This is a genomic window from Streptococcus penaeicida, from assembly GCF_002887775.1.
GTDB classification, from domain to species: domain Bacteria; phylum Bacillota; class Bacilli; order Lactobacillales; family Streptococcaceae; genus Streptococcus; species Streptococcus penaeicida.
Map to the genome: position 1 here is coordinate 1 of NZ_LOCM01000011.1, position 57,671 is coordinate 57,671.

The 57,671-nt window shown below is 36.2% G+C and carries 44 protein-coding genes, 6 pseudogenes and 1 riboswitch (1 of these 51 running past the window's edge); of the genes and pseudogenes, 46 read left to right on the forward strand and 4 right to left on the reverse strand.

Annotation, left to right across the window (positions count from 1 at the left end):
• Window positions 1-485: transposase (locus tag AT575_RS02260; protein ID WP_245871423.1), on the reverse strand; the 485-nt coding region annotated here is incomplete at its 3' end.
• 489 nt (window positions 486-974) lie between these two features.
• Here AT575_RS02260 and AT575_RS02265 point away from each other — a divergent pair.
• Window positions 975-2,141, forward strand: coding sequence for an SNIPE associated domain-containing protein (locus AT575_RS02265; protein WP_102776973.1), 1,167 nt, complete (start codon window positions 975-977; stop codon window positions 2,139-2,141).
• A 576-nt stretch (window positions 2,142-2,717) separates the two neighbouring features.
• Here the strand turns inward: AT575_RS02265 and AT575_RS02270 are convergent.
• The gene (locus AT575_RS02270; RefSeq protein ID WP_102776974.1) at window positions 2,718-3,296 is read right to left on the reverse strand and encodes a TMEM175 family protein; all 579 of its coding nucleotides are present in this window, start codon (window positions 3,294-3,296) and stop codon (window positions 2,718-2,720) included.
• A gap of 121 nt (window positions 3,297-3,417) precedes the next feature.
• Window positions 3,418-3,529: riboswitch (PreQ1 riboswitch) on the forward strand.
• Between AT575_RS02270 and AT575_RS02275 the strand changes: the two genes are divergently transcribed.
• The 27 genes and pseudogenes from AT575_RS02275 (at window position 3,527) to AT575_RS02405 (ending at window position 33,631) form a co-directional block, all read left to right on the forward strand.
• On the forward strand, window positions 3,527-4,036 hold the full coding sequence (locus tag AT575_RS02275; protein ID WP_102776975.1) for a QueT transporter family protein: 510 nt from the start codon (window positions 3,527-3,529) through the stop codon (window positions 4,034-4,036). (Overlaps the previous riboswitch by 3 nt.)
• Before the next feature lie 108 nt (window positions 4,037-4,144).
• A pseudogene (gene ligA / locus AT575_RS02280) lies at window positions 4,145-6,102 on the forward strand (NAD-dependent DNA ligase LigA).
• 14 nt (window positions 6,103-6,116) lie between these two features.
• On the forward strand, window positions 6,117-7,148 hold the full coding sequence (locus AT575_RS02285) for a diacylglycerol kinase family lipid kinase (RefSeq protein ID WP_102776976.1): 1,032 nt from the start codon (window positions 6,117-6,119) through the stop codon (window positions 7,146-7,148).
• Window positions 7,148-9,448, forward strand: a complete 2,301-nt coding sequence (gene pulA, locus AT575_RS02290; RefSeq protein ID WP_102776977.1) for a type I pullulanase — start codon at window positions 7,148-7,150, stop codon at window positions 9,446-9,448. The genes AT575_RS02285 and pulA overlap by 1 nt, the downstream gene beginning before the upstream one ends.
• 74 nt (window positions 9,449-9,522) lie before the next feature.
• On the forward strand, window positions 9,523-11,400 hold the full coding sequence (gene glgB, locus AT575_RS02295) for a 1,4-alpha-glucan branching protein GlgB (RefSeq protein WP_102776978.1): 1,878 nt from the start codon (window positions 9,523-9,525) through the stop codon (window positions 11,398-11,400).
• A 57-nt stretch (window positions 11,401-11,457) separates the two neighbouring features.
• Window positions 11,458-12,597, forward strand: coding sequence for a glucose-1-phosphate adenylyltransferase (locus tag AT575_RS02300; protein WP_102776979.1), 1,140 nt, complete (start codon window positions 11,458-11,460; stop codon window positions 12,595-12,597).
• Window positions 12,587-13,720, forward strand: coding sequence for a glucose-1-phosphate adenylyltransferase subunit GlgD (glgD, locus tag AT575_RS02305; RefSeq protein ID WP_102776980.1), 1,134 nt, complete (start codon window positions 12,587-12,589; stop codon window positions 13,718-13,720). The genes AT575_RS02300 and glgD overlap by 11 nt, the downstream gene beginning before the upstream one ends.
• The gene (gene glgA / locus AT575_RS02310) at window positions 13,717-15,156 is read left to right on the forward strand and encodes a glycogen synthase GlgA (protein WP_102776981.1); all 1,440 of its coding nucleotides are present in this window, start codon (window positions 13,717-13,719) and stop codon (window positions 15,154-15,156) included. The genes glgD and glgA overlap by 4 nt, the downstream gene beginning before the upstream one ends.
• Window positions 15,157-15,165: 9 nt before the next feature.
• Window positions 15,166-17,562 carry a glycogen/starch/alpha-glucan phosphorylase gene (locus AT575_RS02315; protein ID WP_102776982.1) on the forward strand — a complete coding sequence of 799 codons (2,397 nt, stop codon included), beginning with the start codon at window positions 15,166-15,168 and terminating at the stop codon, window positions 17,560-17,562.
• Window positions 17,563-17,826: 264 nt separating this feature from the next.
• The gene (locus AT575_RS02320) at window positions 17,827-18,024 is read left to right on the forward strand and encodes a F0F1 ATP synthase subunit C (RefSeq protein ID WP_102776983.1); all 198 of its coding nucleotides are present in this window, start codon (window positions 17,827-17,829) and stop codon (window positions 18,022-18,024) included.
• Between the two features lie 86 nt (window positions 18,025-18,110).
• On the forward strand, window positions 18,111-18,824 hold the full coding sequence (atpB, locus tag AT575_RS02325) for a F0F1 ATP synthase subunit A (protein ID WP_102776984.1): 714 nt from the start codon (window positions 18,111-18,113) through the stop codon (window positions 18,822-18,824).
• Window positions 18,825-18,839: 15 nt separating this feature from the next.
• On the forward strand, window positions 18,840-19,334 hold the full coding sequence (atpF, locus tag AT575_RS02330; protein WP_102776985.1) for a F0F1 ATP synthase subunit B: 495 nt from the start codon (window positions 18,840-18,842) through the stop codon (window positions 19,332-19,334).
• Window positions 19,334-19,870, forward strand: coding sequence for a F0F1 ATP synthase subunit delta (locus AT575_RS02335; RefSeq protein ID WP_102776986.1), 537 nt, complete (start codon window positions 19,334-19,336; stop codon window positions 19,868-19,870). Before atpF ends, AT575_RS02335 begins: the two co-directional genes overlap by 1 nt.
• A 15-nt stretch (window positions 19,871-19,885) precedes the next feature.
• Window positions 19,886-21,390, forward strand: a pseudogene (gene atpA, locus AT575_RS02340) (F0F1 ATP synthase subunit alpha).
• An 18-nt stretch (window positions 21,391-21,408) separates the two neighbouring features.
• The gene (locus tag AT575_RS02345) at window positions 21,409-22,287 is read left to right on the forward strand and encodes a F0F1 ATP synthase subunit gamma (protein ID WP_102776987.1); all 879 of its coding nucleotides are present in this window, start codon (window positions 21,409-21,411) and stop codon (window positions 22,285-22,287) included.
• Window positions 22,288-22,397: 110 nt separating this feature from the next.
• Window positions 22,398-23,804 carry a F0F1 ATP synthase subunit beta gene (gene atpD / locus AT575_RS02350; protein ID WP_102776988.1) on the forward strand — a complete coding sequence of 469 codons (1,407 nt, stop codon included), beginning with the start codon at window positions 22,398-22,400 and terminating at the stop codon, window positions 23,802-23,804.
• Window positions 23,805-23,816: 12 nt separating this feature from the next.
• Window positions 23,817-24,233, forward strand: a complete 417-nt coding sequence (locus tag AT575_RS02355; protein WP_102776989.1) for a F0F1 ATP synthase subunit epsilon — start codon at window positions 23,817-23,819, stop codon at window positions 24,231-24,233.
• A gap of 140 nt (window positions 24,234-24,373) precedes the next feature.
• Entirely contained in the window at window positions 24,374-24,598 is a 225-nt protein-coding gene (locus tag AT575_RS02360) for a DUF1146 family protein (RefSeq protein ID WP_174683085.1), read from the forward strand.
• Window positions 24,599-24,672: 74 nt separating this feature from the next.
• Window positions 24,673-25,944 (forward strand): UDP-N-acetylglucosamine 1-carboxyvinyltransferase, encoded by a 1,272-nt coding sequence (gene murA / locus AT575_RS02365; protein WP_102776991.1) that lies wholly within the window; start codon window positions 24,673-24,675, stop codon window positions 25,942-25,944.
• A gap of 2 nt (window positions 25,945-25,946) precedes the next feature.
• A complete protein-coding gene (locus AT575_RS02370; RefSeq protein WP_102776992.1) occupies window positions 25,947-26,135 on the forward strand; it encodes a DNA-directed RNA polymerase subunit beta in 189 nt (62 codons plus the stop codon).
• A gap of 30 nt (window positions 26,136-26,165) precedes the next feature.
• The gene (locus AT575_RS02375) at window positions 26,166-27,050 is read left to right on the forward strand and encodes a DNA/RNA non-specific endonuclease (RefSeq protein WP_102776993.1); all 885 of its coding nucleotides are present in this window, start codon (window positions 26,166-26,168) and stop codon (window positions 27,048-27,050) included.
• A gap of 292 nt (window positions 27,051-27,342) precedes the next feature.
• The gene (gene pheS / locus AT575_RS02380; RefSeq protein ID WP_102776994.1) at window positions 27,343-28,386 is read left to right on the forward strand and encodes a phenylalanine--tRNA ligase subunit alpha; all 1,044 of its coding nucleotides are present in this window, start codon (window positions 27,343-27,345) and stop codon (window positions 28,384-28,386) included.
• A 46-nt stretch (window positions 28,387-28,432) separates the two neighbouring features.
• Window positions 28,433-28,957 carry a GNAT family N-acetyltransferase gene (locus tag AT575_RS02385; protein WP_102776995.1) on the forward strand — a complete coding sequence of 175 codons (525 nt, stop codon included), beginning with the start codon at window positions 28,433-28,435 and terminating at the stop codon, window positions 28,955-28,957.
• Between the two features lie 14 nt (window positions 28,958-28,971).
• On the forward strand, window positions 28,972-31,377 hold the full coding sequence (gene pheT, locus AT575_RS02390; protein WP_102776996.1) for a phenylalanine--tRNA ligase subunit beta: 2,406 nt from the start codon (window positions 28,972-28,974) through the stop codon (window positions 31,375-31,377).
• A gap of 92 nt (window positions 31,378-31,469) precedes the next feature.
• Window positions 31,470-31,844 carry an OsmC family protein gene (locus AT575_RS02395; protein WP_102776997.1) on the forward strand — a complete coding sequence of 125 codons (375 nt, stop codon included), beginning with the start codon at window positions 31,470-31,472 and terminating at the stop codon, window positions 31,842-31,844.
• Window positions 31,845-31,871: 27 nt separating this feature from the next.
• Window positions 31,872-32,953: pseudogene (locus AT575_RS02400) on the forward strand (ABC transporter permease).
• A gap of 9 nt (window positions 32,954-32,962) precedes the next feature.
• The gene (locus AT575_RS02405; RefSeq protein WP_102776998.1) at window positions 32,963-33,631 is read left to right on the forward strand and encodes an ABC transporter ATP-binding protein; all 669 of its coding nucleotides are present in this window, start codon (window positions 32,963-32,965) and stop codon (window positions 33,629-33,631) included.
• Window positions 33,632-33,754: 123 nt separating this feature from the next.
• Here the strand turns inward: AT575_RS02405 and ypfJ are convergent.
• Window positions 33,755-34,677: pseudogene (ypfJ, locus tag AT575_RS02410) on the reverse strand (KPN_02809 family neutral zinc metallopeptidase).
• 169 nt (window positions 34,678-34,846) lie between these two features.
• Between ypfJ and rexB the strand changes: the two are divergent.
• The 3 genes from rexB to rpsU all read left to right on the forward strand — a co-directional run bounded on the left by rexB (window position 34,847) and on the right by rpsU (window position 42,136).
• The gene (gene rexB / locus AT575_RS02415) at window positions 34,847-38,104 is read left to right on the forward strand and encodes an ATP-dependent nuclease subunit B (protein ID WP_102776999.1); all 3,258 of its coding nucleotides are present in this window, start codon (window positions 34,847-34,849) and stop codon (window positions 38,102-38,104) included.
• Window position 38,105: 1 nt separating this feature from the next.
• Window positions 38,106-41,762 (forward strand): helicase-exonuclease AddAB subunit AddA, encoded by a 3,657-nt coding sequence (gene addA / locus AT575_RS02420; protein ID WP_102777000.1) that lies wholly within the window; start codon window positions 38,106-38,108, stop codon window positions 41,760-41,762.
• A gap of 197 nt (window positions 41,763-41,959) precedes the next feature.
• The gene (gene rpsU / locus AT575_RS02425) at window positions 41,960-42,136 is read left to right on the forward strand and encodes a 30S ribosomal protein S21 (RefSeq protein ID WP_000048058.1); all 177 of its coding nucleotides are present in this window, start codon (window positions 41,960-41,962) and stop codon (window positions 42,134-42,136) included.
• Between the two features lie 113 nt (window positions 42,137-42,249).
• Here the strand turns inward: rpsU and mscL are convergent, their stop codons facing one another.
• On the reverse strand, window positions 42,250-42,624 hold the full coding sequence (gene mscL, locus AT575_RS02430) for a large conductance mechanosensitive channel protein MscL (RefSeq protein WP_102777001.1): 375 nt from the start codon (window positions 42,622-42,624) through the stop codon (window positions 42,250-42,252).
• A 121-nt stretch (window positions 42,625-42,745) separates the two neighbouring features.
• Between mscL and dnaG the strand changes: the two genes are divergently transcribed.
• The 15 genes and pseudogenes from dnaG to AT575_RS02510 form a co-directional block, all read left to right on the forward strand.
• Window positions 42,746-44,557, forward strand: a complete 1,812-nt coding sequence (dnaG, locus tag AT575_RS02435) for a DNA primase (protein ID WP_102777002.1) — start codon at window positions 42,746-42,748, stop codon at window positions 44,555-44,557.
• An 8-nt stretch (window positions 44,558-44,565) separates the two neighbouring features.
• Window positions 44,566-45,675, forward strand: coding sequence for an RNA polymerase sigma factor RpoD (gene rpoD / locus AT575_RS02440; protein WP_102777003.1), 1,110 nt, complete (start codon window positions 44,566-44,568; stop codon window positions 45,673-45,675).
• Window positions 45,676-46,061: 386 nt separating this feature from the next.
• Complete coding sequence (locus tag AT575_RS02450) at window positions 46,062-46,400, forward strand: metal-sulfur cluster assembly factor (RefSeq protein ID WP_102777005.1); 339 nt, start codon at window positions 46,062-46,064, stop codon at window positions 46,398-46,400.
• 99 nt (window positions 46,401-46,499) lie between these two features.
• The gene (rfbD, locus tag AT575_RS02455) at window positions 46,500-47,354 is read left to right on the forward strand and encodes a dTDP-4-dehydrorhamnose reductase (protein WP_102777006.1); all 855 of its coding nucleotides are present in this window, start codon (window positions 46,500-46,502) and stop codon (window positions 47,352-47,354) included.
• 118 nt (window positions 47,355-47,472) lie between these two features.
• Window positions 47,473-48,627, forward strand: coding sequence for a beta 1-4 rhamnosyltransferase Cps2T (cps2T, locus tag AT575_RS02460; protein ID WP_102777007.1), 1,155 nt, complete (start codon window positions 47,473-47,475; stop codon window positions 48,625-48,627).
• Entirely contained in the window at window positions 48,617-49,558 is a 942-nt protein-coding gene (locus AT575_RS02465; protein WP_102777008.1) for a glycosyltransferase family 2 protein, read from the forward strand. Before cps2T ends, AT575_RS02465 begins: the two co-directional genes overlap by 11 nt.
• Window positions 49,559-49,560: 2 nt before the next feature.
• Window positions 49,561-50,286, forward strand: a complete 726-nt coding sequence (locus tag AT575_RS02470) for a glycosyltransferase family 2 protein (protein ID WP_102777009.1) — start codon at window positions 49,561-49,563, stop codon at window positions 50,284-50,286.
• Window positions 50,286-50,636, forward strand: coding sequence for a DUF2304 domain-containing protein (locus tag AT575_RS02475; RefSeq protein WP_102777010.1), 351 nt, complete (start codon window positions 50,286-50,288; stop codon window positions 50,634-50,636). The genes AT575_RS02470 and AT575_RS02475 overlap by 1 nt, the downstream gene beginning before the upstream one ends.
• On the forward strand, window positions 50,633-52,393 hold the full coding sequence (locus AT575_RS02480; RefSeq protein ID WP_102777011.1) for a hypothetical protein: 1,761 nt from the start codon (window positions 50,633-50,635) through the stop codon (window positions 52,391-52,393). Before AT575_RS02475 ends, AT575_RS02480 begins: the two co-directional genes overlap by 4 nt.
• Before the next feature lie 35 nt (window positions 52,394-52,428).
• Window positions 52,429-53,252 (forward strand): annotated as a pseudogene (locus AT575_RS02485) (LicD family protein).
• Window positions 53,253-53,974 (forward strand): annotated as a pseudogene (locus AT575_RS02490) (IspD/TarI family cytidylyltransferase). It abuts the pseudogene before it with no gap.
• A 1-nt stretch (window position 53,975) separates the two neighbouring features.
• Window positions 53,976-55,034, forward strand: coding sequence for an NAD-dependent epimerase/dehydratase family protein (locus tag AT575_RS02495; RefSeq protein WP_245871426.1), 1,059 nt, complete (start codon window positions 53,976-53,978; stop codon window positions 55,032-55,034).
• Window positions 55,034-55,969 (forward strand): glycosyltransferase, encoded by a 936-nt coding sequence (locus tag AT575_RS02500; protein ID WP_102777012.1) that lies wholly within the window; start codon window positions 55,034-55,036, stop codon window positions 55,967-55,969. Before AT575_RS02495 ends, AT575_RS02500 begins: the two co-directional genes overlap by 1 nt.
• Window positions 55,970-55,979: 10 nt before the next feature.
• Window positions 55,980-57,338, forward strand: coding sequence for a DUF2142 domain-containing protein (locus AT575_RS02505; RefSeq protein WP_102777013.1), 1,359 nt, complete (start codon window positions 55,980-55,982; stop codon window positions 57,336-57,338).
• Window positions 57,339-57,343: 5 nt separating this feature from the next.
• Window positions 57,344-57,671, forward strand: partial view of an oligosaccharide flippase family protein gene (locus AT575_RS02510; protein WP_102777014.1) — the 5' end (the start) only. 1,091 nt of this gene lie beyond the right edge of the window; the window shows 328 of its 1,419 coding nt (coding positions 1-328); it begins with the start codon at window positions 57,344-57,346; its stop codon lies off the right edge, out of view.

The following is a 57,671-nucleotide window of genomic DNA, read 5'->3' on the forward strand; positions in this document are numbered from 1 at the left end:
GCAGAGAATTTATCAGTCGCTTTCTTCCAGACAAAGCTGTATTTATTGGCATTGGCTTCAATCTTAGTACCGTCAATATAGAGACAGTCTAGAGTAACTAAATCCGCCATCTTGAGACGAAGATTTAGTTCGATGAATAACTCTCTGATTAAGTTTTCCATTTCTTTGGCCACACGGAAGCGATTAATGGTTCGATAACTAACGACCAGTTGACCAGTCAGATACTGCATAGCCATGTTTTCCAACATTAATTTTTCAATTTTGCGACCAGAGAAGACTCCTTGAGTATAAGCGAACAAGAGAGCAGATAATAACAATTTAGGGTGATAAGAAGGACGACCAAAGGTGGAGTAAAAGTCAGTAAAACAATTTTCTTCCAAATCATTTACCACTTTTTCGATAGTAAAGACAATATGGTCTGGTGGCAAGAAACAGGCAATTTCTATTGGTAAAGTTGTTTGATTTGTGTTATAGTGAATATGCATGAGGTAGCCTTTCTAAAGTGTTTTTAGACAATTCTATTTTATCAAGACTATCGCAACCATGCAAAAAGCAACGGCAAAAACCGTTGCTTTTTTGTTATAGTCGTGTAGACTTTTGTCCCAGACTCTTTTCTTTTTTTGCGGTAAGACAGAAATCTATGAGAATTCTCAATTTTTTGGTTTATTTTTAATAAAGATACTTTTCTAATGTGGTTGGGACGACAGCGACTCACTGCGTGATTCCATGCCTAAATCTTGAGCCTAAGGTCTCAAGATTTCCGAGCGTTTGGCTAAATTGAAGATAGCCAAACACTACACCACGATTGAAAAGTATCTTTATAATTTAATTTGCTATTTTTAAAGTTTTATTTTAAAAATAATAAAAAGAAAAAATAGATAAATAAACAAGATTCTGTTTTATAACTTAAAAAAGTGACATCCTAAAAAATCAAAGTGATATAATTATTTAAAAAAACAAAGGAATTCAAAATTATGGGATTATTTAATATAGGAAAGCCAAAAGATGTAACATTAGAATTAAAAATTGAAAATTTAAAAAGAGAGATTGATCAGAAAAAACAAGAGTTAAATATTTTAAAACAAGAAATTGCAATTGCGAATGATGAACTTGGCTTTCAAGAATATGGATTTTTTGAAAGACAGTATAAATTTAGTGATTCAATAAAATTTAAAGGTGAATTGGAAAGTCTAAGACTTACTCAAAAAACTATGGTTAAAGATGGTGTTGCTGGTAAAATAACCTCACCTCTAACATTTAATAACAGTGTAAAAAAAGGTGAAGCTATTCAAAAACAAATGATTAAAGCGGCAATAAGAGGTTTTAATGGAGAATGTGATGCACTTTTGGTTAAAGTGACTCCTACAAATTTAGAAAACAAAAGAAAAGCAATGCAAAGATCTTTTGATCAATTAAACAAGATGTATTCAAAAAATTTTATAGAAATTACCAATTCTTATCTGGAGCTGAAATTTAAGGAATTACAACTTGCTGTTGAATTTGAGTTAAAAAAACAAGAAGAAAAAGAAATTTTAAGAGAAGAACGAGAAAAAGAAAAGGAGGATAAAAAATTACAAGCAGAAATTGCTAGAAAGAGAAAAGAACTAGAAAAGGATCGTACTCATTTTAAACAAATGATTAATAATGTGTCTGAAATGCTAAAAAATGCTCAACCAGATGAAGTGTCTCAATTGAAATTTCAACTAGTAGAATACCAAGCTAAATTATCTGAATTAGATGAAATCGAAGAAGATATTGATTATAGGGAAGGTCACGCTACAGCAGGATATGTATACGTAATCTCGAATATTGGTTCTTTCGGAGAAAATGTATACAAAATTGGTGTCACAAGGCGATTAGAGCCATTAGATAGAATTAGAGAACTTAGTAGTGCATCTGTTCCTTTCCAATTTGATGTTCATGCATTGGTATTTAGTGAACAGGCATTTGCTTTAGAAAGTGAGATACATACTGAACTTTCACAATTTAGAGTCAATAAAGTAAATGGTAGGAAAGAATACTTCAATGTTCCATTTAGTATGATACAAAATATTTTAGATAGTCATAAAGAACTAACTATTGAACTAATTGAAAATGCAGAGGCGTTCGAGTATCGTCAAGGATTGATTAAAGGAAATTAATATGAAAAGTATATATATTAATGATTTCAATTATAAGTTTCATTAACTCATCAGAAAAAAAGACGTGAATTATATCAAATTGACAAAAAAATATTTAAATAATGTTAACAATTTTTCAGATGATAAATTATCAACTAGAGAAAGTATTCTTTTGGGGTTTTTGGAGTATTATCTTCAATAGCATTTATCGATTTAATTTATTGATATTAATAATTCAGTTTACGAAACGATTGATACAATTGTTGTTCCATTTAAAAAATTGAATAACCTAAATGATTTATTAAGTAATAACATATTACAAAAGATTTTGTATAAAAGAATTGATATATTTCATACTTAAGATGCTTTTCTATAGTGGTGATAGTGGCATGTTACTAAATAAGCCACTCGGATATCTTGAGACTATTTAGGCTCAAGATATAGGCATGGAATCACGAAGTGAGTCGTTGTCGTCCGAAACAACTATAGAAAAGCATAGAAAAGTGAACACTCATTCTTTATCAATACTCTTTGCGGTAAGACAGAAATCTAGTATTTTTTTAAAAATTAAAAAAGCTTGGAAAAATTCCAAGCTTTTCAGTTACCGTTTAGGACTTTTGAAAAGCGTCTGTCTGGGACGAACCAGATAATGGCTACGGTAATATAGCAAGCGATGGATAAATAGGATGAAACAAAACTGAGGATGATAGCTAAGCTATAGAAGAATGCTGATAATTTTCCTTTTTTGTCACTTCCTACTTCTTGGAGTTCTTCTAATTTTGCTTCGCTGAGGTTGACCACTTGCCTTTGGAGGTAGATATAGGCAAAGGCTGTTAAGAGTAGGACAATCCCATAGAACATGGCTGGTAATTGTTCTTTATAAAAATGGCTGAGCCAAGCTGTTGAGAATGGGATTAGGGACATAAAGAAGAGCCATATCATATTTCCCCATAGGACTTTGGCGTTGGTTTTAGTTATGCTTGATAATAAATGGTGGTGGTTGTTCCAATAGATAGCTATATAGGCATAGCTTAAGAGATAGGCTAAAAGCTTTGGTAGAACTGCAAGTAAACTTGCTAGTTGATAGGATTCAGGTACTTTGAGTTCCAAAATCATGATGGTGATAATAATGGCTAAGACACCATCACTAAAGGCTTCTAATCGTGAACTTTTCATTTTTTCCTTCTGCCCAAAATCACTAGGGACTTTTCTTTTTGATTTATTCTACCATAACCTGTCTAGTCAGCCTAGTTAATTGCTTTTTTTCAAGCGAAAGCTCTTTTTTTCTCATGTTAATTGTGCTACAATATTAAAGTTGCCATGCAACCCTTGGTGCTTAGTTCCCTTTCGCCAAGCATATTACAAACGCTCAAAGATGAGATAACTTGAGCGTCAAAGGAGAAAACATGAAATCTTATACTGTCCGTGACTATGTTCACATTGCTTTAGTGGCTGCTCTTTACGTGGTTTTAACTATTACACCACCTCTCAATGCTATCTCTTATGGAATGTACCAATTTAGAGTATCTGAGATGTTAAACTTTCTTGCTTTTTATAACAAGAAATACATTACTGCCGTGACCATCGGTTGTATGATTGCAAACTTTTATAGTTTCGGAATCATCGATGTCTTTGTCGGCGGAGCTTCAACCCTTATCTTTGTAAGTCTAGGTGTTTATCTATTTAGCAAATATAAAAATGAATACCTGTTTAATGGTCAAATCAATAAAGCCTTCTTTTACTTTTCACTCTTTTTTGCAGCATCAATGATTACTGTTGCTATTGAATTATACTTTGTGGCAAAATTACCATTATTAATGACATGGTTCACCACAGGAGTTGGAGAATTTGCTTCCTTGATTATTGGTTCTATTATTATCGATAAGCTGTCAAAAAGTATGGATTTAAGTCTTTAAAAATCATAAAAAACATTTAAAATCTTCGAATGAATATTTGAAGGTTTTTTTCGTGTAAAGTAAAAGACCTAAACATGCAATTTGAAGGAAATGTGATAAAATAAAAGTATGGAAAAAAGAATAATTGAGCTGACTAAGCTCTTAAATCAGTACCGACAAGAATATTATACCAATGATGCACCCTCAGTATCTGATCAAGAGTATGATAAATTGTATCATGAGCTCTTAGACTTAGAAAAAGCTTATCCAGAATTGATTCAAAAAGATAGCCCGACACAAGGTGTTGGCGGGCTTATTTTGTCTGGTTTTGAAAAATACCAACATCCCTATCCCCTATACAGTTTGCAAGATGCTTTCTCGCATGACGAATTATTGGCTTTTGATCGTCGGGTTAAGGCGGAATTTCCTCAAGTTCAATATGTTGCTGAGTTAAAAATTGATGGTTTATCCATTTCTTTAAGCTATGAAGCAGGTCAACTGGTAACAGGGGCAACGCGTGGCGACGGCACTGTTGGTGAAAATATTACTGAAAATATTAAAAAAATAAAAGACATACCTCATAAGCTGAAGCAAGCTATTGATATTACAGTTCGTGGCGAAGCTTATATGTCACGACAGTCTTTCTTAACCATTAATCAGGAAAGGCAAGAAAATGGGGAGCCAGAATTTGCTAATCCGCGTAATGCAGCTGCGGGTACCTTACGGCAATTAGATACATCAATTGTAGCTAAGCGAAATCTTGCAAGTTTTCTTTATCAAGAAGCCAGCCCTAGTCAAGAAGTCAGCCAAGTAGGAGTACTTGATAAACTTGCTAACTTAGGATTTGCGGTAAACAGACGTCGTTTGTTATCATCGTCAATGGATGAGATTTGGGATTTTATTCAAGAAATTGAAGCTGAACGAGATCAGTTAGCTTATGATATTGATGGTATTGTTATTAAGGTAGCAGACCTGGCCATGCAAGAGGAACTTGGTTTTACCATAAAAGCTCCTCGTTGGGCCATTGCCTATAAGTTTCCTGCAGAAGAAAAAGAAGCTGAAATTCTTTCCGTTGATTGGACTATTGGTCGGACAGGTGTTGTCACCCCAACAGCTAATTTAACACCTGTTCAATTAGCTGGAACAACTGTCAGTCGTGCGACTCTCCATAATGTTGATTATATCGCTCAAAAGGATATTCGCGTAGGTGATACGGTCATCGTTTATAAAGCTGGGGACATTATTCCGGCTGTTTTACGTGTCGTCACTGATAAGAGAGCAGACCAAGTTCCAATGGAAATACCAAGTCTTTGTCCTTCTTGTCAAAGTCCGCTAACGCATTTGGAAGAAGAAGTGGCTTTGCGTTGTATTAATCCCCTTTGTCCAAGCTTGATTCAGCGTAGCTTAGAGCATTTTGCTAGTCGTAATGCCATGAATATTACGGGCTTAGGACCTGCTGTTGTTGAGAAACTCTTTGCGGCTAACTTGATTAAGGATGTTGCTGATATTTATCGACTTAGTCTTGAAAATCTCTTGTCTCTAGAGGGTGTGAAAGAAAAGTCAGCTGAAAAATTGCTGAATGCCATTGCTATTTCCAAAGAAAATTCAGCAGATAAGTTACTCTTTGGCTTAGGGATTCGCCACGTTGGAGCAAAAGCTTCAAGACTTCTTTTAGAAAGATTTGGTGATATTGAGACCATGGCAAGTTCTGATGAAGAAGAGATAGCCAAGATAGATGGTCTAGGGCATGTCGTTGCTAATTCTTTGGCCCAGTATTTTGCTAAGCCAGAAGCTAGTATCTTATTGTCAGAGTTGAAGTCCCAAGGTGTGAATTTGTCTTTCCTTGGTCAAAAAGTTGATCAGTCAGCCGCCTTATATGGCATGACAGTTGTTTTGACTGGTAAGCTTGAGTCACTGGGTCGTAACGAGGCTAAGACTAAATTGGAGCGTTAGGTGCCAAAGTAACTTCTAGTGTCTCTAAGAAAACGGATTTGGTAATCGCTGGCTCTGATGCTGGTTCTAAATTGGATAAGGCAAGGCAATTGGGTGTCCGTGTCGAGGACGAACAATGGTTGCTTGATTTGTAATAATGAGGTAAGGAATGAAAAAAGTGAAAAGAGCGAGATTGATTTACAATCCCACATCAGGTCAGGAAATCATGAAAAAAAATGTCGCTGATGTATTGGATATTTTGGAAGGCTATGGCTATGAAACATCAGCATTTCAGACGACTGCTGAACCTAAATCAGCTCATAATGAAGCTAGAAGAGTTGCTGAAACAGGAGTTGATTTGATTATTGCTGCTGGTGGTGATGGGACTATCAACGAAGTTGTTTCAGGAATTGCTCCCTTGAAGAAGCGTCCTAAAATGGCTATTATTCCTACGGGAACGACAAATGATTTTGCCAGAGCTTTAAAAATTCCACGTGGTAATCCTATTAAAGCAGCCCGATTGATTGGGAAAAATCAAACGATTAATATGGATATTGGTAAAGCGCGTGAGGATTCTTACTTTATCAATATTGCGGCAGCGGGTTCCCTTACAGAATTAACCTATAGTGTTCCAAGTCAGTTGAAAACAATGTTTGGTTATTTAGCCTACTTGGCTAAAGGGGTTGAATTGTTACCACGTGTTAAAAACGTACCGGTAAAAATCACCCATGACGATGGTGTTTTCGAAGGGAAAGTATCAATGATATTCGCGGCTATTACCAATTCAGTTGGCGGTTTTGAAATGATTGCCCCGGATGCGAAATTAGATGACGGTATGTTCACCTTAATTTTAGTTAAAACAGCTAACCTCTTTGAAATTGTACATCTTTTAAGACTGGTTCTAGATGGTGGTAAACATGTTAACGACCGTCGAATTGAATACATTAAAACGAGCAGGATTGAAATTGAACCAAAATCATTAAGTAAAATGATGATTAATTTAGATGGTGAATATGGTGGAGATGCTCCAATTGTTATTGAGAATCTCAAAAATCATATTACTTTCTTTGCTAATACTGACTTAATTTCAGATGATGCTTATAGCTTGGATGAAGATGAACCAGAAATTGAAGAAATTGCTCAAAAATTCGCCCATGAGGTAGAAGACATGGAAGAAAAGAATGGAGGAATTCCAGACTAATGAAAAATGCAGTAACGGTGCACTTTCATTCAAGGCAGGGTAATTATTTTGACTTTAGTTTATGGCAATGGCGGGATGGTAAATTAGGTAAAGATGCTAGTTTTGATCGCTTTGATAGTTTTGGTATTGTTGCCAATCTAGAATATGAGGCTCCTTATTTCCTTAGTCATGCTTATGTGATTATCAAAAAACAGCATTGGCAGTATAAGACTAAGGATTTCCGCATTGAACGGTCTTATGGTCTTCCTAAGACTGAGGTTTGGTTGGTGGATGGAGATGATACCGTCTATTATTCTCGTCAGGCCGCAACTAGTAGTCATTTCTACAAAAATCGTAAAGCGCATGCTTTTGACATGGCTGTTAATAGTAAGGCTTTTGATAAAAAGTGGGGTTTTGCTGGATGGCTTGGCTATTCTTATCAAAAAGAAGAAACCACTTTTCGTCTATGGGCACCAACTGCTTTATCGGTTGATTTGATTTTATTTTCTTCAACGGATGAAAATGCCAGTGTTGCTGCAGTTTACCCGATGTCTAGAGGTAAGCAAGTTAATGAGCATGACCATAGTAAAAATACGCATGGTCTTTGGGAAATTGCTTTGGAAGATGATTTCAATTTTCAAGCTTATCATTATCGGGTTCACTATCGAAAGCGGACTTTCCGGGATACGCGCGATCCCTATACTATTGCGACGACTGCTAAAGGGAAGCGGTCAATTGTCATTGCTAATGTGGATTTAAGACCTAGTGATTTCCAAGTTAGGCAAAGAGAAGAAGCAACTTGGCGATTAGATAATCCCAATCAAGCTGTGATTTATGAAATGCATGTTCGTGATTTTTCCATGTCAGAATCGTCAGGTGTAGCTCCAGAAAATCGTGGAAAATATCTAGCCTTGATAGAGACTGGAACCAAAAATGCTTATGGTGATGCAACTGGTTTTGATTATATCAAGAACCTAGGTGTAACACATATCCAATTACAACCAATATTTGACCATCATCAAACCTTTACTGAGGATGGTGATTATGCTTATAATTGGGGTTATGACCCAGAAAATTACAATGTTCCAGAAGCAAGTTTTAGTTCCAATCCCCATAATCCAACTCGAAGAATACATGAATTAAAAAAAGTAATCCAAGCTTACCATGATGCCGGTATTAATGTCATTATGGATGTGGTATACAATCATACGTATTCATCACGTGATTCGGCCTTTCAATTGAGTGTTCCAGATTATTATTATCGGATGAACCCGGATGGTTCCTTCCAAGACGGCTCTGGCTGTGGCAACGAAACAGCTAGTGAAAAGGAAATGTTCCGAAAATATATGATTGATTCCTTACTCTATTGGGTCAATGAATACAATATTGATGGTTTCCGTTTTGATTTAATGGGTTTACATGATGTTGAAACTATGAATCAAGTTCGCAAAGCACTTGATGCCGTCGATCCAAGAATCCTCATCTATGGTGAAGGTTGGGATATGGGGACAGGTTTATTGCCAGAAGAAAAGGCCAAGAAAGCTAACGCTGCTAAAATGCCAAGAATCGGTTTCTTTAATGATGACCAAAGAAATGCTATTAAAGGAGCGGAAGTCTATGGTAGTCTTGAAAGTGGCTTTGCTTCAGGAGCTGGAAGTGAAGATATTGTTGCTAAAGCCTTTCTAGGTAGTGATGAGATTATCCCTTATTTAAGTCCAGATCAAGTGGTTAATTATGTTGAAGCACATGATAATTATAATCTTAATGATTTATTTTGGGCTTTGAATCCAAATGATTCTCAAGTAGTTCATAGGAAACGTGTTCAATTAGCAACAGCTATGAATATTTTGACTCAAGGTCTTTCTTTTATGCAAATTGGACAGGAATTTTTACGAACAAAACGGGTAGCTAGTGGTGAAAATGGGACATACACTCAAGAAGACTTGGAAAGAGCCATGAATTCCTATAATGCGCCTGATTCTGTAAACCAGGTTGATTGGAATTTAGTTACCAAAGAAGCAGAAACAGTAGATTTTGTCAGTCAGTTGATTGCTTTAAAGACGAAAACAAATTATTTTTCATACCCAACATTTGAAGATATTCGCAAACATGTTTATATTGAATCTGCTCAAAAAGATACGGGCTACATCAGCTATACTATAGATGATTTGCGGAAATACCAAATTATTTTCACTTGTTTCAGTAAACGTTTGCAAACAGACCCTCAAAGTGCTATAATTGTAACAAATGATAAGCGCTTTCAAATTGAGAATGAAAACATTGATCAGTTGGCAGCATTGATCCTTGATATCAAAAAGTAACCTGAATTTTCAGGTTACTTTTTGTTTTATTAAATTTCTAACTTATTATTTAGAAAATTAGAGAAGGGGAAGTGATGGATAAGGAATTAGCTTTATATACATTTGGTCTAGGAGAAAATTACCGCATTCAAGATTATTTTGGTGTACATGAAACGGTAATGGATGGCCATAAGGGGTTTGTATTTAGAGTTTGGGCACCAAATGCTGAGGCAGTTTTTTTAATTGGAGATTTCACAGATTGGTCTCATAATAAACTTGCCATGGAGAGAAATGAAGCTGGTGTTTGGGAGATTTTTACAGATTTACCTCAAATTGGTCAAATCTATAAATACCTCATTAGACGTCAAGGTGGACAAGAAATTGAGAAGTTAGACCCGGTTGCTATTCGTTTTGAGAATAGACCTGGAACTGGCGCGATTGTCCAGCCACTAGCGGATAAGAAATGGAAGGATGCTTTATGGATGGCAAGGCGGAAACGCTTTGGATTTAAAGAGCGACCTATTTCAATCTACGAAATGCATGCCAACTCGTGGAAAAAAGATGATGATGGAAGGCCATATCAATTTAAAGAACTAAAAGAACATTTGATTCCTTACTTGAAACAAATGCATTACACCCATGTTGAATTCATGCCTCTAATGTCTCATCCATTAGGGATGAGTTGGGGATATCAACTAATGGCTTATTTTGGTTTTGAAACAACTTATGGTAGTCCTGAAGATTTTCAAGATTTTGTCGAAGAGTGTCATCTCAATAATATTGGAGTTCTAGTTGATTGGGTACCAGGTCACTTTACACAAAATGATGATGCTTTAGCCTATTATGATGGGACGCCAACATATGAATACCAAGACCCTGATAGGGCTCGTAATTTTGGTTGGGGTGCTCTCAATTTTGATCTTGGAAAAAATCAAGTTCAATCTTACTTAATTTCGAGTGCTCTCTATTGGATTGAAACTTTTCATATAGATGGTATCCGCGTTGATGCAGTTAGTAATATGCTCTATCTTGATTATGATCAGGGACCTTGGCAACCAAATCATTTAGGTGGTAATCATAATTTGGAGGCTATTGCCTTTTTACAAAAACTAAACCAAGTCATCAAAAAAGACCATCCTGATGTCATGATGGTTGCTGAAGAAGCTACATCTGAAATTCCAATTACAAAACCGATAGTTAAAGGTGGCTTAGGTTTTGATTATAAATGGAATATGGGATGGATGAATGATATCTTGAAGTTTTATGAAATGGATCCATATGATCGTAAGTTTCATTTTAACCTATTAACCTTTAGTTTTATGTATTGCTTCAATGAAAACTTTATTCTGCCATTTTCACATGATGAAGTTGTTCATGGGAAAAAAAGTTTAATGCATAAAATGTGGGGAGATCGCTACAATCAATTTGCTGGATTAAGGACACTTTTAACCTATCAAATCTGTCACCCTGGAAAAAAATTACTCTTTATGGGTTCGGAATTTGGTCAGTTTCTTGAGTGGAAATTTGACGATCAATTGGTTTGGAATAATTTAGAAGATGAATTAAATCAGAAAATGCAGTCTTTCACGTCATTATTAAATCAATTTTATCAAGAGCATAATATGTTATGGCAAAATGATCATAACTATGATGGGATTGAGATTATTGATGCTGATAATTCATTAGAATCTGTTTTATCTTTTACCCGAAAAAATAATAAAGGTGATTACCTACTTTGTGTCTTTAATATGACACCAGTAGAAAGACAAAATTTTAAGGTAGGTATTCCGCAAGCGGGAATTTATCAAGAAATTTGGAATACTGAAATGGAAAATTTCGGCGGTGTTTGGAAAGAGCATAATCCAATAACTGAGAGTCAAAAAGAAGTTTGGAAAGACTATCAAAATACCCTCACTTTCACCTTACCTGCCTTAGGGGCAAGTATTTGGAAAATCAAAAGAAGAAAAAAATAAGTAGTTCGGTAGTTATGATATAGTTGCATTGGTCAAAAGACCAAGAAAGGAAAGTTTATGAAAAATGAAATGTTAGCTCTCATTTTAGCTGGTGGTCAAGGGACCCGTTTAGGGAAACTTACACAAAGTATCGCAAAACCAGCTGTTCAATTTGGAGGACGCTATCGGATTATCGATTTTGCATTATCAAATTGTGCTAATTCTGGTATTGATAATGTTGGGGTTATCACTCAGTATGAGCCTTTAGCCTTGAATAATCATATTGGTAATGGCTCTTCATGGGGGTTGGAAGGAATTGATAGAGGGGCAACTATTTTGCAACCTTATTCTGCCACAGAAGGCAATCGTTGGTTCCAAGGAACTAGCCACGCTATTTATCAAAATATTGATTATATTGATTCTATTAATCCAGAATATGTTCTTATTCTTTCTGGGGACCATATTTACAAAATGGATTATGATGAGATGCTCCAAACTCATAAAGACAACTTAGCCAGCCTGACAGTTGCGGTTTTAGACGTTCCTTTAAAAGAAGCTAGTCGTTTTGGCATCATGAATACTGATACTAATGATCGGATTGTTGAATTTGAAGAAAAACCAGAAAATCCAAAATCAACAAAAGCTTCGATGGGGATCTATATTTTTAATTGGCAAAGACTTAGAAGCATGTTAGTTGATGCTGAAAAAAATAATATCGATATGTCAGACTTCGGTTCAAATGTCATCCCTGCTTATTTAGAAGCTGGTGAACGCGTTTATACATACAATTTCCAAGGCTACTGGAAAGACGTCGGTACTATTGAATCCTTATGGGAAGCAAACATGGAATATATAGCTGAAAACAACGCCTTGGATAGTCGTAACCGTTCTTGGAAAATCTATTCTAAAAACCATATTGCGCCACCAAACTTTATTTCAGAGCATTCAGAAGTTAAAGATTCGCTCATCGTCGATGGCTGTTTTGTAACTGGGAAAGTTGAGCACTCAATTCTTTCAGCAAATGTTCATATGAAACAGGGTGCAGAAGTTAAAGACTCCTTTATCATGTCTGGAGCAATCATTGGTGAGCGTGCAAAGATAAACCGTGCAATAATTGGTGAGGGTGCAGTTATTGGAAATGATGTGGTCATTGATGGTACCGATGAGATTCAAGTAATTGGTTATAACGAAGTAGTGGGGGTTTCAAATGAAGATTGATAAATATTCAGCGATTTTAGGGAGTGCAATTGGTTTTCCAGAAATGGGTGGTTTAACAGATAAACGTCCTTTAGCCAACTTGCCATTTGACGGTAAATACCGTCTAATCGACTTCCACCTTTCAAATCTTGCTAATGCTGGTGTTAAAAGTATTTATGGTATTTTCCGTGCTGAAAATATTCGTTCAGTCTTTGACCATGTTCGTAGTGGACGTGAATGGGGTCTAAATTCTCTTTTAAGTCATTATTTCCTTGGTTTTTATGACACTAAAGAAAATTCCAAAGAGACTGATGCTGACTATTACGAGCAAATTCTAACATACCTCAGACGGTCTGGCTCTGACCAAACCATCTATATGAGTTGTGATATTTTGTGTAATATTGAACTTGACCAGGTTATTCACCTCCATAATGCAAATAAACGTAATATTACTGTTGTTTATAAAAAGACTCCAGTTGAATCTATCTCACCAGAAAATGATATTTTAGAAATTGATGAAACGGATACCGTAGTTGGCCGTAGTCATGTTAGTGAAAAAGAAGGTATTGAAAAAATGTCTGCTGGTATTTACATTGTGAATACAGACTGGTTGATTTCTAAAATGGAAATTGAAACGCAAAAGGAACATCCGCAAAAATTGCGTTTCTTGCTTCGTGATTTAACAGTAAATGAAGGGGCCTTGGCCTTTGAATATACTGGTTATATGGCCAATATCCATTCTATTAAATCTTATTATGATGCTAATATGGATATGTTGGATCCTCTTAAATTCTATTCATTACTATACTCTAATCAAAAAGTATACACACGCGTTAAAAATGAGGAAGCTACTTATTTCGCTGAGGAGTCAGAAGTAAATAATTCACAATTCGCCTCTGGTAGTGTCGTAAAAGGAACTGTGAATCATTCCATTATTTCACGTAACTGTCATTTAGAGCTTGATTCAAAAATTAGCCATTCTATTGTCTCACCAAAAGTCACTATTGGTGAGGGAGCTGTTGTTGAATACGCAATTGTTGATAAATCAGTTAAAGTTGCTCCAGGTGTTGTTATCCGAGGAACAAAAGAAAATCCGATTGTTGTTCCTAAAGGAAGTCATGTAGTAGAGGATATGATTAAATGAAAATATTATTTGTCGCAGCAGAGGGAGCACCTTTTGCAAAGACAGGAGGCTTAGGTGATGTCATTGGAGCATTACCTAAATCTCTTGTAAAACACGGCAATCAAGTTGCTGTCATTCTGCCATATTACGATATGATTGATCACAAGTTTGGAGATCAAGTCGAAGATGTTTTATATTTTTACACGCAAGTAGGTTGGAGACGTCAATATGTAGGTATCAAAAAGATTGTCAAAGATCAAGTTAGTTTTTACTTTATTGATAATCGGGATTATTTCTTTAGAGGTCATGTTTATGGCGATTGGGATGATGGTGAACGGTTTGCTTTCTTCCAATTAGCAGCACTTGAAGCTATGGAAAAAATTGATTTTATTCCCGATATCCTTCATGTTCATGATTATCATACAGCTATGATTCCTTATCTAGTAAGGGAAAAATATGCTTGGGTAAATGCTTATCGCAATATCAAAACAATCTTTACTATCCACAATATTGAATTCCAAGGTCAATTTGGACCAGATATGTTAGGTGACCTCTTTGGTGTGGGGAGTGAACGTTACGAAGATGGCACATTGCGTTGGAATAATTGTTTAAACTGGATGAAAGCGGCCGTTTTGTATTCTGACAAAGTGACAACCGTTTCACCGTCTTATGCTCATGAGATTCAAACTCCTGCATTTGGGAAAGGTTTAGATCATGTGATGCGGATGGAAGCTGGAAAATTAAGTGGTGTGGTCAATGGGATTGATACAGATTTGTTCAACCCTGAAAATGACCCTTTTCTACCTCATCCATTTTCTGTTGATGATTTAGATGGGAAAACGATTAACAAAAGAGCCTTGCAAGAAAGATTAGGCTTACCTGTTAAGGAAGATGTTCCTTTAATTGGTATTGTTTCTCGTCTGACAGATCAGAAAGGCTTTGATTTGGTTGTATCTGAACTTGAAAGCTTGATGCAATTAGATATTCAAATGGTTGTTCTAGGAACTGGCTACCAACAATATGAAGAAGCCTTCTCATGGTTTGCCCAACAATATCCTGAAAAGTTATCAGCAAATATCACTTTTGACCTAGGATTGGCTCAGATGATTTATGGAGCCTGCGATCTTTTCTTAATGCCAAGTGCTTTCGAACCATGTGGCTTATCGCAAATGATGGCAATGCGTTATGGTACTTTGCCAATTGTTCATGAAATCGGCGGACTAAAAGATACTGTCCAGGCATACAATACCTTTGAAAAAACAGGTACTGGATTTACCTTTAATCATTTTTCAGGTTATTGGATGACTCAAACAATTCTTTCTGCCTTGGAACTTTACTATCATAATCACAGCGACTGGCGAATGCTGCAAAAAAATGCCATGACTCAAGATTTCTCTTGGGATACTGCAAGTTTAGCTTATCTGACTCTTTACGAGTACCTGATGAATCATTATTAAGAGGGAAAAATGAAAGTCACAAAAGAACAATTTATTCGTGATTTTAAGGATACCTTACACGAAGAACAACTAATCAAAGTCCCTGTAGCGACAGACACAGAACTCTTTGTTGCCTTAGCTAAATTGATTAGAAAATATTACACTAATACTTGGATTAGTCGCAATAAAGCATTAACCGAAGAAAAAGCAAAAGTTGCTTACTATTTCTCAATTGAATTTCTGCCAGGTCGAATGCTTGAAACCAACCTCTTAAATTTAGGTATCTTAGATACAGCCAAAGAAGCTTTTGCGGAATTAGATGTTGATTTTGATGCCGTTAAGTCTGCTGAGCATGATATGGCTTTGGGGAATGGTGGCCTTGGTCGTCTTGCTGCGGCTTTTATGGACTCGCTAGCGACGACCGGTTACCCAGGCTTTGGTAATGGCTTACGCTATCAATATGGATTATTTAAGCAGCGCATCGTTGATGGCTACCAGGTAGAATTGCCTGATTCCTGGTTCGGGTCAACCGGTAATGTCTGGGAAGTCCGTAAAGATCATGACATTGTGGATGTTAAGTTATATGGTAACGTCTATTTAAAATCAAATGCAGAAGGCAAATTAGTCCCTGTTTATGAAGGCGCACAAATTCTTAAGGCAGTGCCTTACGATGTGCCTCAGATTGGCTTTGAAAATGATGTTATCAATAATCTTCGCCTTTGGGATGTGGAAATTCCCCAAGAAAATGAATTAGATTATCCAACAATCGAGTCAAGACGTGCTATTCAAGATATTACAGCTGTCCTTTATCCGGATGATAGTAGTTATGAGGGCAAACGACTCAGACTCATTCAAGAATACTTCATGACCAGTGCTGGTTTGCAGACGATCATTAAGTCCTATTTAAAACAAGGCTTACCACTGGAAGATATCTACAAAAAAGTATCTGTCCATATTAATGACACGCATCCGGCAGTAGCACCAGCTGAATTTATGCGACTTTTGATTGATGATTATAATTTAGAATGGTTAGATGCTTGGCAAGCAACCATTAAGACAATGTCTTATACCAATCATACGATTCTGTCTGAAGCCTTGGAAAAATGGGATGCTGAACTTTTCAAAACAGTATTGCCACGTGTCTATCAAATCATTCTTGAAATTGATAACCGTTTTGTGGCAGAACAGGCTCAAAAAGGTGTAGCTCCTGAAATCATTGAAAATACGCGTATCGTTAAAGATAATATGATTCACATGGCTCACTTAGCTATTATAGGTGGTCATTCAGTTAATGGTGTAGCTAAACTCCATACAGAACTCTTGAAAGAAGATACACTTAAAGATTTTTACTATCTCTACCCGGAAAAATTCAATAATAAGACCAATGGGATTGTTCAAAGACGCTGGACTCAAATTGCAGCACCTGAATTGTCAAAAACCATTGACCAAGTTATTGGAAAAGAATGGCGTAAAGATATTCATCTATTACGGAACTTACAGGACTATGTCGGTGATGATCAAGTATTAGAGGATTTCTATCAAGTTAAACAAGTAGCTAAAGAACGTTTAGCAAAATACATCTACCAAACCACTGGTCAAGAGGTTTCCACAGATGCTATATTTGACGTTCAAGTCAAACGACTACACGCCTATAAACGGCAGTTGTTAAATGTTCTTCATATCATCAAACGTTACCTAGATTTGAAAGAGAATCCTGATTTGGATGTTGTACCACGCGTCTTTATCTTTGGGGCAAAAGCTGCGCCGGGCTATCATTTTGCCAAGTCAGTCATTAAAGTTATTAATGAACTGGCCAACCTGATTAACAAGGATGCTACCCTAAAAGGTAAACTCAAAGTCATATTCCTTGAGAATTACAATGTTAGTCTGGCAGAATTAATTATTCCTGCAGCTGATGTGTCAGAACAGATTTCACTTGCTTCTAAAGAGGCCTCTGGTACTTCAAATATGAAATTCATGATGACTGGTGCCATTACCTTAGCAACCTTAGATGGTGCCAATATTGAAATCAAAGATGAAGTCGGGGATGAGAATATTGTTATTTTTGGTATGGATAAGGATCAAGTCTACGATCATTATGCTAAACATGACTATTTCTCACGCGGTTTATATGAATCTAATCCAATGATTCGCCGTATTGTTGATAGCTTTGTCAATGGTATAATTCCAAATTGCCAAAGCGAAGGTATGGAAATTTATGAAGCTTTGATTACCCACAATGATGATTACTTCTTGTTAGAAGACTTAGAATCATATATTGAAGCGCAACGAAAAATTGATGATCTCTATCGTAATCGCCAAAAATGGATGCAGATGAGTTTAATCAATATCGCGACATCTGATAAATTCACCTCAGATGATACCATTCGCGAATATGCCAAAGAAATTTGGCACTTGGAAAGTTAAATATTTTGAAACTTTTAACCTATAGAGAGAGAAAGATGACTTGCTCTCTTATTTTTCACAAACTTTGTAATATTCTTTTTTTATTGGTATAATAGTATTGTTAAGCTATCCGATTTTTTAAGAATACACAAACTTGAAAAACCTTGTTGGATAAAGGTTAGTAAAGGTTTAAGAAAGCGTAAACAGTTTTCAGAAATTAGTTGACATTCTTAATTTTAAGGAATAGAATAGCAAAGTAAAAAATTTTTTAAGGAGAATTCAATTATGAATACGTTTTTCGCTTTAGTACTTGCCTGCATGGGTGTAACTTTATCTGAGGGTTTCATTCTAGGATCATTATTTAAATCTGCAGCACGTCAACCAGAAATTATTGGTGATCTTCGTTCATTGTTAATCTTAGGGATTGCCTTTATTGAGGGTACTTTCTTCGTAACACTTGCAATGGCATTTGTATTAAAATAAAAAAATACGATGCTTCAAAATCCTAACCATAATATCAATGGTTAGAATAGGCAATTTGCCTGTTATGAAGGAAGGAGGGAAAAAGGTTGGAAGAACATACTCCAACGCTAACTCTAGGTCCAGTAACCTTTAATTTAACCCTGCTTGCTATGTGTGTCATTATCATTGCAGTAATCTTTTCTTTTGTTTATTCAACAAGTCGTAATATGACTTTGAAACCAAAAGGAAAACAAACCATCTTAGAGTTTATTTTGGATTTTGTTTCCAGTGTTACAGATGAACATATTGAAAAACCATTTCGGAAACAATATTCCTTATTCTTTTTCTGTCTTTTTCTATTTGTCATGGTTGCAAATAACTTAGGTTTAATGACTAAGATTGAAACCACACATAAAATGAATCTTTGGACGTCACCAACAGCTAATGTTGGTTTCGATATTGCTTTGGCTTTATTAATTGCGATAATTTGTCATGTTGAAGGTATCCGACAAAGGGGTATTAAAGCATACTTAAAACGTTTTATCACGCCGGCAATTATGACTCCAATGCATTTACTTGAAGAAGTAACAAATGTCTTATCATTAGCTTTACGTTTATACGGTAATATTTTTGCTGGTGAAGTCGTAATGGGTCTGATTATAAAAATGTTAGAATCCAATGCAGCCTGGTTTCCAGTCACATTAGTATTGAATATGGTTTGGACACTATTTTCAATCTTTATTTCGTGTATTCAGGCATATGTTTTGACGAAACTTTCTTCAATGTATCTTGGAAAAAAAGTAAATGAGGAAGAAGAATAAGAAAGGAGAACCGTAATGGAATTAACAGTAGGTGAACTTATTGGGAATTTTATTTTAGTAACGGGTTCAATTCTTGTTTTGTATCTTTTACTAAAAAAATTCGCTTGGGGATCAATTACAAATATTCTCGATGAGAGAGCAGCAAAAATCTCTAATGATATTGATCGTGCTGAAGAAGCTCGAATTGAGGCAGAAGATTTAGCTCAAAAAAGAGCAGTTGAGTTAAGTGGTGCTAAGCAAGAAGCTAATCAAATCATCACTGATGCCAAAGAACTTAGTCAAGCAAAAGGTGATCAAATCGTTGCCGAAGCTAATGATGAAGCAAATCGTTTGAAAGAAAAAGCACATATCGATATTGAAAATAGCAAAAATGACGCTATTTCAAGTGTTAAATCTGAAATGACAGACTTATCAGTACTTTTGGCGGAGAAGATTATGGGTACTAAACTTGATAAGGAAGCACAAAGCAAACTTATTGATACCTATCTTGATGAATTAGGAGAAGCCTAATGACCAAAAAAGAACAGGCGCTTGTTGCACAATATGCTAAAAGCCTTGTTGAGGTTGCTGTTGAACGTGATAGCCTTGAATCTGTTAAAAGTGAACTTTTAACATTATTGGATATTTTTAAAACAACAGATCTTGATCAGTCATTATCAAGTTTAGCTGTTTCGCAAGCTGAAAAAGCACAATTAATTGGGTTACTGAAAAATACGAGTTCAGTATATGTCAACAATTTACTTGAAGTTATTTTAGTCAATCAGCGTGAAGCTTTCTTATACGAAATCTTGAAAGAAGCTGTTCGAAAAATAGAACAAGTAACAAATGAATATGATGTAAAAGTTATATCTGCAATTCCTCTTACTGAGGAACAGAAATCACGTATCCAATCCCTTGTTGCCCAAAAATTAGGGATGAAAACAAGTCGATTAATCGAAGTTATTGATGAGAATATTATTGGTGGCTTTATTATTCAAGTTAATAATAAGGTTATTGATACTAGCGTTCGTCAACAATTACGTGAATTTAAAATGAAATTAAAATAGAAAGTGGTGTGACTTTTGGCAATTAATGCACAAGAAATTAGCGCTTTAATAAAAAAGCAAATTGAGAACTTCCAGCCAAATTTCGATGTCACAGAAACTGGAACTGTTACCTATATCGGTGATGGTATTGCTCGTGCCCGTGGCTTAGATAATGCATGAGTGGAGAACTTCTTGAATTTTCAAACGGTGCTTTTGGGATGGCCCAAAACTTGGAAACCAACGATATTGGTATTATCATCTTAGGTGATTTTTCAACCATTCGTGAGGGTGACCTTGTTAAGCGTACCGGTAAAATCATGGAAGTCCCAGTAGGTGAAGCTCTTATTGGACGTGTTGTAAACCCACTTGGCCAACCTGTCGATGGTTTAGGTGACATTGCTACAACTGGTTTTAGACCAGTAGAAGCTGTTGCACCAGGTGTTATGCAACGTAAATCCGTTTCTGAACCCCTTCAAACTGGTCTTAAAGCTATTGATGCTTTAGTACCAATTGGTCGTGGTCAGCGTGAGTTGATTATCGGTGACCGTCAAACTGGTAAAACAGCAGTTGCTATTGATGCTATCTTGAACCAAAAAGGTCAAGATATGATCTGTATTTATGTAGCAATTGGACAAAAAGAATCAACTGTTCGTACGCAAGTTGAAACTTTGAGAAAAAATGGTGCTCTTGATTACACAATTGTTGTAACAGCATCAGCTTCTCAACCTTCTCCATTACTATTTATTGCCCCTTATGCGGGTGTTGCAATGGCAGAAGAATTTATGTATCAAGGTAAACACGTCTTAATCGTTTATGATGATTTATCAAAACAAGCCGTTGCTTACCGTGAGCTATCATTGCTATTACGTCGTCCTCCAGGTCGTGAAGCTTATCCAGGGGATGTTTTCTACCTACATAGTCGTTTGTTAGAGCGTTCAGCAAAGGTTTCCGATGCACTAGGTGGTGGTTCAATTACAGCATTACCATTCATTGAAACACAAGCAGGTGATATCTCAGCCTATATTGCAACAAATGTTATCTCTATTACAGATGGCCAAATTTTCTTACAAGAAGACCTCTTTAACTCAGGTATTCGTCCGGCTATTGATGCGGGATCTTCGGTATCACGGGTAGGTGGTTCTGCACAAATTAAAGCAATGAAAAAAGTTGCTGGTACATTACGTCTTGATTTGGCGTCATACCGTGAGTTAGAAGCCTTTACACAGTTTGGTTCTGATTTAGATGCGGCTACACAGGCTAAATTAAACCGTGGTCGTCGTACTGTTGAAATCTTGAAACAACCATTGCATAAACCACTTCCTGTTGAAAAACAAGTCGTTATTCTTTATGCTTTGACTCATGGTTTCTTGGATGATGTTCCTGTAAATGATATTCTTGCCTTCGAAGAAGCCTTGTATGATTACTTTGATATGCATTATAGTGGCCTTTTTGAAACAATTCGTACGACAAAAGACCTTCCTGATGAGAATGAATTAAATGATGCCATAAAAGCATTTAAGGCTCAAACACATTTTGAATAATAGGGGAGGGATTTCAGTATGGCAGGCTCTCTAAGTGAAATTAAAGCAAAAATTGTTTCAACTGAGAAAACAAGTAAAATTACAAGTGCCATGCGGATGGTTTCTTCAGCAAAACTTGTTAAATCTGAACAAGCTGCGCGTGATTTTCAAATTTATGCCTCTAAAATTCGTCAAATAACAACGGACTTTTTGAAAGCCGAATTATCTGGTGGAACTTCAAGTAATCCTATGTTGGTTTCAAGACCCGTTAAAAAAACCGGTTATATTGTCATTACATCAGACAAAGGTTTAGTCGGTGGCTATAACTCAAAAATCTTGAAATCAATTATGGAAATGGTTGAAGAATATCACCAAGATGGTGATTATGCCATTATTTCGATTGGTAGTGTAGGAACAGACTTTTTCAAAGCCAGAGGAATGAATGTCGCTTTTGAATTAAGAGGGTTGGCAGATCAACCAACTTTTGAGGAAGTTGCTAAAATCATTTCACAATCCGTTGATATGTACCAAAATGAAATTTTTGATGAATTATATGTTTGTTACAATCACCATGTCAACAGCTTAACAAGTCAGGTCCGTGTTCAACAAATGCTTCCTATTTCTGATTTGGTTGCTGAAGAAGCAACTGATGATGGTGTACTAGGATTTGAACTAGAACCTGATCGTGATACCATTTTAAATCAATTACTCCCACAGTTTACAGAAAGTTTAATATACGGAGCTATTATTGATGCAAAAACAGCCGAGCACGCTGCGGGAATGACCGCCATGCAAACGGCAACGGATAATGCAAAAAATGTTATCAGTGACTTAACCATTCAATATAATCGCGCTCGTCAAGCTGCAATTACCCAAGAAATTACGGAAATTGTCGCTGGAGCAAATGCATTAGAATAAATAGTTTTTAAGGTAATTCTTTTGCTATTTAGGCATGTCATTTATTAAAACACCCATAAACATTGGCTCAAAAGAGTCACTTGTTTACAAATTGACATAAGGAGAAATTAATGAGCTCAGGCAAAATTGCTCAGGTTGTAGGACCCGTCGTAGACGTTGTGTTTGCGAATGGGGAAAAACTTCCAGAGATTAATAATGCATTGATAGTTTATAAAGATAGCGATAAAAAAGATAAAATCGTACTTGAAGTTGCCCTAGAATTAGGGGATGGCATGGTTCGAACAATCGCTATGGAATCAACTGATGGGCTTACTCGTGGATTGGAAGTTTTGGATACTGGCCGGGCAATAAGTGTACCAGTTGGTAAAGAAACTTTAGGTCGTGTCTTTAACGTACTTGGTGAAACCATTGACTTGGAAGCACCATTCGCTGAAGATGCTGAACGTGAACCAATTCATAAAAAAGCACCAGCTTTTGATGAATTATCAACGTCATCAGAAATTCTTGAAACAGGGATCAAAGTTATTGACCTTCTTGCCCCTTACTTAAAAGGTGGTAAAGTTGGACTTTTCGGTGGTGCCGGAGTTGGTAAAACCGTTCTTATTCAAGAATTAATCCATAACATCGCCCAAGAACATGGTGGTATTTCTGTATTTACCGGTGTTGGTGAAAGAACTCGTGAAGGAAATGACCTTTATTGGGAAATGAAAGAATCTGGCGTTATTGAGAAAACAGCCATGGTATTTGGTCAGATGAATGAACCCCCAGGAGCACGTATGCGTGTTGCCTTGACTGGTCTTACGATTGCAGAATATTTCCGTGATGTAGAAGGCCAAGACGTTCTTTTATTCATTGACAATATCTTCCGTTTCACTCAAGCTGGGTCCGAAGTATCTGCCTTGCTAGGTCGGATGCCATCAGCCGTAGGTTACCAACCAACGCTTGCAACTGAGATGGGTCAATTACAAGAACGGATTACCTCAACGAAAAAAGGATCAGTTACCTCTATTCAGGCTATTTACGTGCCAGCCGATGACTATACCGATCCAGCGCCGGCAACGGCTTTCGCCCATCTTGATTCAACAACCAACTTGGAACGTAAATTAACACAAATGGGTATCTACCCAGCCGTGGACCCGTTAGCTTCTAGCTCTCGTGCCCTATCACCTGAAATTGTTGGTGAAGAGCATTATGCTGTTGCTACTGAAGTTCAACGTGTTTTACAACGTTATCGTGAATTGCAAGATATTATTGCAATCTTAGGTATGGATGAGTTATCAGATGATGAGAAAACTTTAGTAGGGCGTGCTCGTCGGATTCAGTTCTTCTTATCACAGAACTTTAATGTTGCCGAACAATTTACAGGTCAACCAGGTTCTTATGTTCCAGTTGTAGACACTGTTCGTAGCTTTAAAGAAATTCTCAATGGTAAATATGACCATATTCCTGAAGATGCTTTCCGTTCAGTTGGACCAATTGAAGATGTCCTTGAAAAAGCTAAAAAAATGGGATATTAGTGAGGTTCCACTATGACACATATGACTGTTCAAGTCGTGACACCAGATGGGGTCAAGTATGACCATCAAGCAAAATTTATTTCAGTTACCACACCTGAGGGTGAGATGGGTATTTTACCTAAACATATCAATATTATTGCACCGTTAGTTATCCATGAAATGAAAATCCGTCGGACTGATGATGATAATCATGTCGATTGGATTGCCATTAATGGTGGAATTATTGAAGTTAAAGATAATGTTGTTACTATTGTAGCAGACTCTGCTGAACGCTCTCGTGACATTGATATTAGTCGTGCTGAACGTGCTAAGCAACGAGCAGAACGCCAAATTGAAGAAGCTAAATCAAGTAAGGATATCAATGAAGCCCGTCGTGCAGAAATTGCTCTTCAACGTGCCCTTAACCGGATTAGCGTTGGAAATAAATAAAAATCAGCAATCGCCATAAAATGACGATTGCTGATTTTTATTATTTTAAGTTTTTAAAATAAGTTGGATTAGATTTGACTTGTTTTTTTTATTTAGTCATTATTCTATTTTTGCAGCAAGACTTTTGGTATAATATGCCTATGGAATATATCAATAATTTATTAAAATTGATCAGTCATTTGCTTTTTATTGGCATTAGCTTTCAACTCTTATTAAGCCTTTTTGAATGGTCAAAAATCATAAAAATGACGCCTGAAAATATTGGTAAATTAAAGCTCTTTGTTTTCTTTCTTGCAATCATCATGGGTTACTTGGTTAGTCATTTTATGTTAGAATTAATTGCAATGAGTCAAACACTCTTTTAGTGCTCGTTTTCAGATAGTAAATGAGAAATGTGATATAATTTTATATTATATAGACAAATGAAATGGAGAAAATTGTGGATAAAATTATTATTGAAGGTGGGAACACCAGATTAGAAGGTGAAGTTGTTATTGAAGGAGCTAAGAATGCAGTCCTTCCTTTGTTAGCAGCGACAATCCTACCATCAGAAGGAAAAACCATTTTACGAAATGTCCCAATCCTTTCCGATGTTTTTACCATGAACAATGTGGTTCGTGGCCTTAATATCCCTGTTGAATTTAAAGAAGAAGCAAACGAAATAACTGTCGATGCTTCAGGTCCAATTCTTGACGAAGCTCCTTATGAATACGTTAGTCAAATGCGCGCTTCAATTGTTGTTTTAGGCCCAATTTTAGCTCGAAATGGTCATGCCAAAGTGTCAATGCCAGGAGGCTGCACAATTGGTAGCCGTCCGATAGACTTACATTTAAAAGGCTTGGAAGCAATGGGTGCTGAAATCAAGCAAAGCAATGGTGATATCACAGCTAGTGCAGAACGTCTTAAAGGTGCCACTATTTATATGGACTTCCCATCAGTTGGTGCCACACAAAACTTGATGATGGCAGCGACCTTGGCAGAAGGAACAACTATCATCGAAAATGCTGCACGTGAACCTGAAATTGTTGACTTGGCTCAATTACTTAATAAAATGGGTGCCAAGGTCAAAGGTGCCGGAACGGAAACTTTAACTATTAAAGGGGTTGACCAATTGCACGGTGTTGAGCATGATGTTGTTCAAGACCGAATCGAAGCCGGCACCTTTATGGTAGCAGCTGCCATGACATCTGGTAATGTCTTGGTTAAAGATGCCGTTTGGGAACACAATCGTCCTTTGATTTCAAAACTAAAAGAAATGGGTGTTGAAGTGACTGAGGAAGCAGAAGGTATTCGTGTTAAATCAGATACTAATAAGTTAAAACCAGTTACTGTTAAAACCTTACCACACCCTGGTTTCCCTACAGATATGCAAGCCCAATTTACTTCTTTAATGGCTGTTGTTAATGGAGAATCAACCATGATTGAAACGGTCTTTGAAAATCGTTTCCAACATTTAGAAGAAATGCGTCGGATGGGGCTTCATTCTGAAATTTTACGTGACACTGCAATGATTCATGGTGGTCACCCATTACAAGGTGCTCCCGTTATGTCGACAGATTTACGTGCTAGTGCGGCCCTTATCCTAAGTGGAATGGTTGCGCAAGGTAAAACAACTGTTACAAAGTTAACGCATTTGGATCGTGGCTATTATAAATTCCATGAAAAATTAGCAAAATTGGGAGCAAAAATCGAACGTATAAGTGAGGACTAAAAATGACAAGCGGATGGAAATATGTACTTAAGCAAGTTGGCTTGCTCATAGTCATTGCTCTACTTGCCTGTGCCTTTTTAGCAATTGGTTTGATGCTTGGCTATAGTGTTTTTGGCGATGGTCATCATGCCTCATCCATATTATCCATGGACAAGTGGACTGAATTAATAAACAAATTTACTGGAAAGTAGGCTTAGCCTACTTTTTAACTGTGAGGAATAATGGCAAAAAAGACTTTTAATGGAAAAAAAAGGAATTCGATTCTGCTAGCTCTGCTAATAGCTGCCGTAACTGCTTTATCTCAAGGGGATCAATTAGCAAACAATAACGCTTTTCAAAGTATATTGCGAAGCATCTCAGGAACGAGTAGTAGTCAAGTTAGTCGTAGGGAATCAAACAATCCTGACACCCCTTCTTATCAGCTAGCTTCGTCAGTTTTAAGTCAAGAGGTTAAGCAACAATTAGGCCCATCTATTGACTGGAATGGGGCTGGCGCTTTTGAAATCAACCATAATAAAACAGACCTCAATGCCAAGGTTGCTAGTCCCCCTTATGCTAATAATGAAACCAAAATGGTTCAAGGTAAGATGCTTCCGACTAGAGCTAATGCACTTTTAGCTCGTTCTACTCGTCAATATCGAGATCGCAATGAGACTGGTAATGGCTATACTTATTGGAAACCTGTTGGCTGGCACCAAATTCATGGCCTTTCTGGTGAATATGAGCATGCTGTCGATCGTGGGCATCTTTTGGGTTATGCTATTGTTGGAGGGCTTAAGGGCTTTGATGCTTCAACTAGTAACCCCAAAAATATTGCGGTTCAAATGTCTTGGGCCAATCAGGCATATCTAGAGGATTCAACTGGACAGAATTATTATGAGACGAAAATCAGACGGGCTTTGGACAATAATAAGCGTGTCCGTTACCGGGTTAGTCTAATATATGAGGGTAATAACCTGATTGCAAGTGGTAGTCATTTGGAAGCCAAATCAGATGATGGTAGCCTGGAATTTAATGTCTTTATTCCTAATGTCCAAAAAGGATTAAAAATGAATTATCAAACTGGTGAAGTTTTCAATGAAGCTTATCAGAAGAAAGCTAGCTAGTACCAATATCTTCTAAGATATTCTGATAAATCTTATTGTCTTTTTGCAGCAATTTTGATACACTAATAATAATTGAATAGCAATCAGTGAGACTAGTAATTACAGGGAAGTTACCAGGGATTGAAGGCCATAGACTGGAAGCCTTCTTAATGAAAATGTAAGGAATTCACTCACATATGATGTTAAATTAAGGTCTGCTTTTGCAGATGAATTCGGATGGTACCGCGTGTCAACGCTCCGCATAAATGGAGTTTTGACACGCTTTTTTTGTCCGTAAATAGAAGGGAAAATTATGGATTTACAAGAGCAATTACAAGCGTTACGAAATCAAACCTTAGACCAATTAAAAGAGTTTAATGGTAATCATGCCAAAGAACTGCAAGATTTGAAAGTGGCAGTTTTAGGCAAAAAAGGTTCTTTAACGGAGTTGTTAAAAGGTCTTAAAGACTTATCGGCAGACATGCGTCCTTTAGTTGGGAAGCAAGTGAATGAGTTGCGCGATGTCTTAACAACTGCCTTTGACCAACAAGCTAAAGTGGTTGAAGCAGCAAAAATTAAAGCTCAGCTTGATGCTGAATCAATTGACGTTACTTTACCCGGGCGTCAAATGACACTTGGGAATCGTCATGTTTTAACACAAACCAGTGAAGAAATTGAGGATATCTTCCTTGGAATGGGTTTCCAAATTGTGGATGGTTTTGAAGTTGAAAAAGATTACTATAACTTCGAACGAATGAACTTACCAAAAGATCATCCAGCTCGTGATATGCAAGATACCTTCTATATCACGGAAGAAATTTTATTGCGTACCCATACCAGCCCTGTTCAAGCTCGGACTTTAGACCAACACGATTTTTCTAAAGGACCACTTAAAATGGTTTCTCCTGGTCGTGTTTTCCGACGTGATACTGATGATGCGACTCACTCACATCAATTCCACCAAATTGAAGGATTAGTGGTTGGTAAAAATATTTCTATGGGTGACTTAAAAGGAACCTTGGAAATGATTATCAAAAAAATGTTTGGTGAGGAACGTAAGATTCGTCTTCGTCCGTCATACTTCCCATTTACTGAGCCATCCGTAGAGGTTGACGTTTCATGTTTCAAATGTGGTGGTAAAGGTTGTAACGTATGTAAAGGGACTGGTTGGATTGAAATCCTCGGTGCCGGTATGGTTCACCCAAGTGTCCTTGAAATGTCAGGCGTGAATTCCGAAGAATATTCTGGTTTTGCCTTTGGCCTTGGACAAGAACGGATCGCCATGCTCCGTTATGGAATCAACGATATTCGTGGATTCTATCAGGGAGATATGCGTTTTTCAGAACAATTCAAATAAAAAGTGTCTTGTTCTAAGTAATTGATGAATTTTTGGGGGAATTGCCATGCAGAAAGAACTATCCATTGACCTGGTAAAAGATGAGGAAGTCGCAATATTAAGAGACCTAGCCATCCAGACCTTTACCGAAACATTCGGGGGTCATAATACTGACCAACAATTGCAGGAATTTTTTGAGCAAGATTACACCTTAGAGGTACTCGGCAAAGAATTAAAAAGTTCAGAAAATGAAGTTTACTTTTTAAGAATGAACGGCCTCATTGTTGGCCACCTGAAAGTCAATTGGGGTCATGATCAAACAGAACATGAGTTAGATGATGCTTTTGAGATTCAACGCATTTATTTGTTGAATAAATACCAAGGTCTTGGCTTAGGTAAAGTTCTTTTTGAGTTTGCTTTGGAAAGAGCCTTTGCCTCTGGGAAAACTTGGGCCTGGTTAGGTGTTTGGGAGTATAATTTTAAAGCGCAAGCACTTTATCGCAAGTATGGTTTCGAAAAATTCTCTGAACATTCCTTTGCAGTTGGTGATCTAGTTGACACTGACTGGTTAATGAAAAAAGCCTTAAAATAGAAAGAAAGTGAAGTATGTTAGTATCTTATAAATGGTTAAAAGAGTTAGTTGACATCGATGTTCCTTCAGCTGAACTGGCTGAAAAAATGTCAACAACTGGTATCGAAGTTGAAGGCGTTGAAGTCCCTGCTGAGGGTCTGTCAAAATTAGTGGTTGGTCATGTTTTATCTTGTGAAGATGTTCCTGAAACCCATTTACATCTTTGTCAGGTAGACACTGGTGATGATGAGCCAAGACAAATTGTTTGTGGTGCTCCAAATGTCCAAGCTGGTATTAATGTTATAGTAGCCATTCCAGGCGCACGTATTGCCGACAACTACAAAATTAAAAAAGGGAAAATCAGAGGGATGGAATCTCTTGGGATGATTTGTTCTCTCCAAGAATTAGGTCTTCCAGATTCCATTATTCCTAAAGAGTTTTCCGAAGGTATTCAAATTTTACCTGAAGATGCAAAACCAGGTGACTCTATCTTCCCTTACCTCGATTTGGATGATGAAATCATTGAATTATCGATCACTCCAAACCGTGCAGATGCCCTTTCAATGCGTGGGGTTGCCCATGAAGTAGCGGCTATTTATGGAAAAGAAGTCCACTTCCCAGTAAAAGAAGTTCACGAAAACTCTAAAGCAGCCTCTGACTTGATTACAGTTGCTATTGAGTCAGACAAGGTTTTGACTTACGCTAGCCGTCTGGTGGAAAATGTGACCATTCAAGCCAGTCCACAATGGTTACAAAATATTTTGATGAATGCTGGTATTCGTCCAATCAACAATGTTGTTGATGTTACCAACTATGTTCTCCTCTATTTTGGTCAACCAATGCATGCTTTTGATTTGAATAAATTTGAATCAGGTGATATTGTTGCTCGTCAAGCCCGCAATGGTGAAAAATTAGTAACACTTGATGGTGAAGAACGTGACTTAATTGATCAAGATATTGTTATTACTGTAAATGACAAACCAGTTGCTTTAGCTGGTGTTATGGGCGGTAAAGCAACTGAAATTGATGCTAATTCAAAAAATGTCGTTTTAGAAGCTGCTGTGTTTGATGGTAAATCGATTCGTAAAACAAGTGGCCGTCTCAACCTTCGTTCAGAGTCATCTTCTCGTTTTGAAAAAGGTGTTAACTACGATACAGTCATTGAAGCCCTTGATTTTGCGGCAGCTATGTTAGAAGAATTGGCTGGTGGTCAAGTCCTTGCTGGTCGTCCTCAGGCGGGTAGCCTACCGACGGATGCGGTTCAAGTTTTAACAACTTTAGACTATGTTAATGTGCGCTTGGGCACCGACTTAGCTTATTCTGACATTGAAGATATTTTTGCCAAGCTAGGATTTGGCTTGTCTGGAGATGCGTCAGCCTTCACTGTCTCTGTGCCACGCCGTCGTTGGGATATTAGTATTCAGGCTGATTTGGTCGAAGAAATTGCGCGAATCTACGGCTACGACAATCTTCCAACGACTTTGCCGGAAGCTGGCGGGACAGCTGGTGAATTGACCGCAAGTCAAGTTTTACGGAGACGTGTTCGCGCTATCGCCGAAGGAGCTGGGCTAACAGAAATTATTTCTTATGCTTTAACAACTCCTGAAAAAGCTCAAGCTTTTGCCATTGAAAGCAGCAACTTGACGGAATTAATGTGGCCGATGACCATTGAGCGTTCGGCTTTACGTCAAAATATTGTTTCTGGTATGTTAGATACTATTGCCTACAATGTTGCTCGTAAGCAAAAGAATTTAGCTATCTATGAAATTGGGAAAGTCTTTGAACAAAAGGCTGATCCTAAAGTGGAGCTTCCTAATGAAATTGATACCTTTGCCTTTGCTTTGACTGGTTTAGTTGCTGAGAAAGATTTCCAAACACAAGCGACAGCAGTTGATTTCTATTATGCTAAAGGTATTTTAGAAAGCCTATTTGCCAAATTAAACCTTAAGGTAACATTTGTGGCAGAAAAGGATATGGTAAGCATGCACCCAGGACGGACAGCTAGAATTCTTCTAGGTGAAGAGACAATTGGTTTCCTAGGTCAGGTGCATCCACAAGTGGCTAATGATTATGAAATTCCAGAAACTTATGTGGCCGAATTGAATCTTCAAGCATTAGAGGCAAACATGACATCTGCTCAAATTTTTACAGAAATCAGTAAACAACCAGCCGTTTCTCGTGATATTGCCCTCTTGGTTGATGATAGCTTAAGCCATCAAGAAATCCTTACGATTATTGAAGGTTTAGGTCTTAAATATTTGGAAAATATAAAACTCTTTGATGTCTATGCTGGTGCCAATATAGAGCCTGGTAAGAAATCAATGGCTTACAGTTTAACTTTCCAAAATCCGCAAGAAAGTTTGCGAGATGAAGAAGTTGCTAAATATATGGAAAAAATTAGCTCTGCTTTAGTTGAAAAATCAGGCGCACAGATCAGATAATCTCTAGAAGAACCCAGTCTTTGCCATTAAGCGAAATGGTAAGGAACTGGGTTCTTTTTTGTTATAATAGTAAAGATAAAAGGAGGAAAAGCATGTATCAAACTGAAATTTCTGGACATTATTTATATCACACAACTTCAAAGGGTTATGGTACTCCGGTTGAACTCTTTGGCGTCACTGAAGATGGCGAAACACCAATGAGCCTCCTTAACATTGCCTTAGCTTCTTGTGTAACCATGTGTATTCAATCCTATTTTAATCTTTACCACAAGATAAGTGAAATGCCCTTAAAAGTTGATGCTACTTATGAAAATCGTGCTTTCACGCTCAATGTTTATTTAGAAAATGAGTTTACACCTGAAGAAGAAGCAAAAGTGCTGAAATTCGTTAAAAGCAAATGTCGTGTTAGTCAATTGCTGGCTGAAAACGTTGAAATTCAGATTAAATTTTTCACTAGTAATTGTTAATCATAAAATTTGAATTGGAGGTAAGACATGTTTTTAGCCATTAATGAGATGAAAGAGTCTAAATTAAGATATAGTTTGATTGTGGGTCTTTTATTTTTAGTTGCGTTTTTGATGTATTTTTTATCAGGTTTAGCTAATGGCTTGATTCAAGAAAATCGTTCTGCGATTGATCACTGGAAAGCTGACACCGTCTTGTTATCAAAAAACGCAAATAGCACACTTAATTTATCTACATTAACAGAGGCTGATAAAGAAAAAGTTGAAGCATCTGAAATAAGTTCTTTGGCGCAAATGAATACTGTTGTCTGGAATAAAGAAAATCCTAAAGAGAGTGATAAAGCAAAAGTTAGTTTATTTGGTATTCATAATAGGGAATTTTTGAAACCTAAAATGATTAAAGGTCGGGCTATTCAAGCTTCTAATGAAGTCATCATCGATCAATCTCTCGCTAAACGGTCTAAATATAAGATAGGAGACGACTTATATCTTTCTAATTCAGATCAAAAATTGAAAATTGTAGGAATGAGTAGGAAAGCTACTTTTAATGTTTCCTCAGTTGTTTATATGACATTAAAGGACTTTAATGCTATAAAGTCAGGTGGGCATGTAAGCTTAACTTCTAAAAATCAATTCGTTAATGCTTTTGTAATAAGGGGAAAACTAAATAAGTACGATAAAGAAACATTTCAAAAATTACCGGTTCAGACTTTCATAGATAAATTACCTGGTTACCAGGCTCAAATAATGACGTTTGGTTTTATGATAGGCTTTTTAGTGGTTATTTCAGCAATTATTATTGGAATTTTTATGTATGTCTTAACCATCCAGAAAGCACCTATTTTCGGAATTATGAAGGCTCAAGGCATTTCAAATAAGACTATTGCAAATGCAGTTATTTCGCAAACTTTCATTCTCAGTATCTTAGGGAGTAGCTTGGTTTACTTGTCAATTGGGGTACTTCGTTATTCTTAACTGAGTCAGTTCCATTCTATGGTAATGGATTATTCTATGCTATCATTTTTATCAGTATCATCATTTTTTCAATTTTAGGTACTCTCATTTCAGTATTTGCTATTGTCCGAATCGACCCATTGAAAGCTATAGGATAGGAGAATGTAATGGATGTTTTAGAATTCAAAAATGTTGTCAAATCTTTTAAGGATGGTCAAACAGAAATACAAGCACTTAAAGAAACTAATTTTAGTGCTGAAAAGGGCCAATTTATTGCGATAATAGGTCCATCAGGTTCAGGAAAATCAACATTCTTAACGCTTGCAGGTGGTCTACAAACACCTTCTAGTGGACAAATAAGAATCAATGGCAATGATTTTACGACCTTAAGTGAAAAAGAAAGATCGCAGTTACGTTTTAAAGACATTGGGTTTATTTTACAAGCGTCAAATCTAATTCCTTTTTTAACAGCCAAGCAACAATTAGAATTAGTTGATAAGTTGATGAAAGTAAAAAAGAATGACTTAAAAGATTCTTTATTTAAAGAGTTAGGCATCTTACATCTTCAAAATAAACTGCCCAAAGACTTATCTGGTGGTGAGAGACAACGCCTAGCCATTGCTAGAGCACTTTATAACGATCCTGCTTTGGTCTTAGCTGATGAACCTACAGCAAGTTTAGACACTGAAAAAGCTTTTGAAGTTGTAGAACTTTTAGCTAAAGAGTGTAAAGAAAAAGAAAAAACAGTTATAATGGTTACACACGATAAACGAATGATTGAATCTTGTGATAAAGTTTATGAAATTCGTGATGGTGTTTTAAAAGTGGTAAACTAAGTGGTTCTTAAAAATATTAACATTATGTTATTGGGCATGTAACTGATTAATTGACGTATCCTATTTTCATTTTTGATTAAATTAAAAAAGACTTGAACAATGATGTTCAAGTCTTTATATTTTTTATAAATCATTATAAGCAATGCTAAAAGTATCCCCGTGTTCGATATCTCCATATTCAAAGCCTTTGTTGAACCAGCGTTGGCGTTGTTCTGAGGTTCCGTGAGTGAAACTATCTGGAACAGTTTTACCATAGGTTTCTTTTTGTAGTGTATCGTCACCAACGGCATTTGCAGCATTCATAGCTTCTTCGAAGTCACCTTTTTCTAAGAGACCTTCATCTTGGACATAATTTGCCCAAGCTCCGGCATAGTAGTCAGCTTGTAATTCTAACTGGACATTGAGTTTGTTAGCGTCAGCTTCGCTCTTGCCCTGTCTAGCTTGACCATACTCATTCATAGTACCTAGTTCGTTTTGAATATGATGACCAACTTCGTGGGCAATAACATAGGCCATGGCAAAATCACCGGCAGCTCCATATTTTTCAGACAAGTCATTGTAGAATGAGATGTCTAAATAAACCTTATTATCACCAGAACAGTAGAAAGGTCCTGAAGAGGCTTGTCCTTGACCACAGGCTGTTGTAATTGAGCCTGAGTAAAGCACAAGTTTTGGTTTATTATAGGTTTTGCCATGTTTCTCAAATTCTTTGGTCCAGTAATCTTCTGTTGAAGCAAAGACTTTGCTGACAAATTCGACTTGTTGATCACTCGCCTTGTCACCACTTGTCCGATTTACTTCAGTGGATTGATAGGGGTTATTACCTGTACTGGATTGTTGACCACCAGGGAAAATGCCAGATAGCCCTCCTCCTCCCATGACCAGCATGATGATAAGAAGGATTAGTTTCGTTTTCCAAGAACCCCGTGAGAAGAGGAGTTGCAGTAGCATTCCGGCTCCGCCTCCACCACCAGTGCTATAAGAACCAGAACTCTCTCCACGACGTCTTCGACATTGGAGCTTTCTCTAAGATCATCTGTTTTCATATCTTTTTCTCCTCTTTAGCTTATTTGTTATTACTATTATAATTTATTTTTCTGAGAATTGCTTGAATATTAAGTTGAAAGCGCTAAATTCTCTTATTTTTTCCCGAAAATGGTATTTGCATTTTCATTTGATATAATAGAGGTAAGAATTCAAGAGATGAAGGTGCCTATGAAATTACTTTACACGGATGTCAATCATTCCTTAATAGATTTGTTAGTTGAAGAAGCAGACCGCTATGCCAAGGAAGGCTATCGTGTTTTTTATATTGCTCCAAACTCCTTATCCTTTGAAAAGGAAAGAAGTGTTCTTGAGAGTCTGGAGGAGCAGGCTTCATTTGCGATTACGGTGACACGTTTTGGTCAAATGGCGCGTTATTTTACGCTTGATAAGATTAAAAGTCAAGAAACCCTAGATGATGCTGCTTTAAGCATGCTTCTCTATCGTGCTTTAGATGGCTTAAGCGAAGAGAACTTAAAACTATATTACCATATTCGGAAAGACTTAAGTTTTATAGCGCAATTAATGGATTTATATAAGGAGCTGAAGTCAGCAAATATCTCGATTATGGATATTGCTTTTGAAGACCCTCTCAAAAAAGCCGACTTAGTGACTATCTTTACGGAACTGGAAGATATCTTACGGGAAAAGAATCTCATTCAGGAATCTTCCTTAGACCATTTTTCACAAGCACTGGCAAGTGGTCAAATTGAGGAAGAATTAAAAGAAACAGTCGTTGTGATTGATGGATTTACACGCTTTTCTTCCGAAGAAGCCTTGTTAGTCTCTCTCCTACAAGAAAAATGCCATCAAGTCGTTATTGGTACCTACATTAGTCCTAAGGCATATCAAAAAACCTATACCGAAGGTAATCTTTATCAAGCTAGTATTGATTTTTTCCGACAATTATCAACTCAATATCAGGTAAAAGCTGAGTATCGTTTAAGCAAAGAAACTTATCCATTAGCTTTCCAAAATATAACAAATGTCATTGAGTCTTTATATGACTTTTCGGAAGAAGCAGAAAGTTTGGAGAAGGCTGATACAGAAGTTATTGAGATTTGGCAAACCCTTAACCAAAAAGAAGAAATCGAGCATTTGGCTAAAGATATTCGTCAAAAGTTATATGAGGGATATCGCTATAAAGATATCTTGGTCCTTTTGGGCGATGTTGATGCTTATCAATTACAAATGGGGCAAATTTTTGAAAAATTTGAAATTCCCTATTATTTTGGTAGGTCGGAGGAGATGGCTCACCATCCTATTCTGCAATTTTTTGATGGATTGGAAAGGATTCAAACCTATAAGTGGCGCAAAGAAGATCTCTTAAGTATTTTAAAAACAGGCCTTTTTGGTCATTTTTCGAGTCTTGAATTGGATAGTTTTGAGAGCTACTTGCAGTTTGCTGATATTAATGGCCCTGCAAAATTCTCAAGAGTTTTCAAAGTGAATCTAAAAGATAATCAAGGTCGGCAAAGCTTTAATCTTGAAAATATTAATAAAGTAAGGGAAGCTATTTATAGCCCACTCAATCGTTTTCTCAGCAGTAAAAAAGATAGTGGCGCTAGCCTGATTGAGAGCTTGTTGACATTTTTAAATGACATTGATTTTACTGCCAATATGCAAGAGCTCAGCTATTTCCAAAATGAGAATCTACAGGAAAAAGATCTTGAAGTTTGGAAAAATGTGACCTCAATTTTAGAAAAGGCTTATCAGATATTTAATGACCAAGTGATGTCCTTGGAGGAAATGCTTAGTCTCATCAAGACCGGTATGCAAATGGGCAAGTACCGAGCAGTTCCAGCAACATTGGATGTAGTTACCATTAAATCCTATGACTTAGTCGAGCCTCATAGTAAAGACTTTGTTTATGCCATTGGCATGACTCAAAGTCATTTTCCAAAAATTTCTCAGAACAAATCCTTAGTTTCTGATCAGGAACGGAGTAAAACAAATGAAAGTTTGTCTGCTTTTAGGTCTTTTGAAGTCTCTTCATATGACATAACTAAAAAGAATCATTTTTCATTTCTTTCTGTGCTCAATGCTGCTAATCAAAAATTAGTCCTTAGTGTTCCCCTGGTTTTAAATGAGGTTTCAGAAAATAGGTCACCTTATCTTAAAACCCTGATTGATTTAGGGATTCCGATGATTGAAAAGGATAAAAATCGCTTTTCAAATTTAGATACTGATATCGGTAATTATAAATCCCTTTTATCATCTATCATCGAAATCAATAATCTTGATCAAGACTATAACTTATCAAGTGATGAGGAAAATTTCTGGACGGTTATGAGCAGGTACTTAAGGAAACGTTTGGCAAGTGAACAATTTACTATTCCGCAGTTAACCACTCATCGTCGGGAAAGTAAACCCCTTTCTTCAGAGGTTATTCAGGCGCGTTTTCCGCTTAATCAACCGATTTCCTTGTCCAATTCTGCACTGACTGTCTTTTATAACAATCAGTACAAATATTTCCTCCAGTATATTTTAGGCTTACAAGAATTAGCTTCCATTCATCCAGATGCTAGACTCCATGGTGCCTACTTACACAAAGTATTAGAAAAGGTTATGAAAAATTCTTCTAAGGATTATTTTGATAGTAAAGTTAATCAGGCCATTCAGGAAACTAATCAAGAAAATGAGTTTAGGGACTTTTATCTTGCTGATTCACAGGGACAATACAGTCTCAATCTCTTAGAGGAAATCGCTCGTTCAACGACAGATATTTTTAAGAGTCATGGTGACATTAGTATTATTGCTCAAGAAAAACCCTTCAACTTAGCTCTTGAAGATAGGGTAATCATTAAAGGCGTTATTGACCGAATTGACCAACTGAATGATCAGTCTTTAGGTATTGTTGATTATAAATCAAGTGCCAATGTGTTTGATATTAGTCTCTTTTATAATGGTTTAAATTCCCAGTTGCCAACCTATTTATCAGCATTGAAAGAAGGAATTAATCAACCGAATGATCAGGAATTTCCACTTTTTGGGGCCATGTATTTACACATGCAAGAGCCCAAAATAAAGATGACGGAAAAATCCGATATTGCCTCAAGTCTCTTGGAAAGGCAGTATAAAGAAATGAAGTATCAAGGTATTTTCTTGGAAGAAGAAAAGGAGAAGCTCGCTTCTGGTCCTTATCATCTTCAGAATAATACCTATAGTGACCAGGAATTGGCATTGATTTTAGCCTATAATAAATGGCTTTATTTAGAAGCTGAGCGTATTATCCGTAAGGGTCATTTCTTGATTAACCCGTACACCAAAGATGGAAAAACGGTTCAAGGTGACCAATTAAAAGCCATTACTGGTTTTGAAGCTGACCTCAATTTTGATCAAGCTAGACCCTTATTAAAAATTCCAGGGCGGCAAAAGAAGGAAGCAGTAATTACATTAATGACCGAACAATTAAAAGGAGGGGAATAAGATGGAATTTCCAAAATTTTTAAATGAAAATCAAATCAAAACCCTCCAAACTGAGGAATTGCTTTCTGATAAAGTGCAAAAACGGACCAGTGAACAAATTGAGGCTATCTATTTAAATGGGCATAATATCCTTGTTTCAGCCTCTGCAGGGTCTGGAAAGACCTTTGTTATGGTTGAACGGATTATTGATAAAATTATGCGTGGCATTCCAATAGACCGGATGTTTATTTCAACTTTTACGGTTAAAGCAGCTACTGAATTGAAGGAGCGTCTTGAAAAGAAATTAGTGGCGGCCATCAAAGAGAGTCAGGATCCAGAGTGGAAGGTTTACCTTAATCAACAGTTGCAACTGATACATCAGGCAGATATTGGGACAATGGATTCATTCACGCAAAAATTGGTGACTGAACATAGTCATCTCTTAGGGCTGTCGCCAAAGTTTCGAATCATGCAGGACAAGTCTGAGCAAGATATTTTGAAAAAGGCTGTTTATGAGGAACTATTCTCCAAATACCTAGAGGGAGAAAAGCGGGAGACTTTCCTATCTTTGGTAAAGAATTTTTCAGGAAAACGGAAGGATTCCCTTGCTTTTAGAAATCTTGTATATAACGTTTATTATTTTAGCCAATCGACACAGGCGCCTGCTTTTTGGTTGGAAAATGATCTGCTCAGAGCGAGTGAAATGTATGTTGATTTCCAGAGTATAGCGGATTCAGAAGTGGAAGCCCTGCTCCAAACCATGCAAAAAACAGCCCAAGATTTGCGGGATCTGACAGAATTAGAAGAATACGGCAAAATGACTAAAGCCGGAAAACCAAGTGCCAAGTATCAAAAACATTTGCTTATTATTCAGGAGTTGGAAGAAAAATCTCTTCATTTTGAAACTTATTATGGTAAAGAGAAACTAAGTCAATTAGCCAAGGATATCCTAGCCTTACTACCTAGTGGGGATAGTATTACCGTAAATAAGAAGGCTTATCCTATCTATAAGGATTTGCAGCCACGATTAAAAGAATGGCAACATTTGGAAACCATTTTGCATTTCCAAAAGGAAACTAAGCCCCTCTTGAAACTCCTCAAAGCTTTCGTCATGGATTTTAGTCAGGCCTATCTTGAGGCAAAAAGGAAAGAGAATGCCTTTGAATTTTCAGACATTGCCCATTTTGCTATTGAGATTCTTGAAAAATATCCGAACATTCAAGCAGCCTATCAAGAAAAATACCATGAAGTCATGGTGGATGAATACCAGGATAATAACCATATGCAGGAGCGCATGTTAGAACTCTTAGCAAATGGTCACAATCGCTTTATGGTAGGGGATATTAAACAGTCCATCTATCGATTTAGACAGGCCGATCCTCTAATCTTTAACCAGAAATTTAAAGATTACCAAGAGAATCCAGAGCTTGGACGCTTGATTCTCCTTAAAGAAAATTTCCGAAGTCAATCAGAAGTTTTGGATGCTACTAATAGTATCTTTACCCATTTAATGGATGAGGAAATCGGTGATATTCTTTACGATGACAGTCACCGCTTGCTTGCAGGTAGTGACCGTCAGAAGGAAGAGTATCCTGAAAATCGTGCCCAAATCATCTTATATGATAGTAGCGCAAGCTCAGATCTGGATGAAGAATCGGATCAAAAAGATGATTCCTCTCAAGTACCACAATTATCTCCAGGTCAGATTAAAATAGTGGCCAAAGAAATTATTCGATTGCATGAGACAGAAAATGTGGCTTTTTCTGATATCACGCTACTAGTATCTTCAAGGACACGAAATGATAATATCTTCCGAACCTTTAATCAATTTGGGATTCCGTTAGTTGCAGATGGCGGTCAGGAAAACTATCTACAATCTGTTGAAATGATGGTTATGTTAGATACTTTAAGAACCATTAATAACCCTCTCAATGATTATGCCCTAGTTGCTCTTCTCAAGTCGCCAATGTTTGCCTTTGATGAAGATCAATTAGCTAGGATTGCTCTGCAAGATTCTTCAGAAGAATTTACAGAATCCTTTTATAAAAAAATGCTTAATAGTCAGGTTAAAACGGGGAAAAATGTTCAGTTAATCACTCATGAATTAAGCAGTAAAATTGATTTCTTTATCAATCAATTGAAGAATTGGCGCCAATTTGCACAAAAGCATTCACTTTATGATTTGATTTGGCACATCTATAATCAACGTTTTTATTTCGATTATGTCGCATCTGGTCCAAAAGGGGAACAAGCTCAAGCCAATCTTTATGCTTTGGCGATCCGGGCAAGTCAATTTGAAAAAGCTGGTTATAAAGGCTTATCTCGTTTTATCACTATGATTGATCGCATTCTTGAGACTGAGAATGATTTGACTGACGTTGATGTGGCAAAACCAAAAGATGCTGTCAATCTAATGACCATTCACAAGTCCAAGGGACTAGAGTTCAAATATGTGTTTATTCTCAATTGTGATCAAAAATTTGGCTTCCAGGATTTAAAGGCGACGGCCATCATGGACCGACATCAAGGAATTGGCATCAAATACCTGGCAGATTTTAAATCTTACTTAGATGCTCAGCAATTCTCAAGTGTCAAAGTTAGCCTTGAAACCCTGCCTTATCAAGTGATTCGAAAAGCTATTAAACGTGCGACTTTGTCAGAGCAGATGCGGCTTCTTTATGTAGCCATGACCAGGGCGGAGAAGAAGATTTATTTGGTAGGTAAGGGTCAAAAAGAGAAGTTGGTGGATAAGTTTGAGGGCCAGCGTCAGGATAATCATTTATCCCAAAGTCTGCGTGAGAATTTACAGTCCTTCCAAGACTGGATTTTGGCTGTGGCAGCTAATTTTGAGCAAGAAGATTTGCATTTTGACATCAGTTTTGTCGGTGATGATGACCTGACTGATGACAAAATTGGACAATTGAAGCAAGTTGAACGCCTTCGTCCTGATGATTTAAGCCATAACCACCAATCAGATGAGATTGCGCGTGCTCTTGATATGTTGGAAAAAGTCAATCTTCTTAATCAGGGTTATCAGGCGGCTATTCATTTGCCAACCGTTCAAACTCCAAGTCAGATTAAAAACTTTTATCAACCAGTCATGGACGCCGAAGGTATGGCGATTATTGATAAGAGTAATGGGCAAAGGAAGTTAGCTTTTGACCTGCCACAATTTGGGGCAAATGCTGAGGTGGAAGCTAGCCAAATTGGTTCTGCACTTCATGAAACCATGCAAAAAATTGATTTAACTCAGACACCTAATCAAGAGGCCATTGAAGCAGCAATAGCTTTAGTAGATGCAAATGATTTGGTAAAAGCGCAACTAGATAAAGAAAAAATTCTTGCCTTTTTCACAGATACAGAATTGGGACAATTGCTCATTAAGAAACGTGAGCATCTGCATCGTGAGGCGCCCTTTGCCATGTTGAAAAAAGACAGTTTAAGCCAAGAAGATTTTGTTGTTCGTGGGATTATTGATGGCTACCTCCTCTTTGACGACCGGATTATCCTTTTTGATTACAAAACAGATAAATACAAAGATGCTCAGAAAATCAAAGAGCGCTACCAAAGCCAACTTAATTTATATGCTGAAGCCTTGACCAAAGCCTATGGTATCCCTTTGGTGGAAAAATACCTGGTATTATTAGGAGGGGACGAATTGGAAGTAGTTTCTGTCTAGAAGATTAGTCCAAACTGAAGTCTAAAGCAAGTTCAGAAAGAACCAAGACTGGACCTGTCAGAATCCATTTTCTTCTAATTCTCATCAATTCTGAAAACCACGCTGAAAAAGTGCAAATATTATTGACATTTTGTTAAAAGTCATGTAAGATGTTAAAGAACGTGTAAATGTTACAATATCTTGAGGAGGTGAATCACATGTCAAAAACAGTAGTACGTAAAAATGAATCATTAGACGATGCTCTTCGTCGTTTCAAACGTTCTGTTACTAAAGCTGGAACTCTTCAAGAATCACGTAAACGTGAATTCTACGAAAAACCTTCTGTAAAACGTAAACGTAAATCAGAAGCAGCTCGCAAACGTAAAAAATTCTAATTTTAGATAAAAAAAACAGTCTTCTTTTTGAAGACTGTTTTTGACTCTTGTAAATAGATATTTTTTTATGAAAACTACAAAAAAGAAGTTGCAGAGCAACTTCGAATTATTAATTATTTGCTAGCAAGTAAGTCGCGAATTTGAACAAGAAGTTCTTCTTGAGTAGGTCCAGCAATAACTTCTTCCTCTTCTTTTTTTCTGTACGACATCGCTTTATTTGCAGCCTTAACAACGAAGAATAGAGTTGTACCAACAATTAGGAAGTTGATAACAGCAGCAATGAAGCTACCATATTTAACACCGTTCCAAGCTAATTCAGCGATGTTTGAAACACCTGCAGCTTTTAGAACTGGATTTAAAATAAGTGGTGTAACCACGTCAGCAACTAATGAATCGATGATAGCTTTGAAAGCAGCACCAATAACAACGGCAACAGCTAAATCTAAGACATTACCTTTAAACAAAAATTCTTTTAATTCTTTAATCATGAGAATTCCCCTTTCAATATTTATTAAATAATATCATAATTTATAATGAACAACAATATGCTCGTTTTTATAAATTTACAAAAAGTCTTGAAAATGCTATAATTAACTATAAAAAATTAGAATGGGTATTTTGTGGGGAGGTGAAGATTTGGCAATTGACAAAGATATGATTTCCCAGATTAAAAATGCTGTAAATATCGTTGATATTATTGGCGAAGTTGTCAGTCTTACCCGCACTGGCAGACATTATTTAGGACTTTGTCCTTTCCATAAAGAGAAAACACCATCTTTTAACGTCATTGAAGACCGCCAGTTTTTCCATTGTTTCGGCTGTGGGCGTTCTGGCGATGTTTTTAAGTTTATTGAAGATTACAGGCAAGTCCCTTTCCTGGAAAGTGTTAATATAATTGCTGAAAAAGGTGGGATTGTCTTAGATATTGCGCCGCAAACCCAAACTCAGCAAAATCGGAAAAACCCTCATCAGGAATTGATTGCCATGCATGAGGATGCACAAAAATTTTACCAAGCAGTCCTCAAAACCACAAAGATGGGGCAGGAAGCACTCAGTTATTTATACCAGCGGGGCTTAGATGATGACTTGATAGACCATTTTAAAATTGGCTTGGCACCAGCTGAAAATGACTATCTTTATCGGTCACTTTCCCAAAAGTATCAAGAAGAAGCCTTAGCAGCTTCAGGTCTCTTTAATCTTTCGGAGTCGTCCAACACAATTTACGATGCTTTTCGTAATCGGATTATGTTTCCTTTAACGGATGATCGTGGCAACACCATTGCTTTTTCGGGAAGGGTGTGGACGGAAGCAGATATTGCCAAAAAACAAGCTAAATACAAAAATTCGCGAGCAACTGTTCTCTTTAATAAGTCTTATGAACTTTATCATTTAGATAAAGCCAAGCCGGTTATTGCCAAAAAACATGAAGTTTTTTTGATGGAAGGTTTTATGGATGTCATAGCTGCTTATCGAGCAGGTTGTGAGAATGCTGTCGCCTCAATGGGAACTGCCTTGACACAAGAACATGTCAACCATCTGAAATCACTAACCAAAAAGGTTGTCTTGACTTATGATGGTGACGATGCAGGTCAAAGTGCAATCTTTAAGTCTTTAGAACTTCTAAAAGACTTTCAAGTGGACATCGTACGCATTCCTAATAAGATGGATCCAGATGAATTTGTTCAAAAATATTCAACTGAAGAGCTTGCTAATCTCTTAGAACACTCACGCATAAGTGACGTTGAGTTTTTGATTGATTACTTGAAACCAGAGAATATGGACAATCTCCAATCTCAGATTGCTTATGTTGAAAAAATTGGTCCAATTATCGCTGGAGCACCTTCCATAACAGCTCAAAATTCCTATATTTACAAAGTGGCAGATGCTTTACCAGATTTTGATTACCTACAAGTCGAGCAAACCGTTAATTCTTATCGACTCAAGGATCGTCAAGAAAGACAGGTATCGGCTCAAGTTCCAAGAACGGAACTGGTTAGTTTACCTGTGACTAAAAATCTGACTGCCTTGGTTAGGACTGAAAACCAATTGTTGCACCGCCTACTTCACCATGACTATCTTTTAAATGAATTTCGCTTAAAAGAAGCATTTTATTTTGATACTCCAACTTTACAGGAGCTTTATCAAATTCTAAAAAATACTGGAGAGGTTACTTCACTTGATTTATCGCAATTAAGTCCTGAAGTCAATCAAGCTTACTATCGTGTCTTGGAAGAAAATCTACCTGAGGAGGTTACTGAAGGTGAAATTGAAGATATTTTAGTCAAACGCAACAAGTTGCTCAATGAAAGAGATATTCATAAACAAGGAAAACAAGTGAGAGAATCCAGTAATAATGGAGACCACAAACTAGCCTTAGAAGTTTTAGAAAATCTAATTGCACAAAAAAGGAAAATGGAATAGAGGAAAATATGGCTAAAGAAAACGAAATAACAACTTTTAATGTTCAAGTTGCAGAATTCATTCGTAACCACAAAAAAGAAGGTACTGCAGTTGATGATGAAGTAACAGAAAAACTTGTTATTCCTTTTGTATTAGATGCAGATCAAATAGATGATCTTTTAGAACGCTTAACTGATGGTGGTATTTCAATTACTGATAAAGAAGGAAACCCATCATCAAAATATATTGTTGAAGAACCAAAACCAGAAGAACTAACTGACGAACAATTAATCGGAAGCAATTCAGCTAAAGTGAACGATCCTGTTCGGATGTATTTGAAAGAAATTGGTGTCGTTCCTCTTCTAACAAGTGAAGAAGAAAAAGAACTAGCCATTGCGGTAGCAGAAGGTGATGTTGATGCAAAACAAAGACTTGCTGAAGCTAACTTACGTTTAGTGGTATCTATTGCTAAACGTTACGTGGGTCGTGGCATGCAGTTCCTTGATTTGATTCAAGAAGGTAATATGGGATTGATGAAAGCCGTTGACAAATTTGACTACTCTAAAGGATTCAAATTCTCAACTTACGCAACATGGTGGATTCGTCAAGCTATCACACGTGCTATCGCTGACCAGGCCCGTACCATTCGGATTCCAGTTCACATGGTTGAAACGATTAATAAACTCGTACGTGAACAACGTAATCTTTTACAAGAATTAGGTCAAGATCCGACACCAGAACAAATTGCAGAACGTATGGAAATGACACCGGATAAAGTTCGTGAAATTCTTAAAATTGCTCAAGAACCAGTCTCACTTGAAACACCAATTGGTGAAGAAGATGATAGCCACTTAGGCGACTTTATCGAAGATGAAGTGATTGAAAATCCTGTAGATTATACAACGCGTGTTGTGCTTCGTGAACAACTTGATGAAGTATTAGATACCCTAACAGACCGTGAAGAAAATGTCTTAAGACTACGTTTCGGACTCGACGATGGCAAAATGCGTACCCTGGAAGATGTGGGCAAAGTCTTCAACGTTACACGTGAACGTATCCGCCAAATCGAAGCCAAAGCCCTACGCAAACTCCGCCACCCAAGCAGAAGCAAACAATTAAGAGATTTTATAGAGGATTAAAAATGCCCGGTGGGCATTTTTAACGGCGAGCTTGAAATTAGAAACGAGCCCAAAATCCAGGCTGAGGGTTTAAACGGCGAGCTTGAAATTGGAAAGCTGACTGTTTCCAAGTGGCGCTTCTCAGCGGTAGGTCTTGAAATAGAAAAACCTACCGTATCCAAGTGGCGCTTCTCAGCGGTACACCTAGAAACTAGAAAGTGTACCGAATGCCCGGTGGGCATTTTTAACGGCGAGCTTGAAACTGGAAATAGCCACTTGTAATACAGTCGATTAAAAACAAGACTGTTGTTAAAATTGATAGAAAAAGAAGTTAATATTAAAAGTGATTTATTGCTCAAAGTTCAAATGGACTTTGAGCTTTACCATAAATGATAAAGGATGTTTAGATGTCAGAAAATCAAAAATATAGTGAAGAAGAAGTTGGTAAAATTAAAGACCGTATTCTAGAAGCACTCGAAATGGTCATCGACCCAGAACTTGGTATCGATATTGTTAATCTTGGTTTGATTTATGAAATCCATTTTTCGGACTCGGGTCATACTCAAATCGATATGACTTTAACAACAATGGGTTGTCCTTTAGCTGATTTATTGACTGATCAAATCTATGATGTCTTAAAAGATGTTCCAGAAGTAACAAGTTCAGAAGTGAAATTGGTTTGGTATCCAGCTTGGACTGTAGATAAAATGAGTCGTTATGCACGAATTGCTTTAGGAATTCGATAAAAACAAACTTAAGGGATGAAATATTCCCTTTTTTGGTGTAAAATAATGAGGAATAATCTGAATATAAGAGCTTCATAAGGCTTTCAACGAGGAGAAAATATGATATTAATTACTGGTAGTAATGGACAGCTTGGAACAGAATTACGTTATTTATTAGATGAGCGTAATGAAGAATATGTAGCAGTAGATGTTGCTGAAATGGATATTACAAATGCTGAAATGGTTGACCAAGTCTTTTCACAAGTGAAACCGACATTGGTTTACCACTGCGCAGCCTATACGGCAGTTGATGCAGCAGAAGATGAAGGCAAAGAATTAAACCAAGCAATCAACGTTGATGGTACAGTGAATATCGCAAAAGCTTGTCAAAAATATAATGCTACATTAGTTTATATTTCAACTGACTATGTTTTTGACGGTACAAAAACAGTAGGTCAAGAGTGGTTCGAAACAGATGTTCCAGATCCTAAAACAGAATATGGGCGCACTAAACGTCTGGGTGAAGAAGCAGTTGAAAAATATGCTGAAAAATTCTATATTATTAGAACTGCATGGGTATTTGGTAATTACGGCAAAAACTTTGTTTTCACTATGCAAAATCTAGCTAAAAGCCATCCCAAACTTACAGTCGTTAATGACCAGTATGGTCGTCCGACATGGACTCGTACGCTGGCTGAATTTATGTGCCATTTAGCTGAAAACAATAAGGAATTTGGTTATTATCATCTCTCTAATGATTCAAAAGAGGATACCAGTTGGTATGATTTTGCCAAGGAAATCTTAAAAGATACTGACGTGGAAGTAGTTCCTGTTGATTCATCTGCCTTTCCGGCAAAAGCTAAGCGTCCACTTAATTCAACCATGAATTTAGATAAGGCAAAAGCAACTGGATTTAAGATTCCAATGTGGCAAGATGCTTTACATGAATTTTATCAACAAGAAATCAAAAAATAAGCTGAAGAATGAGCTTTGCCCTAGTGGCAGAGCTCCTTTTTTCATGGTAAAATCTCGTAAAAAGTCACTATTTATGCTATAATATTTATTGATTATATTTTAGAATGGGGCATTGTGAATGCAGGATGTATTTATCATTGGTAGTCGAGGATTACCAGCAAAATATGGTGGCTTTGAAACTTTTGTCGAAGAGTTAATCAGTCATCAAAAAAGTGGAGACATCCGTTATCACGTTGCCTGTCTCAGTGATTCAAAACATAAAGAACACTTTGATTTCAAAGGAATCGATTGTTTTTACCTTAATCCACCAAAGATTGGCCCTGCAAGAGTCATCGCTTATGACATGATGGCCATTAACTACGCTCTGAAATTATGTGATCGACAAAATAGTAAAAATCCCATTTTTTACATTCTAGGTAATACTATTGGTGCCTTTATCGGATCTTTTGCTAAGCAAATTAAAAAGCGCGGTGGTCAGTTTTTCATCAATCCTGATGGCCTTGAATGGAAACGCAGTAAATGGTCTAAACCAGTTCAATTGTATTTGAAATATGCTGAAAAGCAAATGACCAAAAAAGCTGATTTAGTCATTTCAGATAATTTAGGAATTGAATCATACATTAAGGAATCTTATCCATGGGCTCAGACTAAATTTATTGCTTACGGAACTGATACAGAATCGTCTAGCTTATCATTTGAAGATGATAAGGTTCGTGACTATTTCAATAACTATCAAATCAGTGAGAAAAATTATTACTTAGTCATCGGTCGCTTTGTACCTGAAAATAACTATGAAACCATTATCAAAGAATTTATGGCTTCACAGACTGAACGTGATTTGGTCGTGATTTGCAACCATGAAGGCAATGGATTCTTTGAAACCTTAAAATCATTAACTCACTTTGAAAAAGATGAACGGGTCAAGTTTGTAGGCACCCAGTATGACCGTCAGTTATTAACCTACATTCGAGAAAATGCCTTCGCCTATATCCATGGACACGAGGTCGGGGGAACCAATCCAGGACTCCTAGAAGCCTTGGCCCATACTAAGCTTAATTTGGTCTTCGATGTTGATTTTAACAAGTCGGTGGCAAAAACTGGCGCTTTATATTGGACCAAAGATGATAAGGTATTAGCTCAGTTAATTGAAAGTGTTGATAGTCGCCACAATTACGATGATTTAGGTCAGCAAGCCAAGGAGATTATCCAGAAAGAATACACTTGGGACAAAATTGTTAGTGAATATGAGGCCTTATTTTTAAATGAAAATTAACATTTTAATGTCCACCTACAACGGTGAAAAGTTCCTAGCAGAACAAATTGAAAGCATTCAAAAACAGACAGTTACAGATTGGACGCTATTAATCAGAGATGATGGCTCAAGCGATCGGACACCGGAAATCATCCAAGAATTTGTCGCAAAAGATAGTCGGATTCGTTTCATTAATGCTGATCATCGTGTTAATTACGGTGTCATCAAGAATTTCTTTACACTGTTAAAACATGAAGAAGCTGACTTTTATTTTTTTAGTGACCAAGATGACGTTTGGTTGCCAGATAAGATGGCCATTCAATTGCAAGAAGCTCAAAAGTATGACCAGGAAATACCATTAGCTGTTTATATGGACCTAAAAGTGGTGGATCAAGATTTGAATGTCATTAATGAAAGCATGATTCGTTCTCAGTCAGGTCATGCCAATACAAAAATGATTCAAGAACTTTCTGAGAATGCTGTGACGGGTGGAGTAATGTTGATCAATCATGCCTTAGCAGAAAAATGGCTATCACCTGATGGCATTATTATGCATGACTGGTACTTAGCCTTGTTAGCTGCAAGTCTTGGAAAATTGATTTATATTGATTTACCGGGTGAATTATATCGCCAACACAGTAACAATGTTTTGGGGGCAAGAACACTTGATAAACGCTTTAAAATTTTGCGAGAAGGTCCTCGCCATATTTTTACACGCTATTGGAAGCTAATCCATGAATCACAACAGCAAGCCCAAAAAATTCTTGAAACAGAAAGTACTAACTTAGCTTCTAAAGATAGAGAAGTCTTACGTCACTATATCGACATTGACCAACAGGTTTTTACTGAGAGACTTCGTCGTATCATAAAATATAAGTACACAAAGAATCAATGGAAACATATTATTGTTTTTAGACTATTATTGCTTACAAATCTATATAATGCGAGATAAAAATGAAAAAAGTTCTATTAATTATTCCAGCCTATAATGAAGAGGGTAGTATCGAAAAGACAGTTGCAAAGATTGTTGCTTTTCGTGAGCAACACGATCTTTCATTTCAATTGGACTATATTGTTATTAATGATGGCTCAACAGATTCAACAGCTCAAATCTTGGATCAAAAGCAACTACAGCATATCGACTTAATTCAAAATTTAGGAATTGGTGGTGGTGTTCAAACAGGCTATATTTATGCCTTAAGACAAAATTATGATATCGCTGTCCAATTTGATGGGGATGGTCAACATGATATTAATAGTATCGCTGAGGTCGTAAAACCGGTTTTAGAAGATGAGGTTGATTTTGTCATAGGTTCCCGTTTTGTTGATAAATCGATTGAGAATTTCCAATCAACTTTTATGCGTCGATTAGGAATTAATTTAATTTCCATAGCAATTAAACTGACAACTGGCAAGAAAATTTACGATACCACTAGTGGTTATCGTGCAGGAAATAAGAAAGTCATTGCTTATTTTGCTCAACGTTACCCAGTGGCTTATCCTGAGCCAGAATCAATCGTCCGACTTTTGAAAAAAGGGCTTAGAGTAAAAGAAATGCCAGCCAACATGTTTGAACGTCTAGAAGGCGTCTCAAGTATTAGAGCTTTCAAATCAGTGACTTATATGATAGATGTGCTAATTTCAATTCTAATTGCTGGATTTATGAAGGAGCAAGATTAATGAGTTTATTTCTACAAGTCGAAATGTTTATTTTGGCACTAATAATCTTATATGCTATTATTCGCATGGTTAATAAACATTCTTTTTCAGTAAGAAGAGCTACACCTTGGCTTTTTGTTGGTTTCTCACTTGTCTTTATCAGTGTTTTTCCGCAAGTTGTCTCAATTGTTGCTCATCGTGCAGGATTTGCTCTAACCATGAATTTTCTTCTGTTTATGGCAGTCCTTTTCTTGTTTGTCTTGGAAATTTTTGATACCCAAAGTTCAACTCGAAAAGAAGAGCAAATCAAAAAACTGATACAAGAAGTTTCCTTGTTAAAAAAAGAAATTGAGGATAAAGACTTTAAATGACAAAAAAGATTTTGATATTATTCGGTTTCCTTTTATTATTAACTGGATGTAAACAAGCCAAAAGCCCGAAGGATTCTTATCAAAAAGTTGATATTACTGCCTATTATCACTATAATAACCAGCCTTTAGAGGGTATCCATGTTGAAGTCTTTAATTATGAAACTGCTTATCGGAAAATAAAATCTGGTAAATTCAATAAAAATGACTTATCGCATTATACTTTAGATGGTGTTCGTAAAAAGTACCAGGTTAAGGATAATGAAATTATTATTGAAAATTATCATTTTGGTAAAGGTATAAAAAATTCATCTAATGATGCAAAGGCTATCATTAGACTCTTGTTCGAAAATTGCAAAGACTATTTAACTTACATGAATGGATTAAAGAGTGAGGTTGTCCTATCAAATCCAGATAATAGTCGCTACAAGTTTTCTAATAGTCAAGGTAAATTAATTGGAACTGTAGAGAGTGGTTTATCAATGATTCGAGATACCACTGGAGCAAAAAATTATAAACTCACTCAATTAAAAAAGAATTCTGTCGTCTATATTGGTAATACACGCCCAATTAAAGAGAAGATTCGCTTAAATAATAAAAAAGTAATTGACTTTATTTCTGCAGACTATGGTCAAGAATTAACATATAAAATTCCTGTTACCTCTAATGAAATGACCATTAAATTATCTCCTAATTTTGTTGTAGATAGTGCAAGTTATCCTTATAATACTCAGGTTCAACCTATTGCTAAAAAGGTGTCCAATAATGGAGAACTTGTTGAGACTAGTGATAGTCCAATCATTAGTAATGGTAAAATAGTCTATCACTCAAAACGTATGCAACTTGATTCCTTCGATAAAGAAATCATGAACCGTGAATTATCATTATCACTTTCAAAATTATATTCTTTAAACCAACTAACATTTGAATTTAAAGAAGATAAACCAAAGTATTTATTAGTGAAAGGTCATGTTAGTTCAACGGTCACATATTCCATTCCTTTAATTTTAGAGTTGGCAAATGATCAATCTCAAAGCATGGACTATAAATTAGATGTCTATAGCACTCAGACGTCACAAGGGATCTATGTTTATGATAAAGATGGTGGCATTTTAACCCCACAAATTGAAAGCTATGGCATTAATTTTGTGACATTTGATGGTCAGTCAAATAAACCAAAGGCCAACCAAACCTTCTTATTAGCCAAACTCAAAAAAGGTAAAGTTTCTGTTTTGGAGAGAGAAGATAAAAATGCAAAATGGCATGACACGAATATGTCACTTAAAGAATTTTCTAAGCATAAAGATAAGTTCTCACCAGTCATCATCAAAGGCAATCAATATAATTATAGTGATGGAAAAAGTCGTGAATTGCCACTTAACTATGAGTTATGGAAATTTGATGAAAAGAAACAAAATGAAGAAAATCAACCACTCTTTAAATTGCGTGGTCTCTCAAAAAACTATAAGTATTTTATGCTTCCTCTAAATACTGATAATTGGATTGTTAATCAGGGAAAACCAATAACTTTCACCGTTGGACCGGGAAGTATTGCGAATGCAAAAAATGATAATTATGAAGTGAATGGCTTCATTTCAGATATGCAATACAATAAGGAAGAATACCAAGCAATACCTGTCGTTTCAAAAACTCAAAAAATACAAGAACCAAACAATCCTTTGATTAAAACAGCGACAATTGTTTGTATTGTATTAATAAGCTATTTAGCAATAATCTTTATATTTGTTAAGAAATTATGATTTGTGACAAATAAAGATTTTCAGAAGGAAAAATTATGAAGAAAATGACTGTTCTTGAAATAAGGAAAGTACAACTAGAAATGCTTGCCTACATCGATAAGTTAGCAAGAGAAAATGGTATCGAATATTCCTAGGTGGAGGAAGTCTTTTAGGTTCAATACGACATAAAGGCTTTATCCCTTGGGATGATGATATTGATTTAATGCTTAAAAGAAGTGAGTATGAAAAATTGATGAAGTTATTAGCTAGTCAAGAACACGCTGATTATAAACTCTTACATCACTCAGTTGAGCCTAATCTTTGGCCATTCGCTAAACTCTATCATACAAAATCAATGTACCAAAGCAAAACAGATCGGATTCATCCATGGACAGGAATTTTTATTGATATTTTCCCTATGGATAAATTACCTGAGACTGCTGAAGAGCGTGAAAAGTTCTTTAAGAAAGTTCATAATGCTGCAGCCAATCTTATGTGTACAACCTATCCTAATTATGCTAGTGGGTCTCGTAAATTGTATGCTTTTGCCAGATTAGTTTTAGGTTTTCCTCGTTTTCTTAAGTATCATGGCCAAGCAAAAAAACAAGCTCAAGTGGCGGATCAGATTATGGGAACATACAATGAACAACATGTTCCTTATATAGGTTATACAGACTCGCGCTATCGCTTAAAAGAGTTTTTCCCTGTTGAATTATTTTCAGAGTATGAGGATACACCATTTGAACAGTTAACAGTAAGAAAAATAAAAAATGATCATGCTTATTTGAATCAACTTTATGGCAGCTCTTATATGGAATTACCACCAGAGGATAAGCGAGAAAATCACAGTTACTACACATGGTACTGGAAGGAGAAATAAATGAATATTGGTCTTATTTTTGCAGGTGGAGTTGGTAGCCGGATGCGTTCTAAAGGAAAACCAAAACAATTTTTAGAAGTACACAGTAAACCAATCATTGTTCATACCTTGGAAGTTTTTGAAAATAATCCAGAAATTGATGCTACTGTTGTGGTATGTGTCAGTGATTGGATGACTTATATGGAAAAATTAGTAGAGAAGTTTTCCTCAGAAAAGTTAAAGCTATTGTACCTGGTGGTGAAACTGGACAACTTTCCATTTTTAATGGTTTAGAAGCTGCGGAAAAAATTGCTAGTGGACAAGATGATATTGTTCTGATACATGATGGTGTCCGTCCTTTAATTGATGTTCCTCTCTTATCTAATAACATTCAAACAGTCAAAGAAAAAGGCTCTGCCATTACTTCTGTAGCAGCAAAAGAAACAGTAGTTTTAATTAACGACCAATCTGAGATCGAAGAAGTAGTTGACCGAACTCGTTCTTACATCGCTAAAGCCCCTCAAAGCTTTTACTTAAAGGACATTCTAGAAGTTCAAAGAGACGCAATTGCAAAAGGGATAACCAATGCGATTGATTCAAGTACTTTAATGGGAATGTATAAACGGAAATTAACCATTGTAGAAGGTCCATATGAAAACATCAAGATTACAACACCCGATGATTTCTACACCTTTAAAGCCCTTTACGATGCTAAAGAAAATGCTCAAATTTATGGATTATAAAATGATAAGTTATTCAAATTCAATTGTACAAAGAGATTTACAAACCATTATTTCCGATCACTCGATTGCTTGGGAAAAATTAAATCAGAAATCAGTCTTAATAACTGGGGCTAACTCTATGTTGGCAACTTACATGATCTATAGCTTAGCCTATTTAAATCAAATTGAGGACCGCAATATTACCATCATTGCAAGTGCTCGAAATTTAGAAAAAGCCAAATTACGTTTTAAAGATTTAGTTGAAGATGACAAAATTATCCTGATTCAACATGATGTCAACGAAACTTTGGTTTATGAAGGTAAAGTTGATTTTATTGTACATGCAGCTAGCAACGCAAGCCCTCATTTTATTTTGACTGATCCAGTTGGAATTATTAAGGCAAATACACTGGGAACACTAAATCTTTTAGAATTTGCCAAAACAAAAGCTACTGAAAATTTCCTATTCATGTCTACTCGTGAAATCTATGGAAAAGCTATACAAGAAGTTATAGACGAAGAAGCCTATGGAGCTTTTGACATATTAGAAAGCCGTGCTTGTTATCCAGAAAGTAAGAGGATGGCTGAAACACTTCTAAGATCTTTTTCTGACCAATATCAGTTACCATATACAATTGCCAGACTTGCCCATGTTTATGGACCAGGTATGGAAGTGGCAAACGATGGTCGGATTATGAGCGATTTAATTCATAATGTTCTTCTGTCAGAAGATATAATCTTGAAAAGTGATGGTAGTGCGGAACGGGCATTTTGTTACCTATCGGATGCAACAACAGCATTATTTTTAATCCTCTTAAACGGTGAAAATGGACAAGCTTATAACATTGCTAATGAAGATGAACCCATTATGATTCGTGACCTTGCTAAGCTACTTGTTGAAACTTTCCCTACTAAAGGATTAAAAGTAGTTTTTGATATTCCGCAAGAAACAAGTAAAGCTTATAGTAAAATGGGTAGAACCCGACTTAGTACTAAAAAATTAGAAGCTATTGGCTGGCAAAGACAAGTTAGCCTAAAAGAAGGTTTAATAAAAACTGTCGAGAGCTTTGAGGGAAATTAATGGTTAAAACAGCAGTATTAGTGGCTACTTATAATGGTCAAAATTTTATCTTGGATCAGTTGGATTCTATTAGAAACCAAACAGTTAAGCCTGATTATGTTATTTTACGAGATGACCGTTCAAGCGATAAAACGGTTGAAGTTGTCAACGACTATATCAAATCACACGATTTAAAAGGATGGTCAATTGTTAAAAATGAACATAATTTAGGCTGGCGTTTAAATTTCAGGCAGCTACTAATTGATTCTTTAGACTATCAAGTGGATTATGTTTTTTTTAGCGATCAGGATGATATCTGGTATTTAGACAAAAATGAACGTCAATTGGCAATTATGGAAAAAAATCCTCATATTGATGTTTTAAGTGCCGATGTCGATATTAAATTAATGTCAGAAGATGCTACTGAGCCTAATCAATTTCAGTTTGATAAACAAGATGAGATTACAGCCTATCCATTAGATTTTACCTATCATAATTATCGTCAAGGATGGACTTTTTGCATTCGTAAAGCTTTAGTAGAACAGATTTTGAAATATTATACTGATGGCCTAATTTTATCTCATGATAATTTAATGACCGGAATATCTGGTTTACTTGGAAGTGGCTATAATTATAATCAAGCAGTTGGGGTTCATAAAAGACACGGTGGTAATGCAAGTGGAAATTTATTGAGTCTTCACAGTTCGCATCAACGTCATCTGGATGAATTAAAATTAGTTCTAAGTTATGATTTGATAGCTGAAGGTGTCCTTAAGGAACGTAATCATCCTAATTATTCTAAACTTCTAGAATATTTAACATTTAATAAAGAACGTATAGAGAATGCTAAAAATAGAAAAGTACTTTCAACTTTAAAACAGGTTATAAAAGATAAAGACTATTATGACAGTTTTAGTAACAGAGTAAGGGATATCCTATTTTTAGTCAAAAAATAATGGAGTATAGATGAAAAAAACATATATCAGTTATATTGAAACTCTTTTTTCTGATAAGACAATTCATAAAACCTTTCTTGTTGTTGGACTTATGATAACAATGACTTTTAGTTTTTTAATGCCTTTCTTTAATGAACCAGATGGCCAATACCATCTAGCAGTTTCCGGTAGAATTGCAAATAGTGTTATCGATACTTCAAAATATGGCGAGTATGATATTATTTCAGGGATGAAAAGTCAAAAAGACTCTTATAAAGACGGAACACGATTTGAAAAATATTACCTCAATAAAGCATCTTTTGTTTCATGGAAAGATGCACCTAGGGAGGTTAATTACTCTGTTGTTAACTTTGTTTATTGGGGCCATGTTCTACCAGCAATAGGTTTAAAATTAGGGCAGTTTATCTACCCATCCATGGGAGTTATGATTACCTTTGCAAGGCTCTTAACATCTTTCTTATCAGTCATCGCATTAACCTTTATTATAAAATCACTGAAAAATGCAAAAATGATCTTTTTTGCAGTCTTCCTGAGTCCGGTTTCATTAAATTCATTTGCTAGTCTTTCATATGATGCCACAGGATTTGTCATAACAGCTTGGTTAGTTTCGCAATTAATCAATATCTTATCTGATCGAATGATTTCAAAAAAACGCCTGATTCTATTAGCAATCACGACATTCCTGGCTTTAATAGGATGCAAGCAAAATTATTGGTTAATATTAGGCTTGATTCCAATTGTATTATTATATACAAATCATGTTAAAGCAGTACATTTAAGATCCAAAGTCTTAAATGTGCTTGAACTTATTTCAAAGAATCTTGTCTTAAAATTAGTTGTAGCAGTATTTATTCTTGCAGGATTTTATGTGATATCACGTTCTCATGGTGGTCTGTTAGTGGTTATTCGACGTTATCTAATGACCTTTGGCTATAATTATTCTGGAACGCAATTGCTAAGTAATGATATTACTTCATGGTTAGCGGCACCTTATCCTTCCTATAATTTTATCCCAACATGGGTTTCTGCGGTTTGGTACCTTCTTTTCTTTGCAGTCTTATTTACTGAAGAAAAATTTGTCAAAAGTAGAAAAATTGGTTTAATATTCCTAATGACTTTCTTTGTTGGGATTTTTGGGGTTTATTTTATCATGTTAGAATATAATGGAGCAAGAACTAGCTATATTGAAGGAGTACAAGGGCGGTATTTCACTCCAACTTTAGTTTTATTACAAGTTTTTGCTTCTAGTATAAAACTTCGAATTGAGCAATATGGGCAAAAAATTATACCTATTGCTTTACTTTGTTTAATACTTGTATCAAATGGATTATTATTATTTGATACTGTAATCAGTTTGATATTGAGGTAATTTTCGTGAAGTTAATTAAAAATATGTTTTACAATACCTCTTATCAATTATTGACATTAATACTTCCATTGATAACAGTTCCTTATGTTTCTCGAATATTATCACCAACTGGTATCGGTATTAATGCCTATACAAGCTCAATTGTGATGTATTTTACCCTTTTTGGGGCGTTAGGGATTTCTTTGTATGGAAATCGTGAAATTGCTTTTGTTCAAAAAAATAAATATAGACGAAGTAAGGTATTTTGGGAATTAGTTTTTCTGAAATTCATCACTGTATCAATTGCCTCAATCTTTTACTTACTCTTTGTTTTCTGGACCAAAGATTGGACCA

Excerpts from the sequence above, each read along its gene's own strand:
- glgB (WP_102776978.1), top strand. The coding sequence starts at position 9,523 with ATGGATAAGGAATTAGCTTTATATACATTTGGTCTAGGAGAAAATTAC.
- AT575_RS02270 (WP_102776974.1), bottom strand. The coding sequence starts at position 3,296 with ATGAAAAGTTCACGATTAGAAGCCTTTAGTGATGGTGTCTTAGCCATT.
- AT575_RS02470 (WP_102777009.1), top strand. The coding sequence starts at position 49,561 with ATGAAAAAAGTTCTATTAATTATTCCAGCCTATAATGAAGAGGGTAGT.
- AT575_RS02370 (WP_102776992.1), top strand. The coding sequence starts at position 25,947 with ATGACAAGCGGATGGAAATATGTACTTAAGCAAGTTGGCTTGCTCATA.
- glgD (WP_102776980.1), top strand. The coding sequence starts at position 12,587 with ATGAAGATTGATAAATATTCAGCGATTTTAGGGAGTGCAATTGGTTTT.
- dnaG (WP_102777002.1), top strand. The coding sequence starts at position 42,746 with ATGGGTATTTTGTGGGGAGGTGAAGATTTGGCAATTGACAAAGATATG.
- pheS (WP_102776994.1), top strand. The coding sequence starts at position 27,343 with ATGGATTTACAAGAGCAATTACAAGCGTTACGAAATCAAACCTTAGAC.
- addA (WP_102777000.1), top strand. The coding sequence starts at position 38,106 with ATGGAATTTCCAAAATTTTTAAATGAAAATCAAATCAAAACCCTCCAA.
- cps2T (WP_102777007.1), top strand. The coding sequence starts at position 47,473 with ATGCAGGATGTATTTATCATTGGTAGTCGAGGATTACCAGCAAAATAT.
- AT575_RS02475 (WP_102777010.1), top strand. The coding sequence starts at position 50,286 with ATGAGTTTATTTCTACAAGTCGAAATGTTTATTTTGGCACTAATAATC.
- AT575_RS02495 (WP_245871426.1), top strand. The coding sequence starts at position 53,976 with ATGATAAGTTATTCAAATTCAATTGTACAAAGAGATTTACAAACCATT.
- rexB (WP_102776999.1), top strand. The coding sequence starts at position 34,847 with ATGAAATTACTTTACACGGATGTCAATCATTCCTTAATAGATTTGTTA.
- glgA (WP_102776981.1), top strand. The coding sequence starts at position 13,717 with ATGAAAATATTATTTGTCGCAGCAGAGGGAGCACCTTTTGCAAAGACA.
- AT575_RS02505 (WP_102777013.1), top strand. The coding sequence starts at position 55,980 with ATGAAAAAAACATATATCAGTTATATTGAAACTCTTTTTTCTGATAAG.
- AT575_RS02395 (WP_102776997.1), top strand. The coding sequence starts at position 31,470 with ATGTATCAAACTGAAATTTCTGGACATTATTTATATCACACAACTTCA.
- AT575_RS02375 (WP_102776993.1), top strand. The coding sequence starts at position 26,166 with ATGGCAAAAAAGACTTTTAATGGAAAAAAAAGGAATTCGATTCTGCTA.
- AT575_RS02300 (WP_102776979.1), top strand. The coding sequence starts at position 11,458 with ATGAAAAATGAAATGTTAGCTCTCATTTTAGCTGGTGGTCAAGGGACC.
- AT575_RS02465 (WP_102777008.1), top strand. The coding sequence starts at position 48,617 with ATGAAAATTAACATTTTAATGTCCACCTACAACGGTGAAAAGTTCCTA.
- rpsU (WP_000048058.1), top strand. The coding sequence starts at position 41,960 with ATGTCAAAAACAGTAGTACGTAAAAATGAATCATTAGACGATGCTCTT.
- atpD (WP_102776988.1), top strand. The coding sequence starts at position 22,398 with ATGAGCTCAGGCAAAATTGCTCAGGTTGTAGGACCCGTCGTAGACGTT.
- atpF (WP_102776985.1), top strand. The coding sequence starts at position 18,840 with ATGGAATTAACAGTAGGTGAACTTATTGGGAATTTTATTTTAGTAACG.
- AT575_RS02360 (WP_174683085.1), top strand. The coding sequence starts at position 24,374 with ATGGAATATATCAATAATTTATTAAAATTGATCAGTCATTTGCTTTTT.
- AT575_RS02285 (WP_102776976.1), top strand. The coding sequence starts at position 6,117 with ATGAAAAAAGTGAAAAGAGCGAGATTGATTTACAATCCCACATCAGGT.
- rfbD (WP_102777006.1), top strand. The coding sequence starts at position 46,500 with ATGATATTAATTACTGGTAGTAATGGACAGCTTGGAACAGAATTACGT.
- AT575_RS02405 (WP_102776998.1), top strand. The coding sequence starts at position 32,963 with ATGGATGTTTTAGAATTCAAAAATGTTGTCAAATCTTTTAAGGATGGT.
- AT575_RS02275 (WP_102776975.1), top strand. The coding sequence starts at position 3,527 with ATGAAATCTTATACTGTCCGTGACTATGTTCACATTGCTTTAGTGGCT.
- AT575_RS02265 (WP_102776973.1), top strand. The coding sequence starts at position 975 with ATGGGATTATTTAATATAGGAAAGCCAAAAGATGTAACATTAGAATTA.
- pulA (WP_102776977.1), top strand. The coding sequence starts at position 7,148 with ATGAAAAATGCAGTAACGGTGCACTTTCATTCAAGGCAGGGTAATTAT.
- pheT (WP_102776996.1), top strand. The coding sequence starts at position 28,972 with ATGTTAGTATCTTATAAATGGTTAAAAGAGTTAGTTGACATCGATGTT.
- AT575_RS02355 (WP_102776989.1), top strand. The coding sequence starts at position 23,817 with ATGACACATATGACTGTTCAAGTCGTGACACCAGATGGGGTCAAGTAT.
- AT575_RS02450 (WP_102777005.1), top strand. The coding sequence starts at position 46,062 with ATGTCAGAAAATCAAAAATATAGTGAAGAAGAAGTTGGTAAAATTAAA.
- AT575_RS02345 (WP_102776987.1), top strand. The coding sequence starts at position 21,409 with ATGGCAGGCTCTCTAAGTGAAATTAAAGCAAAAATTGTTTCAACTGAG.
- rpoD (WP_102777003.1), top strand. The coding sequence starts at position 44,566 with ATGGCTAAAGAAAACGAAATAACAACTTTTAATGTTCAAGTTGCAGAA.
- AT575_RS02315 (WP_102776982.1), top strand. The coding sequence starts at position 15,166 with ATGAAAGTCACAAAAGAACAATTTATTCGTGATTTTAAGGATACCTTA.
- mscL (WP_102777001.1), bottom strand. The coding sequence starts at position 42,624 with ATGATTAAAGAATTAAAAGAATTTTTGTTTAAAGGTAATGTCTTAGAT.
- AT575_RS02480 (WP_102777011.1), top strand. The coding sequence starts at position 50,633 with ATGACAAAAAAGATTTTGATATTATTCGGTTTCCTTTTATTATTAACT.
- AT575_RS02335 (WP_102776986.1), top strand. The coding sequence starts at position 19,334 with ATGACCAAAAAAGAACAGGCGCTTGTTGCACAATATGCTAAAAGCCTT.
- AT575_RS02385 (WP_102776995.1), top strand. The coding sequence starts at position 28,433 with ATGCAGAAAGAACTATCCATTGACCTGGTAAAAGATGAGGAAGTCGCA.
- AT575_RS02320 (WP_102776983.1), top strand. The coding sequence starts at position 17,827 with ATGAATACGTTTTTCGCTTTAGTACTTGCCTGCATGGGTGTAACTTTA.
- AT575_RS02500 (WP_102777012.1), top strand. The coding sequence starts at position 55,034 with ATGGTTAAAACAGCAGTATTAGTGGCTACTTATAATGGTCAAAATTTT.